This is a genomic window from Ruegeria sp. F11, from assembly GCF_056533855.1.
The window spans coordinates 115343-171476 of sequence record NZ_JBQFOW010000008.1; the positions used below are offsets into that span (position 1 = coordinate 115343).

General features: G+C 60.7%; 54 protein-coding genes (2 of these 54 cut by a window edge). 30 read left to right on the top strand and 24 right to left on the bottom strand.

The annotated features are described in order from the left end of the window. From ACR0NJ_RS12285 to ACR0NJ_RS12365, 17 genes are all read left to right on the top strand, one after another. On the top strand, positions 1-85 hold the 3' portion of the coding sequence (locus tag ACR0NJ_RS12285; RefSeq protein WP_480817423.1) for a c-type cytochrome. It extends 284 nt beyond the left edge of the window; 85 of the gene's 369 nt are visible here — the last part of the coding sequence; the start codon falls outside the window, past its left edge; it ends in the stop codon at positions 83-85. Then, positions 82-1227 (top strand): cytochrome D1 domain-containing protein, encoded by a 1146-nt coding sequence (locus ACR0NJ_RS12290; RefSeq protein WP_480817424.1) that lies wholly within the window; start codon positions 82-84, stop codon positions 1225-1227. The genes ACR0NJ_RS12285 and ACR0NJ_RS12290 overlap by 4 nt, the downstream gene beginning before the upstream one ends. A 1-nt stretch (position 1228) precedes the next feature. Further along, positions 1229-2218, top strand: coding sequence for a siroheme decarboxylase subunit beta (gene ahbB, locus ACR0NJ_RS12295; RefSeq protein WP_480817425.1), 990 nt, complete (start codon positions 1229-1231; stop codon positions 2216-2218). Next, on the top strand, positions 2215-2664 hold the full coding sequence (locus ACR0NJ_RS12300) for an Lrp/AsnC family transcriptional regulator (protein ID WP_480817426.1): 450 nt from the start codon (positions 2215-2217) through the stop codon (positions 2662-2664). Before ahbB (ACR0NJ_RS12295) ends, ACR0NJ_RS12300 begins: the two co-directional genes overlap by 4 nt. Next, positions 2661-3143: a siroheme decarboxylase subunit beta gene (gene ahbB, locus ACR0NJ_RS12305; RefSeq protein WP_480817427.1), complete on the top strand. Its 483-nt coding sequence runs from the start codon at positions 2661-2663 to the stop codon at positions 3141-3143. The genes ACR0NJ_RS12300 and ahbB (ACR0NJ_RS12305) overlap by 4 nt, the downstream gene beginning before the upstream one ends. Positions 3144-3146: 3 nt before the next feature. After that, positions 3147-4361: a heme d1 biosynthesis radical SAM protein NirJ gene (gene nirJ, locus ACR0NJ_RS12310; RefSeq protein WP_480817428.1), complete on the top strand. Its 1215-nt coding sequence runs from the start codon at positions 3147-3149 to the stop codon at positions 4359-4361. Positions 4362-4494: 133 nt separating this feature from the next. Continuing rightward, positions 4495-5979: a cytochrome D1 domain-containing protein gene (locus ACR0NJ_RS12315; RefSeq protein WP_480817538.1), complete on the top strand. Its 1485-nt coding sequence runs from the start codon at positions 4495-4497 to the stop codon at positions 5977-5979. A 31-nt stretch (positions 5980-6010) separates the two neighbouring features. Further along, entirely contained in the window at positions 6011-6199 is a 189-nt protein-coding gene (locus ACR0NJ_RS12320; RefSeq protein WP_480817429.1) for a hypothetical protein, read from the top strand. A gap of 105 nt (positions 6200-6304) precedes the next feature. Continuing rightward, on the top strand, positions 6305-6769 hold the full coding sequence (locus ACR0NJ_RS12325) for a hypothetical protein (protein WP_480817430.1): 465 nt from the start codon (positions 6305-6307) through the stop codon (positions 6767-6769). 44 nt (positions 6770-6813) lie between these two features. Next, complete coding sequence (locus tag ACR0NJ_RS12330) at positions 6814-8937, top strand: 4Fe-4S binding protein (protein ID WP_480817539.1); 2124 nt, start codon at positions 6814-6816, stop codon at positions 8935-8937. A 14-nt stretch (positions 8938-8951) separates the two neighbouring features. Next, the gene (gene nosZ / locus ACR0NJ_RS12335) at positions 8952-10856 is read left to right on the top strand and encodes a TAT-dependent nitrous-oxide reductase (RefSeq protein ID WP_480817431.1); all 1905 of its coding nucleotides are present in this window, start codon (positions 8952-8954) and stop codon (positions 10854-10856) included. 1 nt (position 10857) lies between these two features. Next, positions 10858-12114, top strand: a complete 1257-nt coding sequence (locus tag ACR0NJ_RS12340; protein WP_480817432.1) for a nitrous oxide reductase family maturation protein NosD — start codon at positions 10858-10860, stop codon at positions 12112-12114. Continuing rightward, a complete protein-coding gene (locus ACR0NJ_RS12345; RefSeq protein WP_480817433.1) occupies positions 12104-12997 on the top strand; it encodes an ABC transporter ATP-binding protein in 894 nt (297 codons plus the stop codon). Before ACR0NJ_RS12340 ends, ACR0NJ_RS12345 begins: the two co-directional genes overlap by 11 nt. Beyond that, entirely contained in the window at positions 12994-13815 is an 822-nt protein-coding gene (locus ACR0NJ_RS12350; RefSeq protein ID WP_480817434.1) for an ABC transporter permease, read from the top strand. The genes ACR0NJ_RS12345 and ACR0NJ_RS12350 overlap by 4 nt, the downstream gene beginning before the upstream one ends. Further along, the gene (locus ACR0NJ_RS12355) at positions 13812-14327 is read left to right on the top strand and encodes a nitrous oxide reductase accessory protein NosL (protein ID WP_480817435.1); all 516 of its coding nucleotides are present in this window, start codon (positions 13812-13814) and stop codon (positions 14325-14327) included. Before ACR0NJ_RS12350 ends, ACR0NJ_RS12355 begins: the two co-directional genes overlap by 4 nt. Further along, entirely contained in the window at positions 14324-15226 is a 903-nt protein-coding gene (locus ACR0NJ_RS12360) for an FAD:protein FMN transferase (RefSeq protein ID WP_480817436.1), read from the top strand. Before ACR0NJ_RS12355 ends, ACR0NJ_RS12360 begins: the two co-directional genes overlap by 4 nt. A 40-nt stretch (positions 15227-15266) precedes the next feature. Next, positions 15267-15902: a glutathione S-transferase gene (locus tag ACR0NJ_RS12365; RefSeq protein ID WP_480817437.1), complete on the top strand. Its 636-nt coding sequence runs from the start codon at positions 15267-15269 to the stop codon at positions 15900-15902. A gap of 55 nt (positions 15903-15957) precedes the next feature. On the opposite strand, the gene ACR0NJ_RS12370 is transcribed toward ACR0NJ_RS12365, so the two are convergent. The 13 genes from ACR0NJ_RS12370 to ACR0NJ_RS12430 all read right to left on the bottom strand — a co-directional run bounded on the left by ACR0NJ_RS12370 (position 15958) and on the right by ACR0NJ_RS12430 (position 28369). Then, positions 15958-16353 carry a RidA family protein gene (locus tag ACR0NJ_RS12370; protein WP_480817438.1) on the bottom strand — a complete coding sequence of 132 codons (396 nt, stop codon included), beginning with the start codon at positions 16351-16353 and terminating at the stop codon, positions 15958-15960. Beyond that, positions 16350-16757 (bottom strand): acyl-CoA thioesterase, encoded by a 408-nt coding sequence (locus tag ACR0NJ_RS12375; RefSeq protein WP_480817439.1) that lies wholly within the window; start codon positions 16755-16757, stop codon positions 16350-16352. The genes ACR0NJ_RS12370 and ACR0NJ_RS12375 overlap by 4 nt, the downstream gene beginning before the upstream one ends. Further along, the gene (locus ACR0NJ_RS12380; RefSeq protein WP_480817440.1) at positions 16757-17443 is read right to left on the bottom strand and encodes an ABC transporter ATP-binding protein; all 687 of its coding nucleotides are present in this window, start codon (positions 17441-17443) and stop codon (positions 16757-16759) included. Before ACR0NJ_RS12380 ends, ACR0NJ_RS12375 begins: the two co-directional genes overlap by 1 nt. Next, entirely contained in the window at positions 17440-18189 is a 750-nt protein-coding gene (locus ACR0NJ_RS12385) for an ABC transporter ATP-binding protein (protein WP_480817441.1), read from the bottom strand. Before ACR0NJ_RS12385 ends, ACR0NJ_RS12380 begins: the two co-directional genes overlap by 4 nt. Continuing rightward, positions 18182-19168 carry a branched-chain amino acid ABC transporter permease gene (locus tag ACR0NJ_RS12390; RefSeq protein WP_480817442.1) on the bottom strand — a complete coding sequence of 329 codons (987 nt, stop codon included), beginning with the start codon at positions 19166-19168 and terminating at the stop codon, positions 18182-18184. The genes ACR0NJ_RS12385 and ACR0NJ_RS12390 overlap by 8 nt, the downstream gene beginning before the upstream one ends. Then, positions 19165-20085, bottom strand: coding sequence for a branched-chain amino acid ABC transporter permease (locus tag ACR0NJ_RS12395; protein ID WP_480817443.1), 921 nt, complete (start codon positions 20083-20085; stop codon positions 19165-19167). Before ACR0NJ_RS12395 ends, ACR0NJ_RS12390 begins: the two co-directional genes overlap by 4 nt. A gap of 45 nt (positions 20086-20130) precedes the next feature. Continuing rightward, entirely contained in the window at positions 20131-21261 is a 1131-nt protein-coding gene (locus ACR0NJ_RS12400; RefSeq protein WP_480817444.1) for an ABC transporter substrate-binding protein, read from the bottom strand. A 64-nt stretch (positions 21262-21325) separates the two neighbouring features. Beyond that, a complete protein-coding gene (locus tag ACR0NJ_RS12405) occupies positions 21326-22954 on the bottom strand; it encodes an AMP-binding protein (RefSeq protein WP_480817445.1) in 1629 nt (542 codons plus the stop codon). Next, on the bottom strand, positions 22954-24105 hold the full coding sequence (locus tag ACR0NJ_RS12410; RefSeq protein ID WP_480817446.1) for an acyl-CoA dehydrogenase family protein: 1152 nt from the start codon (positions 24103-24105) through the stop codon (positions 22954-22956). The genes ACR0NJ_RS12405 and ACR0NJ_RS12410 overlap by 1 nt, the downstream gene beginning before the upstream one ends. Next, positions 24105-24905: an enoyl-CoA hydratase family protein gene (locus tag ACR0NJ_RS12415; protein ID WP_480817447.1), complete on the bottom strand. Its 801-nt coding sequence runs from the start codon at positions 24903-24905 to the stop codon at positions 24105-24107. Before ACR0NJ_RS12415 ends, ACR0NJ_RS12410 begins: the two co-directional genes overlap by 1 nt. After that, positions 24895-25362 (bottom strand): MarR family winged helix-turn-helix transcriptional regulator, encoded by a 468-nt coding sequence (locus ACR0NJ_RS12420; RefSeq protein ID WP_480817448.1) that lies wholly within the window; start codon positions 25360-25362, stop codon positions 24895-24897. Before ACR0NJ_RS12420 ends, ACR0NJ_RS12415 begins: the two co-directional genes overlap by 11 nt. Then, complete coding sequence (locus tag ACR0NJ_RS12425) at positions 25359-26078, bottom strand: SDR family NAD(P)-dependent oxidoreductase (protein ID WP_480817449.1); 720 nt, start codon at positions 26076-26078, stop codon at positions 25359-25361. The genes ACR0NJ_RS12420 and ACR0NJ_RS12425 overlap by 4 nt, the downstream gene beginning before the upstream one ends. Beyond that, the gene (locus ACR0NJ_RS12430; protein WP_480817450.1) at positions 26075-28369 is read right to left on the bottom strand and encodes a bifunctional salicylyl-CoA 5-hydroxylase/oxidoreductase; all 2295 of its coding nucleotides are present in this window, start codon (positions 28367-28369) and stop codon (positions 26075-26077) included. Before ACR0NJ_RS12430 ends, ACR0NJ_RS12425 begins: the two co-directional genes overlap by 4 nt. 213 nt (positions 28370-28582) lie before the next feature. Here ACR0NJ_RS12430 and ACR0NJ_RS12435 point away from each other — a divergent pair, with 213 nt between their 5' ends. The 4 genes from ACR0NJ_RS12435 to ACR0NJ_RS12450 all read left to right on the top strand — a co-directional run bounded on the left by ACR0NJ_RS12435 (position 28583) and on the right by ACR0NJ_RS12450 (position 35524). Further along, positions 28583-29614, top strand: a complete 1032-nt coding sequence (locus ACR0NJ_RS12435) for an NADP-dependent oxidoreductase (RefSeq protein WP_480817451.1) — start codon at positions 28583-28585, stop codon at positions 29612-29614. Between the two features lie 446 nt (positions 29615-30060). After that, complete coding sequence (locus ACR0NJ_RS12440) at positions 30061-30948, top strand: cyanophycinase (RefSeq protein ID WP_480817452.1); 888 nt, start codon at positions 30061-30063, stop codon at positions 30946-30948. A gap of 23 nt (positions 30949-30971) precedes the next feature. After that, complete coding sequence (gene cphA / locus ACR0NJ_RS12445; RefSeq protein ID WP_480817453.1) at positions 30972-33773, top strand: cyanophycin synthetase; 2802 nt, start codon at positions 30972-30974, stop codon at positions 33771-33773. A gap of 14 nt (positions 33774-33787) precedes the next feature. Next, positions 33788-35524, top strand: a complete 1737-nt coding sequence (locus ACR0NJ_RS12450) for a Mur ligase family protein (protein ID WP_480817454.1) — start codon at positions 33788-33790, stop codon at positions 35522-35524. Positions 35525-35652: 128 nt separating this feature from the next. Here the strand turns inward: ACR0NJ_RS12450 and ACR0NJ_RS12455 are convergent, their stop codons facing one another. Next, positions 35653-36015 (bottom strand): hypothetical protein, encoded by a 363-nt coding sequence (locus tag ACR0NJ_RS12455; RefSeq protein ID WP_480817455.1) that lies wholly within the window; start codon positions 36013-36015, stop codon positions 35653-35655. Positions 36016-36447: 432 nt separating this feature from the next. Here ACR0NJ_RS12455 and ACR0NJ_RS12460 point away from each other — a divergent pair, with 432 nt between their 5' ends. Further along, complete coding sequence (locus ACR0NJ_RS12460; protein ID WP_480817456.1) at positions 36448-37536, top strand: chymotrypsin family serine protease; 1089 nt, start codon at positions 36448-36450, stop codon at positions 37534-37536. A gap of 53 nt (positions 37537-37589) precedes the next feature. Here the strand turns inward: ACR0NJ_RS12460 and ACR0NJ_RS12465 are convergent, their stop codons facing one another. After that, the gene (locus ACR0NJ_RS12465; RefSeq protein WP_480817457.1) at positions 37590-38594 is read right to left on the bottom strand and encodes a pyridoxal-phosphate dependent enzyme; all 1005 of its coding nucleotides are present in this window, start codon (positions 38592-38594) and stop codon (positions 37590-37592) included. 83 nt (positions 38595-38677) lie between these two features. Between ACR0NJ_RS12465 and ACR0NJ_RS12470 the strand changes: the two genes are divergently transcribed. Continuing rightward, positions 38678-39154 (top strand): Lrp/AsnC family transcriptional regulator, encoded by a 477-nt coding sequence (locus tag ACR0NJ_RS12470; protein ID WP_480817458.1) that lies wholly within the window; start codon positions 38678-38680, stop codon positions 39152-39154. Positions 39155-39236: 82 nt separating this feature from the next. Continuing rightward, positions 39237-40211: an agmatinase gene (gene speB / locus ACR0NJ_RS12475; RefSeq protein WP_480817459.1), complete on the top strand. Its 975-nt coding sequence runs from the start codon at positions 39237-39239 to the stop codon at positions 40209-40211. Positions 40212-40244: 33 nt separating this feature from the next. Here speB and ACR0NJ_RS12480 read toward each other — a convergent pair whose 3' ends face one another. The 7 genes from ACR0NJ_RS12480 to ACR0NJ_RS12510 form a co-directional block, all read right to left on the bottom strand. Further along, positions 40245-41465 carry an aminopeptidase P family protein gene (locus tag ACR0NJ_RS12480; protein WP_480817460.1) on the bottom strand — a complete coding sequence of 407 codons (1221 nt, stop codon included), beginning with the start codon at positions 41463-41465 and terminating at the stop codon, positions 40245-40247. Positions 41466-41626: 161 nt separating this feature from the next. Continuing rightward, on the bottom strand, positions 41627-42838 hold the full coding sequence (locus ACR0NJ_RS12485) for an ABC transporter permease (protein ID WP_480817461.1): 1212 nt from the start codon (positions 42836-42838) through the stop codon (positions 41627-41629). A gap of 5 nt (positions 42839-42843) precedes the next feature. After that, positions 42844-44118, bottom strand: a complete 1275-nt coding sequence (locus tag ACR0NJ_RS12490; RefSeq protein ID WP_480817462.1) for an ABC transporter permease — start codon at positions 44116-44118, stop codon at positions 42844-42846. A 70-nt stretch (positions 44119-44188) separates the two neighbouring features. Next, positions 44189-45280 (bottom strand): extracellular solute-binding protein, encoded by a 1092-nt coding sequence (locus tag ACR0NJ_RS12495; RefSeq protein ID WP_480817463.1) that lies wholly within the window; start codon positions 45278-45280, stop codon positions 44189-44191. Between the two features lie 102 nt (positions 45281-45382). Beyond that, positions 45383-46483 carry an ABC transporter ATP-binding protein gene (locus ACR0NJ_RS12500; protein WP_480817464.1) on the bottom strand — a complete coding sequence of 367 codons (1101 nt, stop codon included), beginning with the start codon at positions 46481-46483 and terminating at the stop codon, positions 45383-45385. Positions 46484-46619: 136 nt separating this feature from the next. Beyond that, complete coding sequence (locus ACR0NJ_RS12505; RefSeq protein WP_480817465.1) at positions 46620-47327, bottom strand: maleate cis-trans isomerase family protein; 708 nt, start codon at positions 47325-47327, stop codon at positions 46620-46622. After that, positions 47324-48469 (bottom strand): M24 family metallopeptidase, encoded by a 1146-nt coding sequence (locus ACR0NJ_RS12510; RefSeq protein ID WP_480817466.1) that lies wholly within the window; start codon positions 48467-48469, stop codon positions 47324-47326. The genes ACR0NJ_RS12505 and ACR0NJ_RS12510 overlap by 4 nt, the downstream gene beginning before the upstream one ends. Positions 48470-48635: 166 nt before the next feature. On the opposite strand from ACR0NJ_RS12510, the gene ACR0NJ_RS12515 reads away from it, so the two are divergent. Next, positions 48636-49820, top strand: coding sequence for a M24 family metallopeptidase (locus ACR0NJ_RS12515; protein ID WP_480817467.1), 1185 nt, complete (start codon positions 48636-48638; stop codon positions 49818-49820). Positions 49821-49852: 32 nt separating this feature from the next. On the opposite strand, the gene ACR0NJ_RS12520 is transcribed toward ACR0NJ_RS12515, so the two are convergent. Then, complete coding sequence (locus tag ACR0NJ_RS12520; protein WP_480817468.1) at positions 49853-50695, bottom strand: LysR family transcriptional regulator; 843 nt, start codon at positions 50693-50695, stop codon at positions 49853-49855. Positions 50696-50802: 107 nt separating this feature from the next. Here ACR0NJ_RS12520 and ACR0NJ_RS12525 point away from each other — a divergent pair, with 107 nt between their 5' ends. From ACR0NJ_RS12525 to ACR0NJ_RS12545, 5 genes are read left to right on the top strand one after another with little or no spacing between them, the layout of a single operon-like run. Next, complete coding sequence (locus tag ACR0NJ_RS12525) at positions 50803-51402, top strand: amino acid synthesis family protein (protein WP_480817469.1); 600 nt, start codon at positions 50803-50805, stop codon at positions 51400-51402. Further along, positions 51374-52162, top strand: coding sequence for an alpha/beta fold hydrolase (locus tag ACR0NJ_RS12530; RefSeq protein WP_480817470.1), 789 nt, complete (start codon positions 51374-51376; stop codon positions 52160-52162). The genes ACR0NJ_RS12525 and ACR0NJ_RS12530 overlap by 29 nt, the downstream gene beginning before the upstream one ends. Next, entirely contained in the window at positions 52159-53076 is a 918-nt protein-coding gene (locus ACR0NJ_RS12535; protein WP_480817471.1) for a flavin reductase family protein, read from the top strand. The genes ACR0NJ_RS12530 and ACR0NJ_RS12535 overlap by 4 nt, the downstream gene beginning before the upstream one ends. 3 nt (positions 53077-53079) lie before the next feature. Next, positions 53080-54114: an LLM class flavin-dependent oxidoreductase gene (locus tag ACR0NJ_RS12540; protein WP_480817472.1), complete on the top strand. Its 1035-nt coding sequence runs from the start codon at positions 53080-53082 to the stop codon at positions 54112-54114. 9 nt (positions 54115-54123) lie between these two features. Continuing rightward, a complete protein-coding gene (locus ACR0NJ_RS12545; RefSeq protein WP_480817473.1) occupies positions 54124-55599 on the top strand; it encodes an aldehyde dehydrogenase in 1476 nt (491 codons plus the stop codon). Positions 55600-55802: 203 nt separating this feature from the next. On the opposite strand, the gene ACR0NJ_RS12550 is transcribed toward ACR0NJ_RS12545, so the two are convergent. Next, a protein-coding gene (locus ACR0NJ_RS12550; protein WP_480817474.1) for a DedA family protein crosses the window boundary here: on the bottom strand, positions 55803-56134 show its 3' portion. Its footprint extends 274 nt past the window's final position; the window shows 332 of its 606 coding nt (coding positions 275-606); its start codon lies beyond the right edge, outside the window; the stop codon is at positions 55803-55805.

Below are 56134 nucleotides of genomic sequence, written 5' to 3' on the forward strand. Positions count from 1 at the left end.
TCCGATGCCCCCATGGCGGCCCCTGATCAGCGAAGAAGAGGCCGAATGGATCGCCCGTTACCTGCTGGCACAGGAGGCCCAATGAAACAGCTTATCCTCACCCTCGCCGCCACGCTGCTGATGACCACCGCACAGGCGGAACCGACAGCCACCGGAGACCTGGGCCTTGTGATCGAACGGGCCAAGGGCTCGGTCCTGCTGGTCGATCAATCTGACCGCGCCGCGCTGGCCCGGATCGAGGGGCTGGGCGATTTGTCCCATGCCTCGCTGGTCTATTCGCCGGACCAGCGTTTCGCTTATGTGTTCGGACGGGACGGAGGGCTGACCAAGGTTGATATCGTCACCCGTCAGATCGTGAACCGCGTGGTGCAGGCGGGCAATGCCATCGGCGGTGCAATCTCGGATGACGGTAAACTGGTCGCCGTGTCGAACTATGAACCCGGTGGCGTGCGGGTCTTTGATGCGGACACGCTGGACATGGTCGCCGACATTCCCACCGACAGCAAAACCATCGGGCTGGTCGACGCGCCCGGTCGCCGGTTCGTCTTCACCATGTGGGACACGGGTGAGACCTGGATTGCCGATTTCTCGAACGGCACCCCCGCGATCACCAAGATCACCGACATGGGCAAGAACCCCTATGACGCGCTGATCACCGCCAATGGCCGGACCTATATCACCGGCCTGTTTGGCGAGGACGGCCTGACCGCGCTGGACCTGTGGTCCGAGACGCCCGAACCCATCCGCGTGCTGCCTAACTATGGGCGCGGGCAAGAGGAAATGCCCGTCTACAAGATGCCCCATCTGGAAGGCTGGGCGCTGACGGGGCGCGAGTTCGTGCTGCCCGCCGTGGGTCATCACGAGGTTCTGTGGATCGACACCGACACCCTGTCTGAGACCGGGCGCACACAGACCCACGGCCAGCCGGTCTTTGCCATGGCCCGCCCTGATGGGCGTCAGGTTTGGGTGAATTTCGCCCACCCGCTGAACGACACGATTCAAGTGATCGATTCCGTCAGCAAGGAAATCATCCACGAATTCAAACCGGGCCCCGCAGTGCTGCATATGGAGTTCACGCCGCGCGGGCATGAGGTCTGGATCAGCGTGCGCGATGCCAACAAGGTCATGGTCTACGACACGCAAAGCTTCGAGAAACTGCGCGAGATCGAGGCCGACAGCCCCTCGGGCATTTTCTTCACCGCCCGCGCGCACAGAACGGGGCTTTGAAATGCAGCACATCACCGACCCGCTCGATTGCCGTCTGCTGGACGAGTTCCAACGCGATTTTCCCATAACCGCGCGTCCGTTTCAGGTTCTGGCCGACGCGCTTGGTCTCGACGAGGCCGAAGTGCTCGACCGGCTGGCGCGGATGCGCAAGACCGGGCGCATCACCCGGGTGGGTGCGACCATTGCCCCCGGTGCGGTATCGGCCAGCACCCTTGCCGCTGTTGCCGCCCCTGACGCGCGGCTGGAAGAGGTCGCCGCCCTGATCGACGCGGAACCCGGCGTGAACCACAATTACCAGCGCGAGGATGACTGGAACCTTTGGTTCGTGGCCACCGGCCCGGACCGCGCGCATGTGAACGAAACGCTTGCTCGGATCAGCCGCCGCACCGGACTGCGCGTGCTGGACCTGCGGCTGGTCCGCCCGTTCAACGTTGATCTGGGGTTCCGGATGTCGGGCGAGACCCGCAATGTTCCCGGCCCCCGCAAGGTGGATTGTTCAGCGATGCAGGACGGCGACCGGCCCCTGTTGCAGGCGCTGAGTTCCGGGCTGTCGCTGGTCGCAGAACCCTATGCAGCACTGGCCCGGTCGCTGAGCCGCAGCACGGTCGATGTGATGGAGCGGATCGAGGCCCTGCATGGGGCCGGGATCATCTCACGCCTCGGCGTCATCGTGCGCCATCGTGCGCTGGGATGGTCCGCCAATGCGATGGTGGTCTGGGATATGCCTGCCGATCAGGTCGGCACCGCAGGTCCGGCGCTGGCTGCCCATCCCGGTGTGACGCTGTGTTATGAGCGCAACCCGGTCGAAGGCGTCTGGCCGTATCGCCTTTATTCCATGATCCACGCCCGCTCGCGCCCCGAAGCGCTTGAGGTTCTGGCCAATGCCACCGCCCTGCCGGAACTGGCTGGTGCGCGGCACAAGGTTCTATTCTCGACCCGTTGCTTCAAGCAAACCGGCGCGCTGATTCAGGCGAAAGAGGTGGCGGCATGACGCTCGACGATACAGACCGCGCCATCCTGAACCGGATGCAGGACGACTTGCCTTTGACCTCGCACCCCTACGCGGTGATCGCCGAGGAATTGGGGATCGCGGAATCCGACCTTCTGGGCCGTCTGACCCGCATGAAAGAGGCCCGCGTCATCACCCGTTTCGGCCCCTTCTTCGACGCCGCCGCAATGGGCGGGGCCTTCTGTCTGTGCGCGATGGTTGTACCGTCTGAGGATTTCGAAACCGTCCTGACCAAAGTCAATGCGCATCCGGAGGTCGCCCATAATTATGAGCGCACGCACCGGCTGAATATGTGGTTCGTTCTGGCGACCGAAACGCCCGAAGGGATCGCAACCGCAGCCGAGGCTATCGAACGGGAAACCGGGACCCGGGTCCTGCAATTCCCCAAACTTCAGGAATTTTTCATCGGCTTCCGGGTGGCAGCATGATCGACGCAAAAGACAGAGAGATCATCGAGGCGCTGCAAACCGGCCTGCCGCTGGTGCCTGTCCCTTACGCGCAGGTGGCCGAGGGGCTGGGTCTGGATGAAGACACTCTGATGTTCCGCCTCGCCGACATGAAATCGCGCGGCGTCATCCGGCGCATTGCGGCGGCCCCAAACCACTACAAGCTGGGCATGACATCGAACGGCATGACCGTTTGGGATGTCGCAGACAACCGCGTGGCCGAGATGGGCACCCAGATCGGCCTTCTGCCCTTTGTCACCCATTGCTATGAACGCCCCCGCGCGCTGCCCGACTGGCCCTACAACCTGTTTGCCATGGTCCATGGCACCGACCGGGCTGAGGTCGAAGAAAAGCGCGCCGAAATCGCGGCCATTCTGGGCGAGGCCTGCCGGGCGAAAGATATCCTCTATTCCACGCGCATCCTGAAAAAGACCGGGCTGCGCCTGAAAACGAAAGGCTGAGATATGTTCCGCCTGACCGAATACATGCAACAGCTGGTCAAACCAACCCCGGTGCGTAAACGCCGCCCCGGCCCGGTGAAACCGGTGGTGATCTGGAACCTGACACGGCGCTGCAACCTGAAATGCCGCCATTGCTACACCGTCTCGGCGGATGTGGCCTTCCCCGGTGAGCTCAGCCACGAGCAAGCCATGGTAACCCTTGAGGATCTGGGCCAATTTCGCGTCCCGGCCCTGATCCTCTCGGGTGGGGAACCGCTGGATCGGTTCGATTTCTTCGACATCGCCAAACGCGCCCGCGATCTGGTGCCGATGCTGGCGCTGTCCACGAACGGCACCCGGATTTATGATGAAACCGCCGACATGATCGCCGATGTAGGGTTCAACTATGTCGGCATCTCGCTGGACGGGATCGGTGCCACAAATGATTGGTTCCGCGGCGTTGAAGGAGCCTTTGCCGACGCCCTGCGCGGCGTGCGCGAGTGCAAGAAACGCGGCATCAAGGTTGGTCTGCGGTTCTGCCTGACCGAAGGCACCCAGCATCACCTGCCCGACCTGTTGAAGCTGTGTGATGACGAAGGCGTCGATAAGTTCTACCTGTCCCACCTTGTCTATGCCGGGCGCGGCGACAAGAACCGGGGCGAGGATGCCGAGCATCTGCGCACCCGCACCGGTCTGGACCTGCTGCTGGACCGCGCGTGGGAGGCCGCATCCGGTGGCCGCCCGCTGGACATCGTGACCGGCAACAATGATGCCGATGCCGGGTATTTCCTGAACTGGGTCCGGGCGCATTTTGACGCCGACAAAGCGGCGCATGTGCGAGAGCATCTGGCGGCGTGGGGCGGAAACTCCAGCGGGCTGGGCGTGGCCAATATCGACAATCTGGGCCGCGTGCATCCAGATACCTATTGGTCGGATTACACGGTTGGCAATGTGAAGACCAAACCGTTTTCCGAGTTGTGGACCGGGGACGATCCGATGTTGGCGATGCTGCGCACCCGTCCGCGGCCTTTGAAAGGGCGTTGTGGGGCGTGCCGGTTGAAGGATGTCTGCGGCGGCAACACTCGTATCCGGGCGCTGCAACTGACCGGCGATCCGTGGGCGGAAGATCCGGCCTGTTATCTGTCAAACGAAGAAATCGGCGTGGACGAGGCGGGCGAACGCCTACAGGTCACGCCTTTCCGGGGGAAACGTTATGATCCGGCGCATCAGTTCTTTTGAAACCTATTGTTCTGCTCGTCCAGCCCCTGCACTGGGAGTGAGTGCGGGAGCCTCCGGCGGCCGTATTTGGGACAAGAAGAAGCAGAGGGTTGCTCTGTTTCTGTCCAGCGCTGCGCTGGTTTTGGCCGGTGCAATGGCGCAGGCGGATGCGCCATCGGACTACGCTGAGCATTGCGCATCTTGCCATGGCGAGAACCGGTTGGGCGGGGTTGGCCCTGCGCTGATCCCCGAGACGTTGAAGCGGATGCGGGGGCCGCGGGTGGCCGCCGTGATTGCCGAGGGGCGCACCGCGACGCAGATGCCGGCGTTTTCGCATGAGCTGGACGCGTTGCAGATCGAGGAACTGGCGGGGTGGCTGAAATCTCCGCTGGAAACCAACCCGGATTGGGGTGAGGCCGAGATCATGGCCAGCCGTACTCTGGATGAGGACTATGCGCCGGTGGACGCGCCGGTCTGGGACAGCGACCCGATGAACATCACGCTGGCGGTTGAGACCGGCGATCATCATGTCAGTGTGCTGGATGGGGATACGTTCGAGGTTCTGGACCGGTTCGAAACCCCGTTTGCCGTCCATGGCGGGCCGAAGTTCAGCCCCGATGGGCGCTATGTCTTCATCATGTCCCGCGACGGCTGGGTGCAGAAATACGACATCTGGGCGCTGAAACAGGTGGGCCGCGTGCGCGCCGGTTTGAACAGCCGCAACATCGCCATGTCGGGTGACGGCAAATGGGTGGCTGTTGCGAACTACCTGCCGAACTCTTTGACGCTGCTGTCGACCGAGGATCTGTCAGTCGCAAAAGTCATTGATGTTAAAAGTAAAAAAGGAACCCCAAGTCGCGTCTCAGCGGTCTATCAGGCCCCACCCCGCGAAAGCTTTGTGCTGGCGCTGAAGGATGTGCCCGAGATCTGGGAAGTGTTTTACGGCGACAACCCTCCGCAATTCGGGCTGGGGCACGATTTCCGCATCGAGGGGCAGTTCAAAAACCCTGATCCGTTCCCGGTGCGCAAGATCACGACGCCGGATTATCTGGACGATTTCTTTTTCGACCAGAGTTACGAATACGTCATGGGCGCCTCGCGCGATGGCAATGGCGGGCAGGTGATCGATCTGGTGATCGGGCAGAAAGTGGCCGATCTGGACCTGCCGGGGATGCCGCATTTGGGCTCGGGGATCACGTGGAAACATGGCGACACCACCGTGATGGCGACGCCGCATCTGACCGATGGCACGGTGTCGGTGATCGACATGGAAAGCTGGGAAACGGTCAAGCGGATCAAGACCGAAGGGCCCGGTTTCTTCATGCGCAGCCATGAGAATTCGCCTTATGTCTGGGCCGATGTGTTCTTTGGCCCCAACAAGGACGCGATGCATGTGATCGACAAGCAAAGCCTTGAAATCGTGAGAACTTTACGCCCTGCGCCGGGCAAGACCGTGGCCCATGTGGAGTTCACCAAGGATGGCAGCCATGCGCTGGTTTCGATCTGGGAAGATGACGGCGCGGTGATCGTCTATGACGCGCAGACGCTGGAAGAGGTCCGCCGCCTGCCGATGCGCAAACCGTCTGGGAAATACAATGTCTGGAACAAAATCACCTTCTCGGAAGGCACCAGCCACTGAGGGCAGATGGCCGGTCTGGAAACTGGCCGTTTTGCTTTATCCGGCCACGGCGCTGACCGTGGCCATCAACCTGTTTCTGGCCGGGCTGATCCTGCACAGCGCGGGGTTCAGCGCCATCGCGCCGGTGCCTGCAATCCTGTGGTCAATCCCGCTGGGTATACCCGCCGCGTGGCTGGCCGGTCGGTGGGTGCGCGGGTTGATGGACGAGGCAGATACTTGATTATAAATAGGAAAATCAGAATTTCCCCTCACCTAACCTAAGTCAAGTAGCGACTCGGGCGATTCCAATACTCCAAAAGGCATAGCTTCCCGAGGCGGAGACTCCATGCCTGCCCTGAAACCATTGCACAATCTCCCTGCCCGCGCGGTTCGCGCGGCGGTCGGGTTGGCGGGCATCGTCCTTTTGTTGTTGCAGACCTTTGGGCCGGCGCTGGCGAGTCCCGGTGAAAGTGTCTGGGTGGAGATCTGCTCGGAAGGCGGCGCGGTCTGGGTCGAGGTTGACCTTGAGGAGGGCACCGAAGACCCGGCCGCGTATTGCCCGAAATGCGCCGATTGCGCGCTGTGCGCCATCACCAGCGCCGCGCCGATGCCCGGGCTGACACAGGTGGCGCAGGCCGGGATCTTCCATTTTGTACATGGGAAAATCGGCACATCTTCCGTTTTGTACCAAACTCATCGGCTGTGGCCCGAGACCCGAGGGCCCCCATGCGCGCCCGAAATCACAACCGAACGCGCCCTGCGCGCGTCCATGGCATTCACCCAAATTCCCGGAGGTGCGCCGTGGTCGTAAGTCGCGCAATCCATTTCCTGCTGGCCTTTGCCCTGTCCTGCCTGATGGCGATCAGTGCCCATGCCGACAGCCTTGCCAGCTTCTTGCCTGATTTTGAGCCCGCCGATCTGGCCCCCGGTGCCGATGCCTTTGGCCCGGTCCGCGAGGACGTGCCGGTGGCCCCCGTTCTTAAAGACGGCGACCGCATCGCTTGGGCTTTCTTAACCTCTGATCTGGTGGGCACCACCGGGTATTCCGGCAAGCCCATCCATGTGGTCGCGGCCATCGATGATGAGGCGGTGTTGACCGGGGTGCAACTGGTCAAGCACTCGGAACCCATCGTGCTGATCGGCATCCCCAATTCCCGCATGGTTGAGCTGACCGAAGGTTATGCCGGGCTGGACCTGAAGGTCGAAGCGGAAACCGGTGGTGAGGGGCATGACCTAGACATCATCTCGGGCGCGACGGTCACGATCATGGTGATCGATGACAGCCTTGTGCGTGGCGGTATCAAGGTGGCGCGCGCGCTGGGGCTGGGCGGTTTGGCTCCGGCGCAGGCCGATGGGCCCAAGCGCGAGGTCGATCTGGCGCAGGACGCCATCTATGACTGGACGACGCTGTCGGGCGACGGCTCGGTGCGGCGGCTGACGCTGGATATCGGGCAGGTCAACGCGGCGTTTGAGGCCACGGGCGATCAGCGCGCCATCAAGCGCCCTGAACCCGGTGAACCTGATGACACCTATATCGACATGCATATGGCGCTGGTCTCGGTGCCCTCGATCGGCAAGTCGCTGCTGGGCGATGCCGAATATCAGAACATGGTCGACTGGCTGGACGAGGGCGAACAGGCCATTCTGGTGCTGGGGCGCGGGGCCTACAGCTTCAAGGGCTCGGGCTATGTCCGGGGCGGGATTTTCGATCGGATTCAGTTGATTCAGGGCGACAACTCGGTGCGGTTCTTTGACAAGCAGCAGCGCCGTCTGGGCGAGGTTGCAGCCCCCGATGCCCCAAGCTTCACCGAGCTGGACATCTTCAAGATCCCCGCCGAGGCCGAGTTCGACCCCGCCGAGCCGTTCCGCCTGCAACTGCTCGCCCAGCGGGCCGTGGGTGCGGTTGAGAAAACATTCCTGACCTTCGATCTGGGCTACAAACTACCCGAGCAGTATCTGCTGCCCGTCGCGGCCCCTGTGGTTGTCGATGACGCCACCGGCGAGGCGGCGGCCAAGGCCGCGCTGTGGAAACGCATCTGGAAGGACCGCACGGTCGAGATCGGGGTGCTGGGCGCGATGCTGCTGGTGCTGACCGCGACCTTCTTCTTCCAGTTCCACGCCACCATGAATGCGCGGGTCTTTTACTGGTTCCGCATCGGATATCTGACCATGACGCTGTTCTTCATCGGCTGGTATGCCAACGCGCAGCTGAGCGTGGTGAACCTGATGGCTCTGGCGGGCAGCTTGCGCACCGGATTCTCGTGGGATGCTTTCCTACTGGACCCGCTGGTCTTTATCCAGTGGTTCGCCGTCGCCGCCGCGCTGCTGTTCTGGGGGCGTGGGGCCTATTGCGGCTGGCTGTGCCCGTTCGGCGCGCTGCAGGAACTGACCAACAAGATCGCGCGCGCGCTGAAAGTGCCGCAATGGACCCTGCCATGGGGTCTGAACGAACGCCTCTGGCCTGCGAAATACATGATCTTTCTGGTGCTGTTCGGGATCAGCTTTGTCTCGATCCCGCTGGCCGAGACCTATGCCGAGGTCGAGCCGTTCAAGACCGCGATCATCCTGAAATTCATGCGCGACTGGCCGTTTGTGGTCTTTGCGCTGGCCCTGCTGGGGATCGGGCTGTTCGTGGAACGGTTCTACTGCCGCTATCTCTGCCCGCTGGGCGGGGCGCTGGCGATCCCTGCCCGTATTCGCATGTTCGACTGGCTGCGCCGCTACAAGGATTGCGGCACGCCGTGCCAGACCTGCGCCAATGAATGCCCCGTTCAGGCGATCCACCCCACCGGTGAGATCAATCCGAACGAGTGCGTCACCTGCCTGCATTGTCAGGTGCTCTATCAGTCCGAGGACAAATGTCCCGTCGTTATCCGCCAGCTGAAACGGCGGGCCAAGACAGGGTCGGTCCAGATGAAGACCCCGCTCGGACGACCACCGGCGAACCATCCGAACGCCAAACCGCAAACCGTTTCCTAAAAGGAGGGACGATCATGTCGGAACATGACAAGAAACTGAACATCACACGCCGCGGGATGCTGGGCGCAACCGCAACCGGCGCGGTGATTGCCGGGACGGGCCTCGGCTCGACCCTGATGACCGCGCGCGAGGCAAGTGCCGCCGCGAATGCGCATCTGGAGCCGGGTGAGCTGGACGAATATTACGGCTTCTGGTCCTCGGGCCAGACCGGCGAGCTGCGCATCTTGGGTGTTCCTTCGATGCGTGAGCTGATGCGGGTGCCGGTGTTCAATCGCTGCTCGGCCACCGGCTGGGGTCAGACCAATGAATCGCTGAAGGTTCTGACCGACGGCCTGCTGCCCGAAACCAAGGAGTTTCTGGCCGCAAACGGCAAGGTCACTTATGACAATGGCGACCTGCACCACCCGCATATGTCGTTCACCGATGGCACCTATGACGGCCGCTATCTGTTCATGAACGACAAGGCCAACACCCGCGTGGCCCGTGTGCGCTGCGATGTGATGAAATGCGACAAGATCATCGAGATCCCGAATGCGCATGACATCCACGGTCTGCGCCCGCAGAAATACCCGCGCACCGGCTATGTCTTTGCCAATGGTGAACACGAGGCTCCGCTGGTCAATGACGGCCAGATCCTCGACGATCCGTCCAAATACGTGAACATCTTTACCGCCATCGACGGTGATACGATGGAAATCGCATGGCAGGTGATGGTGTCGGGCAACCTCGACAACACCGACTGCGACTATCAGGGCAAATACGCGTTCTCGACCTCGTACAACTCGGAAATGGGGATGAACCTCGCCGAGATGACCGAGAATGAGCTGGACCACGTGGTTGTGTTCAACCTCAAAGCCATTGAAGAGGCCGTGGCTGCCGGCAACTATCAGGAACTGAACGGCGTCAAGGTCGTGGATGGCCGCAAAGAGGCAGGCGGCACCCTGACCCGCTATATTCCGATCCCGAACTCGCCGCATGGCGTCAACGTCGCCCCCGACAAGAAACACGTGATGATCAACGGCAAGCTGTCGCCGACGGTATCCGTGATCGACGTTGAAAAACTGGATGCGGTGTTCGAAGGCGCCGATCCGCGCTCGGCCATTGTGGCGGAACCGCAGCTGGGTCTTGGCCCGCTTCACACCGCGTTTGATGGCAAGGGCAATGCCTACACCACCCTGTTCCTCGACAGCCAGGTGGTGAAATGGGACATCGCCAAAGCGATCGAAGCCTTTGGTGGTGCGGATGTCGATCCGATCCTCGACAAGGTGGATGTGCAGTATCAGCCGGGCCACAACTCGACCTCGATGGGCGAGACCGCCGAGGCGGACGGCAAGTGGCTGATTTCGATGAACAAGTTCTCGAAGGACCGCTTCTTGAATGTGGGTCCGCTGAAGCCTGAAAACGAGCAGTTGATCGACATCTCGGGCGACAAGATGAAGGTGGTCCATGACGGCCCGACCTTTGCGGAACCGCATGACTCGATCCTTGTGCACCGGTCCAAGGTGAACCCGGTCAATGTCTGGGATCGCAACGACCCGATGTGGGAAGATGCGCGCAAACAGGCCGAGGCCGATGGCGTCGATCTGGACTATGGCGCGGATGAGCCGATCCGGGATGGCAACAAGGTGCGGGTCTACATGACCTCGGTCGCACCTGTGTTCAGCATGGAGAAGTTCACAGTCAAGCAGGGTGATGAAGTCACTGTCTATGTCACCAACCTGGATGACGTGGACGATGTGACCCACGGCTTCTGCCTGTCGAACTTCGGCGTCGCGATGGAGGTTGCACCGCAGGCCACCGCCTCGGTCACGTTCATTGCCGACCGTCCGGGCGTGCACTGGTTCTATTGCCAGTGGTTCTGCCACGCGCTGCACATGGAGATGCGCGGCCGGATGTTCGTTGAGCCGCGGAGCGCGTAACATGCGTTGGTCCCTGCTCATACCGCTCCTGCTCGGCTCGCCCCTTTGGGCGGCGGACTGGGATGTGCCCAACCGGGCGGGGGCCATCAATCAGATACTGGCGCAGGCGGCGGATGGAGACACCCTCCGCCTGAGCCCCGGTGTTTATACCGAAACACTTGTTCTGGACCGGCCCGTCACCATTGACGGGCAGGGCTTGGCCACCATTGACGGCCAAGGCGAAGGCAGCGTCATCACCGTGACCGGGCCGGGCGTGACGGTGCGCGGGCTGACGGTGATTGGCTCAGGCGACAGCCATGACGGGATCGACAGCGGTATCCAGCTGACCAAGACGGCCCACGCGCCGGTGGTCGAGGATAATGTGCTGCTGGGCAATCTCTATGGCATCGACATCCACGGAGCCAAGGACAGCATCGTGCGCCGCAACCGGATCGAGGGGCGGCAGGACCGCCACATGAACGCGCGCGGCAATGGGGTCTATGTCTGGAACGCGCCGGGTGCCGTTGTCGCCGACAATGATATTCAACTTGGCCGCGATGGGATTTTCGTGAATTCTTCGAAGAAGAATTTGTTCACCGGCAACCTGTTCCGTGATCTGCGCTTTGCCGTGCATTATATGTATGCCGACAATTCCGAGGTCAGCAACAACGTCTCGATCGGCAACGATCTGGGCTATGCGGTGATGTTCACCTCGAATGTCAAAGTCACCGACAATGTCTCGATCGATGACCGTGAACATGGCGTGATGCTGAACTATGCCAACAAGAGCGTCATCACCGGCAATGTGGTCAAAGGTGCGAAAGAGAAGTGCACCTTCCTTTATAATTCGAACAAGAACGAATTCACCGACAACTGGTTTGAAGGCTGCGGCATCGGCATCCACTTTACCGCCGGCAGTGAGCGCAACCGGATCGTTGGCAATGCCTTTGTCGGCAACCGGACGCAGGTGAAATTTGTCTCGACCAAATGGGTTGAGTGGTCAGAAGACGGGCGCGGAAACTATTGGTCCGATTTCGCCGCCTATGATGTGGATGGCAACGGCGTGGCCGATGCCCCCTATCGCCCCAACGATTCAATGGACCATGTGCTGTGGACCCAACCCGCAGCCAAATTGCTGCTCGGCTCCCCTGCCGTGCAGCTGGTGCGCTGGTCGCAATCGGCCTTCCCGGCGCTGTTGCCGGGCGGCGTGATGGACAGCAACCCCTTGATGCAAGCCCCTGAACCCCCAGCTATGAAAAAGGTGCCTCATGACGGATAAGGCCCTGACGATTAACCAAGTCTGCAAGGACCGTGGCAAGACCCGCGTTCTTGACGATATCACCCTGTCCCTTGCCCCCGGTCAGCGCGTGGCGCTGCTGGGCCATAACGGCGCGGGCAAGTCGACGCTGATCAAATCCATCCTCGGCCTGACGCCAATTGAGGGCGGCACCATCCGCATCGGAGACGCCACCCCCGGCAGCGCGCAGGCACGGCGCGAGACGGCCTATCTGCCCGAGGCGGTGTCGTTCCATCCGGCGTTGACGGGCCGCGAGCAACTGACCCTGTTCGCACAGCTTTCAGGCGCGAAGGCGGATGTACCCGGCCTGTTGGAGCGGGTCGGCCTGAGCGATGCGCTGGACCGCCGGATCGGAGCCTATTCCAAAGGGATGCGGCAACGTCTGGGTCTGGCACAGGTGCTGCTGGGTCAGCCGAAAGTCGCATTGTTGGACGAGCCGACGAGCGGGCTGGACCCGATCTCGCGGCAGGATTTGTACGCTATCATCGATGAGCTGGCGTCGCAGGGCACCGCTGTTCTGATCGCCTCCCACGCGCTGACCGAGGTTGAGGCCCGCACCGACCGCATCGCCATCATGCGCAAGGGTCGGATGGTGGCGGATGACACGCTGACCAACCTGTCTGTGCTGGCCGGTCTGCCGATCCGCCTGAAGGTGCGCGCCAGTGCCAACCCCGATGCGCTGGCCGCCGAACTGGGCGGCAACCGCATCAACGGCGCGTCGGTGGAGCTGCTGTGTTCGCCGGAAGACAAGATGGAGGCCCTGCGCCGCATCGCCGGATTGGGCGACGCGGTGGCGGATGTGGAAATGACACCGCCCAAGCTGGAAGACCTTTATCGCCACTATGCACAGGAGGAGAGGCTATGACCCGCTTCCTCGCCATCACCCGCACCGAAATGCTGATCCTGCGCCGCAACCGCTGGCTGCTGGTCGCGACGCTGATCATGGTGCTGTTCGCGCTGGCGCTGACCTTTGCGGGCAGCGCGCCAACCGGCACGCTGGGGGTCGATATGCTGACCGTCTCGGTCGCGTCGATGACCACGCTATCGGTCTATCTTGCACCCTTGCTGGCGCTGATGATTTCTTTCGATGCCATCGCAGGTGACGTGGACCGGGGCAGTCTGTCACTATTGTTGTCCTACCCGGCGGGGCGCGGAGAAATCTTGTTGGGCAAGTTCACCGCCCATCTGGCGGCGCTGGCTTTCGCCATGACCGTCGGTTTCGGCACCGCCGGCGCGGTGGCGGCCTTTTTCGGGGGCGCGGGTCCGGAAAGCCTGATGGCTCTGGCGCGCCTGATCCTCACCTCGATCCTGCTGGGCGCCGTGTTTCTGGCGCTGGGATACCTGCTGTCCGCCTTGGCAAAGGGGGCCACCGCGGCGGCGGGTCTGTCGGCCGGGCTCTGGCTGGTTTTTGTCGTCCTCTATGATCTGGGCCTGTTGGGGGCCGTGGTCATGGACAAGGGCGGCACCTTCACCCAATCCGTCTTTCCGTGGGTGATGGTGGCCAACCCGGCCGACGCATTCCGTCTGTGGAACATCGCCGCTACCGAAGGCGTCGCCATGGCATCCGGCATGACCGGGGCCGCGCAGGCCCTGCCGGTCTGGGCCGCACCCGTATCGCTTTTGATCTGGCCGGTGATCGGCTTTGCCCTTGCGCGGCTGGCGTTCCGGAGGGTTGAACCATGAAACGTCTGTGCCTGATTGCCCTGATCGCGCTGGCTGCCTGCAAGGAAGAGGTCGCCGAGGCCCCCGACCCCGTGGACCTGACCCCCGACGCGCTGAGCTTTTTCTGCCAGATGAACATCGCAGAACATGGCGGGCCCAAGGGGCAGATCCATCTGGAAGGCTACCCCGCGCCGCTGTTTTTCGCACAGGTGCGCGACATGGTGGCCTATCTCAAAAGCCCCGAGCGTGACGCCAAGATCACCGCCATCTATGTCAGCGACATGGGCGTAGCGCCCAATTGGCAGCAACCGGGTATCTCCAACTGGATCGCCGCGGATGCCGCGACCTTCGTGGTCGGCTCCAACGTTGCAGGCGGCATGGGCGCGCGTGAGGTTGTCCCCTTTGCCGACCCGACCGCCGCCGAGGCCTTCATCAACACCTACGGCGGCACACCCCTGCCCCTGTCGGACATCCCCGATGCCGAAGTGTTGGGCCCCGTCGATCTGGACCTGAAACTGGAGACCCCCGCATGACACCCCTGTCCCGCCGCCGTTTCCTGACCATCTCAGCGGCCTGCGCTGCGGTTCCAACACTCGCATCCGCTGCCCCCGTTGCCCATTGGCGCGGAACAGCGCTTGGGGCAAAGGCCAGCCTGCAATTGGTGGGGCTGGAGGATGCGCAAGCCGCGCCGTTCATTGCATCAATCGAAGCCGAACTGAGCCGCCTCGAGAACATCTTCAGCCTGTACCGGCCGCAATCACAGCTCAGCCAGTTGAACCGGGATGGAGTCCTGACTGCACCAGCCCCGGAATTGCTGAATGTCCTGAGCCTGTGTTCGGCCCTGCACGCGGCCTCGGACGGGGCATTTGATCCGACTGTCCAACCGGTGTGGCAGGCTCTGGCGCTGCAGGCGAATGCCTCGGAGTTGACAGCCGCGCGCAAGACCGTCGGTTGGCACCGCGTCCGGTTTGACGCCAGCGATGTGCGCCTGCCGGTGCCCGGCATCTCGGCCCTGACGCTGAACGGCATTGCACAGGGCGCAATCACCGATCGCATTGCGGCCTTGCTGCGATCTTTTGGCCTGCGCGATGTCATGGTGGATATGGGGGAAATCGTCGCCATAGGCCACCGCAAGGATGGGCGGCCCTGGCAGGTTGGTCTGTCCGAGGAGGGAATGGTGATCCGGGAAATCGCGTTGCGGGACCGCGCGGTTGCGACATCTGCCACCAACGGCACCCTGTTTGCGGATAGCCAGGGGCACATCCTGAACCCCACCGGTCAGGCGGTAACGCGCGCCACCGTGTCCGTTTCCGCACCCGAGGCAGCGCTTGCGGACGGTCTGTCGACGGCCCTCTGCGCGGCCTCCGCTGCGCAAGCGCCAACCATACTCACGTCGTTCCCGACGGCCAAGCTGGAGATGCAAAACCGGTAACAATTTGACCCCGACCGGGAATTCCCGGATAGATTGCCGCATGACGCAGCCTCCTATCCTATGGACATTCCGCCGCTGCCCCTACGCCATGAGGGCGCGCCTTGGCATTCTAAGCGCAGGCGTAACGGTTGAGTTGCGGGAAATCCTGCTGAGGGACAAACCGCAGGCGTTTCTGGACACCTCGGCCACCGCGACAGTGCCCGCCCTGCGTCTGGAGGATCAGGTTCTTGACGAGAGCCTGGACATCATGGTCTGGGCGCTGGAGCGAAACGATCCACACCGGCTGTTGGACATGCCGCAGGACGGGTGGGGCCTGATCGAAACGAATGATGGCCCGTTCAAAGCGGCGCTGGATCACACAAAATACGCCACCCGATATCCGGAACTGAACCACGAAGCCGAGCGGAACAAGGCGGCCCGCTATCTGATCGACCTCGACCAAAGGCTGAGCAACCGGCCCTGGCTTTTCGGAAACCGCCCGACCCTTGCCGATCTGGCGCTGCTGCCGTTTGTCCGCCAGTTTGCCCATATCGACCGGGGCTGGTTTGACGATCAGCCATGGCCGAACCTGATCCTATGGCTCGACCGTTTTCTGGACAGTGAAGCCTTTGGGCAGATCATGCACAAATACAAAGCGTGGTCCAAGACTGACGAACCGATCTGGTTCGGTGGGTGAATTGAGCGCTGCAAAGGCGGCTCCGAAGGGTATCCCAAAATGGCCGCGACGCGGCTTAGGACAAATGTGCGGTCGCTTCGATTTCGACCAATGCCTCGTCCTCGACCAATCCGGCGACGACGATCATTGACATGGCCGGGAAATGGCGTCCGAAAACCTCGCGATAGGCGGCACCGACCTCGGCCTGTTTGGCCAGATACTCCTGTTTGTCGACAACAAACCACGTCAGGCGGGTCACGTCGCTGACCTGACCGCCCGCTTCCTCGACAATGGCAGCGATATTGGCCAGCGCCTGTTTCATCTGGGGGACAAAGCCGCCCTCGACAAAGCGTTTGTTCCCGTCCCAGCCGATCTGACCGCCGATATGCAGCGTGCCGTCCTTGGTCAGCATGCCATTTGCGTAGCCCTTGGCTGGCAACCAGCCTTGCGGATGGATCACTGTGTGGGTCATGAGGTTTCGTCCCTGAATACATCTAACTTTTTGCGAATATCGTCCGGCCACGGGGCCGAGCAGCCGCCGGACCCGGTGTGAACCAACGTCGCGGTGGTGGTAAAGCGCAGTTCCTCTCCGGCATGGGCGGTCATACAGTAATCGGCAGACCGGGCACCGATCCGGGTTATGACCAGCGCCAGCACCAGATGGTCGCCATGACGGCTGGGGGCGGAGAACCGCGTTTGGATCTGTCCGGTGGGCACGCCGCCGGTTTTGTGGAGGGTTTCGAACGGGAGGCCCAACGCCTCATCAAAGAACGCCTCGACACAATCGTTCATCATCTCGAAATACCGTGGGAAAAAGACGATCCCCGCCGGGTCGCAATGTTTGAACAACACTTTTTGCGGAAAGGTAAACGCCATCACACCCCCACATACCGCTCCGAGATGTCAGGGGTCAGGTCCGTCATCGCCCCGGCCCAGACGGTTTTGCCGCGCTCCAGAATCACCGCCTTGTCCGACACGGCGGCCAGTTCCTTAAGTGATTTGTCGATCAGCAGGATTGCGACGCTGGTTTCCGACTTGAGGCGGCGCAGCGCGGCCCAGATTTCCTGCCGGATGATCGGGGCCAACCCCTCGGTCGCTTCATCCAGGATCAGCAGACGCGGGTTGGTCATCAGGGCGCGACCGATGGCCAGCATCTGCTGCTCACCGCCCGACAAGGACGCAGCGCGCTGGTCCGAGCGTTCGCCGAGGCGGGGGAACAGGTCGGCCACGGTTTGCAACGTCCACGCACCGGGCCGCGCGGCGGCGATCAGGTTTTCGCGCACCGTCAGATCGGCAAAGCAGCGGCGGCCTTCGGGCACAAGCCCAACGCCAAGCCGAGCCACCTTGTGGCTGGGCAGCGCGTGCAGATCGTGGCCGTCAAACCTTAGTTTGCCCTCGGATCGGATCATGCGGCAGATGGCCTTGACTGTTGTTGTCTTGCCCATGCCGTTGCGCCCCATTAGGGCTGTCACCTCGCCCTCGTCCATGGTCAGGTCAACGCCAAACAGCGCCTGACTGACGCCGTAGCTTGCGGTGAGGGCGTCGAGGGTCAGGAAACTCATGCTTCTTCCCCCAGATAAGCTTCGCGCACCTCTGCGCTGGTGCGGATTTCGTCCGCCGTACCGGTGGCGATGACCTTGCCATAGACCAGAACGCTGATCCGGTCGGCCAGTGCAAAGACCGCATCCATGTCATGCTCGACCAACAGGATCGGAGCCTCGGCCCGCAGGCCATCCAGAAAACCGGTCAGCCGTTTCGATCCCCCTGCCCCAAGCCCGGCCATCGGCTCGTCCATGACGAACACGCGGGGGGACAGTGTAAGGGCGACGGCGACCTCAAGCTGGCGGCGCTGCCCGTGGCTGAGGTTGGCGCAGCGGATGTTGCGGTCGTCGCTAAGTCCAACGCGTTCCAGCGCAGCCTCGGCGCGTTCGGTCAGGGCGCGGGTCTTCAACGCACCGCGCCAGAACCGCCAGGCGGCCCCGCTGGCCCCAATTGCGCCCAGAACCGCGTTTTCCAACACGGTATCCTCCATGCACAGGGCCGAGATCTGGAACGTGCGCCCCATCCCGGCCCGCGCCCGCGCCTGCGTGCTGAGGGCAGACACGTCACGCCCCTGCAGAAACACCCGCCCGGAATCCGGCGTCAGCCCGCCGCAAATTTGCTGGATCAGGGTCGACTTGCCAGCGCCGTTGGGACCGATGATGGCGTGAATCTCTCCGGCTTTCAGGTCGATCGAGACGTCATCCGTGGCTTTCAGGGCCCCAAAGCTTTTCATCAGGTTTTGAGTGGCAAGGACCGGATCAGACATGAGCGCCCTCCTTGCCAGTCAACAGACCGATCAACCCGCCCCGTCCGAACAACACGATGCACAGCAGGATGATGCCCAGAAACACATGCCAGTATTCGGTCAAGCCGCCCAGAAAATGCTCGAGCGCCACAAAGACGCAGGCCCCGACAACCGGCCCCATCAGGCGACCAACCCCGCCTATGATGATCAGAACGATCAATTCGCCCGACAACTGCCAGCCGAACATGGAAGGTGAGACAAAGCGGTTCAGGTCCGCAAACAATGCGCCCGCAAGCCCGGTGATTGCGCCGGAGATCACAAAAGCAAGCAGCCGCAGGCGCACCGGGTTCATCCCCACCGTCTCAACCCGGATGCTGGATTGCCGGGCGGCGTTCAGCGCCAGACCGAAGGGCGAAGCCTGCAGCCGCGCGTTCAGGTACAGGACGACACACAGGATCACAAAGCAAATGCCGAAGAACTGGATCGGAACCAATGTGTTCAGCCCCGGAAATCCGTTGCGCACATAGATCGAGACCCCATCCTCACCCCCGTATTCGGCCCAGGAGATGGCGAAGTAAAAGAACATCTGCCCGAAGGCGAGCGTGATCATGATGAAATACACGCCCGTGGTCTGCAGCGTCAGCAGCCCGATGAAAAAGGCGATGATGGCCGAGACCAGCATGGCCACCAGCCAGATCACCGGCATGGAGTTGGTGCCGCCGGTGGAAAACAGCCCCAGATCGAGCGTGGTATAAGTTTGTGCATGATAGGCCATAATGCCCATCGCATAGCCGCCGATGCCAAAGAACACCGCGTGGCCAAAACTGACCATGCCGCCGATGCCGAGGATGATGTTCAGCCCCACAGCGGCCAGTGCAAGGATCACCGCGCGGGTGACAAGCGTAATGGTAAAGGGCTCGTCCATGACCAGCGCGAACAGGGGCAGCGCCACAAGACCGCCGATCACCAGCGTGTTCAGCAGGCGTTCGTTAATCCTCATGCACGCGCTCCGAACAGACCGGTGGGGCGGAAGAACAGCACCAGCCCCATCAGCACGTAGATGCCCATCGAGGCGATCGCCGCGCCGCTTTTCTGCGCCGCCCCGGTATCCATGAACAGTTTGAACAGTTCGGGCAGGAAAACCCCTCCCAGCGTGTCGGTCAGCCCGACCAGCAGCGCTCCGATAAAGGCCCCTCTGATCGAGCCGATGCCGCCGATGACGATCACCACGAAAGCAAGGATCAAGACGGGCTCGCCCATACCGACCTGCACCGATTGGATGGCCCCGACCAGCGCCCCGGCCAGCCCCGCCAAAGCCGCGCCAAGGGCAAAGACCAGCGTATAAAGCTTGGATATATCGACCCCCAACGCGGCAATCATCTCACGGTCGTTTTCACCGGCGCGGATTTGCACGCCCAGACGTGTGCGTTCAATCAGCGCCCAAAGGCCGATGGCAACCGCAAGTCCGATGGCGATCAGGGTCAGACGGTACAGCGGGTATTCGATCCCGCCGGGCAGTGTAATAGGCCCTGACAGCGCGTCGGGGATGTCCAGAAACAGCGGGAATGAGCCGAACACCCAGCGCGTTCCTTCCGAAAAGATCAGGATCAGCGCGAAGGTTGCCAACACCTGATCCAGATGCGGTGCCTTGTAGAGCCGCCGGATCACCGCCATCTCGATCACCGCCCCGGCCAGCGCCGCCGCGGCCAACGCCGCCACGAGGCCCAGGAAAAACGACCCCGTCGCGCCCGCCACCGCCGCAGCCGCGAAGGCACCGACCATGTAGAGCGAGCCATGGGCCAGGTTGATCAGCCCCATAACGCCGAAGATCAGCGTCAGACCGGCGGCCATCAAAAACAACATGACGCCGAACTGCAAGCCGTTCAGGACCTGTTCGATAATCAGGATTGAGGACATGAAATCTCCGGACGGTGCGCGCCCGAGGCCGGGCGCGCAAAGGGCTTACATCTTGCAGTCAGCCGCATAGGCGTCCGAGTGGTTTTCCAGCGCGGTGCCGATGATCTTGTTGGTGAAGACGTCGCCATCCTTGATCACCTCGCGCGCATAGATCGTCTGTACCGGGTGGTGGTTCGACCCGAATGAGAAATCGCCGCGTGTGCTGTCAAATTCGGCGGCGCGCAGCGCTTCACGGAACGCATCGGCATCCGACGGATCGGCTTTTTCCAGCGCAGACAGCAACAGGTTCGCCGTGTCAAAACCCTGACTTGCATAGAGCGACGGCAGACGCCCGTATTCCGCCTGGAAGCTTTCGACAAAGGCCGCGTTGGTCGGATTGTCGATATCCTTGTTCCATTGCGAGGTATTCACCACGCCCAGCGCCGCATCGCCAACCGCCTGCAGGATCCCCTGATCGAAGCTGAAGGCCGGGCCGACCACCGGCAGATCAATGCCGCTGTCCGCGTATTGCTTGAGGAAGGAAATCCCCATACCGCCTGGCAGAAAGAAGAACACGCTGTCCGCATCGCTGGCCCGAATCTGGGCCAGTTCGGCGGCGTAATCCGTTTGACCAAGCTGGGTATAGACCTCACCCGCCAGATCCCCTTCGAAGAAGCGTTTGTAACCCGTCAGCGCGTCCGTTCCCGCCGGGTAGTTCGGGGCGAGGATGAAGCTGTTTTTGTATCCGGCACCGTTGGCATACGCCCCTGCGGCCTCGTGCAGGTTGTCGTTTTGCCAGGCCACGTTGAAATAGTTCTGATGACAGTTTTTGCCCGCCAGAGGCGACGGTCCAGCGTTCGGCGACAGATAGAACACGTTCTGGTTCACGGCTGCAGGCACAACGGCCATTGCAAGGTTCGACCAGATGATGCCAGTCATCACATCCACGCGCTCGGACTGGATCATTTTATCCGACAGTTGCACGGCAATGTCGGGTTTGCGCTGATCGTCCTCGATCACGACGTCGATATCGTCGCGGCCCGACTGCGCAATGGCCAGCATGAAGCCGTCGCGCACATCAATACCCAGCCCCGCCCCGCCGCCAGACAGCGTTGTGATCATCCCGACCTTAACCTCGGCCAGTGCCGATGAGGTGCACAGCGCCGTTGCGGCGGCGGCCATAAGTAGTTTCTTCATTTCAGTCTCCCCTTGTTGGTTATCAGCTTCACGCCCCAATCCCGGCGATTATGGTTAGGTTTCATCAGCTTGCAACCGCTTCTGCCTTAAGCCTGAACCGTTGCACCTTGCCGGTCTGCGTTTTCGGCAGGTCGTCGCAGAAAACAACGCTGCGCGGGTACTTGTAGGGGGCGATGGCGGTTTTAACGTGCTCTTGCAGCGCTTCGACCGTGGCATCTGACGGTTCGGTGCCTTCGGCCAGAACCACATGCGCCTGCACGATATGGCCCCGCTCCTTGTCCGGCACGCCGATCACCGCGCATTCTGCGACGGCGGGATGCGACAGAAGCGCGGCCTCGACCTCGGGGCCCGCGATGTTGTAGCCCGACGAAACGATCATGTCGTCATTGCGGGCGGCGAAGTGGAAATAGCCGTCGCCGTCCTTCGAGAAACTGTCGCCTGTAATGTTCCAGCCATCCGCAACATAGCCCGCCTGCCGATCATCGTTCAGATAGCGGCAGCCGGTCGGGCCCCGCACGGCCAGACGACCGACCTCACCAATATCGGCCTCGGACCCGTCGGGGCACAGCACCTTGGCCTGATAGCCAGAGACAGGCTTGCCGGTGCAGGCAGGCTGGTGATCGTCAAAACGATTGCTGATGAAGATATGCAGCAGTTCAGTTGCGCCGATCCCGTCGAGCATCGGTTTGCCGGTCTTGGCCATCCAGTCGTCATAGATGGGCTTGGGCAAAGTCTCACCGGCCGAGACGGCGGCGCGCAGGCTGGACAGGTCCGCGCCCTCATCCATCGCATTCAGCATGACGCGATAGGCGGTCGGCGCGGTGAAGCAAACGGTCGCTTTGTATTTCTCGATGATCTCGATCATACCGGGGGGCGAGGCCTGTTCCAGCAAAGTTGCCGTCGCCCCGAAGCGCAGGGGAAAGACCGCCAGCCCGCCCAGACCGAAGGTGAAAGCTAGCGGCGGTGAACCGACAAAGACATCCTCTTGCGTCACACCCAGAACCTCGCGCGCATAGCCGTCGGCGATGATCAGAATGTCCCGGTGGAAATGCATCGTCGCCTTGGGCTCTCCGGTGGACCCCGATGTGAACCCCAGCAACGCAACGTCATCGCGCCCGGTGGCGACGCAGTCGAACTTCACCGGCTTTTCCAGCGCCAGCCGGTCCAGTTCGGCGTCGTGGTTCGAGGTGCCGTCAAAACCCACCACCGTCTTTAGGAATTGACTGCCCTTGGCGCAGGCCGACATCTCATCCATCAGCCGCGTATCGCAGAGCGCGAACTGAATCTCGGCTTTGTCGACATATTTGGTTAGCTCCGACGCCCGTAACATCGGCATCGTATTCACCACCACCGCACCCACCTTGGTGGCGGCCAGCCAACAGGCGACCATGGCCGGGTTGTTTGCCGACCGGATCAGCACCCGGTTGCCGGGTTCGACGCCCAAATCCTCGACCAGCGCATGGGCCAGACGGTTGGTCCAGTCCGTCAGTTCCTTATAGGTGCGCAGGCGACCATTGCCGATCAGCGCGGTGTTGTCCGCAAAGCCTTTTTCCACCATTGCATCAGTGAGTTCGTAGCCGACATTCAACCGATCGGGATACTCGAATCCGTCCAGCAGGAAGTCCGGCCACTGCTCCTGAGGCGGCAGATTATCTCGTGCGAATGTGTCGGTATGGGCCGAAGGACCAAGCATCACGAACCTCCCATATGTGCCGCCTGAGCCGCACGCGCGATGATCACTTTTTGCACATCGGACGCGCCCTCATAGATGCGCAACGCGCGGATTTCCCGATAGAGCTTCTCGACGGAATTGCCCGAGCGCACGCCCTCGCCGCCGAACAGCTGAACCGCCTTATCGATCACCTGCTGGGCCTGATCCGTGGCATAAAGCTTGGCCATGGCGGCTTCGCGGGTAATCCGGGGCGCGCCGCTGTCCTTGGCCCAGGCCGCGCGGTAGATCAACAAGGCGCTTGCGTCCACGTCCAGCGCCATGTCGGCGATGTGGCCCTGCACCATCTGCAGATCGAATAGCGGCGCGCCCTGCACCCGCCGGGTGGTGACCCGCTGCAACGCCTCGTCCAGCGCGCGGCGGGCAAAGCCCAAGGCGGCGGCGGCCACGGTCGAGCGGAAGACGTCCAGCACCGACATGGCAATGCGAAACCCCTGCCCCGGCGCGCCGATTATCGCACCCGCAGGCACGCGGCAATCGGTAAACCTGAGCCGCGCGAGAGGGTGCGGCGCGATGGTGTCCAACCGCTCGACCACATCGAACCCCGGCAGGCCGGGCGTGACGATGAAAGCTGACAGGCCCTTGGCCCCCGGGGCCTCTCCCGTCCGGGCAAAGAGAGTATAAACGTCTGCGATGCCACCGTTCGATATCCACGTTTTCTCGCCATTCAGAACGTAGCTATCGCCGTCCCGCGTGGCGGTCATCGTGGAATTGGCCACGTCCGAACCCGATTGCGGCTCGGTCAGGGCAAAGGCCGAGATGGCCCGCCCCGCCCGCGTTTTGGGCAGCCACTGTGCCTTTTGCGCGTCCGAGCCGAACAGAGAAATCGCCCCGGTCCCCAGCCCCTGCATGGCAAAGGCGAAATCCGCCAGCCCGTCGTGGCGCGCCAAGGTCTCGCGCGCCAGACAGAGGGTACGCACGTCCAACTGACCATTCTCGTCACCTGTTACGCGCAGTAGGCCCGCCTCACCCAAGGTCGCCACCAGCCTGCGGCATGCGGCATCGGTGTTGGCGTGATCCACGTCCAGACCCGCAGCGACCTGCTCGACCCGCGCGGCCCAGTCGCGGTGGCGGGGTTCAAAGAAGGGCCAGTCGAGGAAACTCTGATCCGCCATCAATCGCCCTCGAACACTGGTTTTTCTTTGGCTACGAAGGCATTGTAGGCGCGTTCGAAATCGCCGGTCTGCATGCAGATGGCCTGCGCCTGAGCCTCGGCTTCAATCGCCTGTTCAATCGACATCGACCATTCCTGCGCCAGCATCGTCTTGGTCATCATATGCGCAAAGTTTGGCCCCGCCGCGATCCGCTCGGCCAGTTCGTGCGCGGCACCATCCAGTGCATCCGCAGGGACAATCCGGTTGTAGAACCCCCAGTCTGCACCCTCAACTGCGGTCATCGACCGGCCGGTATACAGCAGCTCCGCCGCCCGACCCTGCCCGATGATCCGGGGCAGGATGGCACAGGCGCCCATGTCACAGCCCGCAAGACCGACCCGGGTGAACAGAAAAGCGCATTTGGCCTCGGGAGTCGCGATGCGCAGGTCCGAGGCCATGGCGATGATCGCCCCTGCGCCGACGCAGACCCCGTCAATCGCCGCAATGACCGGCTTGCCGCAATTCACCATCGCTTTGACCAGATCTCCGGTCATCCGGGTAAAGGCCAAAAGCTCTTTCATATTCATGCGCGTCAGCGGCCCGATGATGTCATGCACATCCCCACCGGACGAGAAATTGCCGCCATTTGAGGCAAAGATCACAGCATCCACGTCATCCGCATAGATCAAATCACGGAACCAGTCGCGCAGTTCCGCATAGCTTTCAAACGTCAACGGGTTTTTCCGCTCGGGCCGGTTCAGCGCCACGGTGGCAATCCGGTTTTCGATCTGGCACTGGAAGTGCTTCGTGTCACTGCGCATCGGCGTCCTCCGGCATGTTAAATTCGGCGGCCAAGGCACGGGCTTCTTCGGCCGAGAACTGGCCCAGCAGGTCGGCAATCCACGCCTCATGGGCCGAGGCCTGACGGGCGAATTCCGCGCGCCCCTGCCGCGTCATGCGAACCCGATGCGCGCGCCGGTCACCGGGGACGGCCACACGCTCCAGATGGCCGTCTTCGACCAGCCGATCCACGATCCCGGTTACGTTTCCGTTGGACACCCGCAGCGCACCGGAAATCTGGCTCATTTTCAGGCCGTCCTCATACCGCGACAGCGCAGCCATCACATCGAACCGGGGCAGCGTGGTTTTGAACTCATCGCGCAGGTTTTCACGCAACTGTCCTTCGATGGCGCGGGTGGTTTTCAAAAGCCGCAGCCAGAGGCGCAGGCGTTCTTTCGAGGCCGGTTCAAGCGGGATTTTTGCCAAGCTCTGGCTCATACCTCGCCCCCCGAGACGCTGAGGCCATGCCCGTTGATCGATGCCGCCCCTTTCGAGGCCAGAAAGACCGCCGTCGCCGCGACCTCTTCGGGGGCGATCAGACGGTGCATGGGGTTGGCGGCGGTGATCTTTTCCATCGCTGTCGCTTCGTCCACGTTGAATTTCTCGGCCACACCGCGCGCCGCGTTGGTGGCCATTTCAGTGTCGACGAAGCCCGGACAGATGGCATTACAGGTGATCCCGCTTTTCGCGACTTCCTTGGCGGTCGAGCGCACCAGACCCAGCACCCCGTGCTTGGCAGCAGAATAGGCCGCCAGCGTCGCGCCGCCCTGCAAGGATGCTGTCGAGGCGATGGCGATCAGCCGCCCGCCCGGCTCCATGCCCCTGAGTGCTGCACGGAAAGTCAGGAATACCCCGGTCAGCGTGGTGTTCAGCGTGTCATTCCAATCGGTTAGCGACAGGTCTTTCACCTTCCCCGTGCGCGCGATCCCGGCATTGGCGATCACGACGTCAAACGGGGTTTCAAACAGGTCCGCGACTGAATTCTCGTCCGTCACATCCACCTGTTTCAACGTCATTTCAAAGCCCTGCGAGGCACCCTTTAACGGCTCTAACCGACGACCACAGATTGTGACATCGTCGCCTTCTTCGGTAAAAGCGCGGGCAATCGCCCGACCGATACCGGTACCACCGCCTGTGACCAGGACCCGTCTCATGCCTTCAACTCCAATTCCGCTTCCCGGTCGGCCACTCGCCACGCCTGATCGCGCCCTGCCTCATAGGGTTTCGGCCACACTTCCTGTCGGTCGCCGATGGCGGTTGCGGCGTGCAGTGTCCAATAAGGATCATTCAGATGCGGGCGCGCCAGACAGACGAGATCGGCCCTTCCAGCCATCAGGATCGAGTTCACATGGTCGGGTTCATAGATATTGCCAACCGCCATCGTCCTGATCCCGGCCTCGTTGCGGATGCGGTCCGAGAACGGGGTCTGGAACATGCGCCCGTATACAGGCTCGGCCTCGGTCGAGGTCTGGCCTGCGGACACATCGACGATGTCAGCCCCCGCAGCGGCGAACATCCTGGAAATCTCGACCGCCTCTTCCGGTGTCACCCCGTGATCCCCCGTCCAATCGCTGGCCGATATACGAACGGCCATCGGCTTGCTTTCGGGCCAGACCGCACGCATTGCGCCGAAAATCTCCAGCGGATAGCGCATCCGGTTCTCCAGCGCCCCGCCATACTCATCGTCGCGCGTGTTCGACAGAGGCGAGATGAAGGACGAGATCAGATACCCATGCGCCGCGTGCAGTTCGATCATGTCAAAGCCCGCGCGGTCGGCCATTTCGGCGGCGGCGACGAATTCAGCCGTGACCCGATCCATATCGGCGCGGTCCATCGCCTTGGGCACGGCATTGTTGTCAGACCACGGGATGTCGGAAGCTGAAATGATCGGCCAATTGCCCGCCTCCAACGGCTGATCCATGCCCTCCCACCCCAAACGGGTCGAACCTTTTCGCCCGGCATGACCAATCTGGCAGCAGATTTTCGCTTGGGTCTCGGCATGGACAAAATCCGTCAGCCGCCTCCATGCGGCCTCATGTTCGGGCGCATAAAGGCCCGGACAACCGGGGGTGATCCGCCCGTCGGCGGCGACACAGGTCATCTCGGTATAGACCAGCCCGGCCCCGCCCTTGGCGCGTTCGCCATAGTGGATCAGATGCCAGTCGGTCGGGCAGCCATCGACCGCCTTGTACTGCGCCATGGGCGAGACGACGACACGGTTCTTCAGGCTCATATCCCGCAACCGAAGCGGCGCGAACATCGGGGCCCGGACGGGCGCGTTAGCCCCGACACCGGCCTGCTGCAGGAACCAGCCTTCGGCCCGTTTCAACCACGCGGCATCGCGTTCGCGTAGGTTCTCGTGACTGATCCGTTGCGAGCGGGTCAGCATCGAATAGTTCAGCTGCACCGGATCAAGATGCAGATACCGTTCCACATTCTCGAACCATTCCAGAGAGTTCCGCGCCGCTGACTGCAGCCGCAAAACCTCTAGCCGCCGCTCGTCCTCATAGCGGGCAAACGCGGCCTCCAGCGTATCTTCGCTGACGATGTAGTCTGCCAGCGCAATCGCACTTTCCATCGCCAGTTTGCTGCCCGATCCGATCGAGAAATGCGCTGTCGCCGCCGCGTCGCCCATCAGGACAACATTCTTGTGACTCCACTTTTCGCAGAGCACCCGGGGGAAGCGCAGCCAGGCAGATCCCCGGATATGATTGGCATTGGACATCAGGGAATGACCACCCAGATGATCGCGGAAAATCTCCTCGCAGACCTTGATCGAGTCCGCCTGGCTCATCTCGCCAAACCCGTAGGCATCAAAGGTCTCTTGCGTGCATTCGACAATGAAGGTCGCGGTGTCATCGTCGAACTGATAGGCATGCGCCCAGACCCATCCCTTGTCGGTATGCTCGAAGATAAAGGTGAACGCGTCGTCAAATTTCTGATGCGTGCCGAGCCACACGAACTGGCACAGTCGCTCGTCGATTTCGGGCTTAAAAACCTCGGCAAATTCCGACCGCGTTTTTGAGTTCAGCCCGTCCGCGGCCACCACCACGTCGAATTCATCCATATAAGCCGAGGCGCTTTCCACCTCGGTCTCAAACCGCATTTCAACGCCCAACTCTCGGGCACGGTCCTGTAGGATCAACAACAGTTGCTTGCGCCCGATACCGCAAAAGCCATGGCCGCTGGAGACCGTTCGCTGGCCCTGATGCACCAGCGCCACGTCATCCCAATAGGCGAAATGTTTGCGGATAGCCTCAGCGCTGATGCGGTCGTTCGCGGCCAGGTTGTCCAGCGTTTCATCCGACAGAACCACGCCCCAGCCAAAGGTATCATCGGCCCGGTTGCGTTCGATCACCACAACCTCGGACGACGGGTCGCGCAGCTTCATGGATATCCCGAAATAGAGACCCGCCGGACCACCGCCCAAACATGCAATGCGCATGAAATGCTTCTCCTCCAAGGCTGATTACCGACAAGGCTAGATCGGGAAATGAGTCCTTTCAAGTAAAAATATTTTAAGCTTAAAGTTTATGAGCTCTAAAGGAACTGTACGCCCCGCAAACGCATTTCACGCAGCGCCCGCCCCAACTGTTTTGGTTGCACTCGGGCCCCATACGGTTTCTGCTGCAGGAAATCTGCTTTGCACGAGGTCACAATGCCCCAGACATCCACCGCCAATCGCCGCATCGTTCTGGCCGAACGTCCCAAAGGACAGCCGGACGAGAACACCCTGCGCCTTGAGACTACGGAAATCCCCCAACCCGGCCCAGAAGAGATGCTGGTGCGCACGGTGTATCTGTCGCTGGACCCCTACATGCGGGGGCGTATGAATGACGGCAAATCCTATGCCGAACCTGTTCCAATTGGCGGCGTCATGACGGCTCAGGCCGTGGGACAGGTGGTTACATCAAACATCGAAGGCTACGAGGCCGGGGATTATGTGCTCAACACAAGCGGATGGCAGGATTATGCGGTTTCAGACGGATCGCAGGTCGTCAATCTGGGCAAATCCCCGGACGACCCCTCTTGGTCGCTGGGTGTTCTCGGGATGCCAGGATACACGGCCTATGCCGGACTTCTGAAAATCGGAGAGCCCAAAGCCGGTGAAACGGTCGTCGTGGCGGCCGCGGCGGGCCCGGTTGGTTCAACAGTTGGTCAGATCGCAAAGCTCAAAGGGTGCCGCGTGGTCGGCATCGCTGGCGGGGCAGAGAAATGCGCGCATGTTGTCGAGAACCTTGGGTTTGATGCCTGTCTGGACCACCGGTCCGATGATTTGGCGGCCCAATTGCGCGAGGCCTGCCCGGACGGCATTGACGTCTATTTCGAAAACGTCGGGGGCAAGGTGCTATACGCGGTGCTGCCGCTGTTGAACCCGTTCGCGCGCGTCCCTGTCTGCGGGATTGTGTCCTGGTACAACCTGCCCGGTCTGCCGGACGGCCCGGATATGGGCCCCGTAATCATGGGCACGCTCTTGCGGATGAAGGTCAAAATGCAGGGTTTCATCATCTACGACAATTTCGGTGCCGACGTGTATCAGGAGTTTGTCCGCGACATGACGGCCTGGTTGGCGGATGGGTCAATCCACTACAAAGAACATGTGGTTGAAGGGTTGGAGAATGCACCGGACGCATTCAATCAACTGCTGGCCGGAGGCAACTTTGGGAAAATGGTGGTGAAAGTTGGCTAACCGAACCGAAATTTCGGACGAATTCGGACCGGTCGGAGAGCAGCGAATGACATTTGCCGCTGTCGGGCGTGTCTGATCTTTGCCAAAGGAACATCAACATTCCGGCGGCATGATCAACATGAGTTGCCGGGGTGTTTTTGATGCAAAGACGAGGATTTACCGCGTTTCTCGAAGGACCTTCATTGATCCGATACGCTGCGGGGCCCTCAAACCGGCCCTCGCAGGTACCGATCAGCTTGAACTGCACCGCAAAGACTGCATGAAAGTGGCCACGCCTGCGGGTCCGGTGGTTCTTGACGAAAACTCTGCGGTGCGGCATGTGGTACTCCCGGGGGGAATGGCATGTCCGCGAAGGCCAGATTGCCCGGCGCGGTGTGTACGAACAGGTATAAGCGTCCGCGCGGTCCCGGTGGCTGCCCGCTTCAGCACCGGAAGGTAGTTAAGATATGTGCCCTGCACCCGTTGATGCAGAGACCCCGCGCGGGTTCATCATCCCGATTGGCGGCGGTGAAGACCGCGTCAAGGAAATGCAGATCCACCGCAAATTCGTCGAACTCTCTGGTGGCGCGGATGCCGATATCGTCGTCATCCCGACGGCCTCGATGCTCGAGGAAACCGGGCCGGACTATAACCGCATCTTCTCGGAACTCGGCGCGGGCAAGGTCGAGTTCCTGCCCATTTCGCGGCGGGCGGATTGCGACAACCCCGACTATGCCGAGGTGTTGGATCGCGCCACCGGGATTTTCATGACCGGCGGGAATCAGCTGCGCCTGTCGGCGATTCTGGGCGGTACGCTGGTTGCACAAAAAATCCGCCGCCGGAACGCGGCGGGTATCCCGGTTGCAGGAACCTCGGCGGGGGCCTCGATCATGTCGGAACATATGGTGGCCGGCGGCAGCAGCAACGCCGCGCCCGCAGAAGGCAACATCACGCTAGCCCCGGGCATGGGGCTGACCAACGCGGTCATCATCGACCAGCATTTCACCCAGCGCAACCGGCTGGGCCGCCTGCTAACCGCATCGTCTTTCAACCCTTTTCTGATCGGTCTGGGCATTGACGAAGACACCGCCGCCTTTATCGGGCCCGACAACGTCTTCGAGGTTGTCGGCAGCGGCAGCGTCACAGTTGTCGATGCCAGCAACCTGACCCACTCGTCTATGTGGGACGCGCGGCGTGGCGAAGCGCTCAGCCTGCTGGGACTTCGGCTTGACGTTCTGGGCGAAGGGTGCCGTTATGATCTGGCGGCTCGCCAGGCTTTTCCGCCGGATGAGCATATGGCGTTCTGCACGTTGCCGAATTTATCCGGCGACGAGGCCCCCGGCGGAGGGGAATAACAAGCTAACCAACGGGGAGCCTCATGAAAATACTCTCGACTAATGTCTTTGTCGGCCCGAATGTCTGGGCAAGTTTTCCTGTCATTCGCCACGTCATTGATCTGGGCATACTGGAAGAGTGGCCATCGGCAAAAATTGGTCCCGAGTTCATAGACGCGCTGGTCGAAGCCCTCCCCGGACTGGCAGAGCACGGCTGTTCCTATCGCGAACCCGGCGGGTTCATCCGCCGCCTGCGCGAGGATGAGGGCACGTGGCTGGGTCACGTGCTGGAACATTGCGCCATCGAGGTGCAGAACGTGGCTGGTTCCGATGTCACCTTTGGTCGGACGCGCGGCACCGGTGAGCCCGGCCAGTACAACATGGTTTATGAATACCGCCAGCGCGATGTTGGTCTGGCCGCGGGCAAGCTGGCGCTGCGGCTGCTGATGCATCTGCTGCCGCAATCCCTGAAAGATCAGGTGGGTTATGAGTTCGACCCGGAATTCAACTGGGATCACGAGCTGCGCAGCTTTGTCCTGCGGGCGCAGCGCAAGGAATTCGGCCCCTCGACCGGGTCGCTGGTCAAGGCTGCGCAGGAACGTGATATCCCGTGGATCCGGCTGAACTCGGGCTCGCTGGTGCAGTTCGGGCACGGCAAGTTTCAAAAGCGCATTCAGGCGACCATTACCTCCGAGACCAAGCACATCTCGGTCGAAATCTCGTGCGACAAGGAAGACACCCACAACCTGCTGAACGATCTGGGCCTACCGGTTCCGCAACAGCGCATGGTCTACACCGAACGCGAAGCGGTTCAGGCGGCCGGGCGCATCGGCTTTCCGGTCGTGATCAAGCCGCTCAACGCCAATCACGGGCGCGGCGTTTCGATCAACCTGAACTCGGCCTCCGAGGTTGAGGCCGGTTTCGCCGAAGCCAAGGAACATTCCCGCAGCCGGGCCATTCTGGTGGAAAGCTTTATCACCGGTTTCGATCACCGCATGCTGGTTGTGGACAACAAGCTGGTCGCCGTGGCCAAACGGGTCCCGGGCCATGTGGTTGGCGACGGCGAACATACGATTGCCGAACTGGTCGCCATCGTGAACGAGGACCCCCGCCGGGGAATCGGGCACGAAAAAGTGCTGACCATGCTCGAGATCGACAACCAGGCCAAGCGTCTGATGGAAAGCGCAGGCATCACCGAACAAACCGTTCTGCCGGACGGAGAGATTTTCTATCTGCGCTCAACGGCGAACCTGTCGACCGGCGGCACCGCCATCGACCTGACGGATGTGGTCCACCCCGACAACCGTGACATGGCCGAGCGCGCCATCATGGCCGTTGGGCTGGATGTGGGCGGTGTCGATTTCCTGATCGACGACATCACCAAATCCTACAAGGAAATCGGCGGCGCGATTGTCGAGGTGAACGCCGCCCCCGGTTTCCGGATGCATGTGGCCCCCTCTGAGGGGCAGCCGCGCGACGTGGCGGGCAAGGTGATCGACATGCTGTTCCCCGCTAATGAGGAAACCCGCATCCCGATCGCGGCGATCACCGGGACCAACGGCAAGACCACAACCTCGCGAATGCTGGGCCATATCATGAAAACCAGCGGCAAGACCGTTGGCATGACCTCGACCGATGGCGTCTATGTGGACGGCAAGCTGAGCGTCAAGGGCGATATGACCGGGCCCAAATCGGCCCAGATCGTGCTGCGCGACCCGATGGTCGATTTCGCGGTTATGGAAACCGCGCGCGGCGGGCTGGTGCGCTCGGGTCTGGGATATCAGCGCTCGAACGTGGCGGCCTGTCTGAACGTCTCGGCAGACCATCTGGGCCTTGGCGGCATCAACACGGTCGAGGAACTGGCCGTGGTCAAGCGCGTCGTCGTCGAAAGCGCTACGGATACGGCAGTGCTGAATGCTGATGATATCAACTGTCTGAAAATGGCCGATTACGCCGGTGCCGACCAGATTTTCTATGTCACGACGAACCCGGGCCACAGCCTGGTGAAAGAGCACATTAAGGCGGGCGGTAAGGCCATCGTGCTGGAACAGGGCATGAATGGCGACATGCTCACGATCTACGATCACGGCTTGCATATCCCGGTGCTGTGGTCGCATCTGATCCCTGCCGCGCTTGAGGGCAAGGCGATCTTCAATGTGCAGAACGCCATGTTTGCCGCCGCGATGGCCTATAGTTTCGGGGTGGATCTGGACAATATCCGCCACGGGCTGCGGACCTTTGACACCAGCTATTTCCAGGCACCGGGGCGGATGAATGTCTATGACGAACATCCCTTCAAGGTGATCCTGGACTATGGCCACAACCCCGCAGCGCTCAAGGCGCTGTCATCGCTGGCCGATCAGATGGAAGTTGCGGGCCGCAGGTTGTGCGTCGCCTCGATGCCGGGCGACCGGCGGGACGAGGATATTGCCGATGCCGGGGCCGCGCTGGCCGGGCATTTCGACCATTTCATCTGCAAGGCCGATGACCGCCGTCGCGGACGCGGGCATGACGAGGTCCCGCAAATGCTGCGACAGGCGCTGATCGACAACGGCACGCCGGAAGACGCAATCTCGATCATTCCCGATGAGGTCGAGGCCGTGAACGCCGTGCTGAACATGGCCGTGCCGGGCGATCTGCTGGTGATTTTCGGCGACGACACCGCGCGGTGCTGGAAACAGATCGTCTACTTCAACTCGGAGGGCGACGCCCCTAAGGCCGAAGCGACACCCGCAGCCATCCCGGTCGAGACGTCCTTCGAAGATATGTTCGAGAGCGATCAAAATCTGATCCGGGACGAGCGTGGCGTGCGTCTGGCCCGCGACATCAGCGAAGACGCGGACTAGGCGGAGGCACCGGAATGGACCGGATCGAAGAGCTTGAAACCGCGCTGACCATCGAAAGCGCGACCGCCGATCATATCCGTGTGGACGATGCCAGACGCCTTACCGGGCCCGGCCTGCTCTGGGACAGGCCCGGCGCGGTGATGGATGTGTTTTTCACCGACATCGACGCAGCGCAGGTTACAGCACTTTGGCAGGTCCATGCCCGCCGGGTGCTGGATGCGCTTGGTTGGCAGGCACAAGGCCTGACCCACCGCACCTTCACCGGCGGCGTCAATCTGGCGATCTCGGCCCCGATGGATCAGCTTTATTCCGCGATTTTCGCAGCCCAGACCGCCTGGCATTTCTGTGCCGCCGAGCTTTTGGGGGCCACCCCCGGCGATTTCGATCAGATGGTGGCGGATGTGCATGGCGTCATGGTCAAAGAGGCCAATCCCGCCCTGATCACCCTGATCGAAGCCGCCGAGGCGCATGGCGTGGACATCCTCTGCGATGATGACGAGATTTCAATCGGGCACGGCACCGGCAGTCAGGTCTGGCCGGTCGATGCCCTGCCCGCCCCGGATGATGTGGACTGGTCCAGCCTCCACAATATCCCGGTCGCCTTCATCACCGGCACCAATGGTAAAACCACGACGACCCGGTTACTTGAGGCAATCGCCCGCGCCTCGGGCAAGGTAGCAGGGCTGACCTCGACCGAGTTTGTGCGGGTGGGCGACGACATTCTGGACCGGGGCGATTACTCGGGTCCCGGCGGCGGGCGGATGCTGCTGCGCGACAAACGGCTTGAAATCGCCTGCCTCGAAGTCGCCCGAGGCGGCATCCTCCGCCGCGGCCTGCCCACCCGCGCTGCCACGGCAGCGGCAGTGACCAATGTGGCGAATGACCATCTGGGGCAATACGGCGTCAACACAGTCCCGGAACTGGCCGAGGCAAAATTCGCCGTCCACCGCACACTGGCGAAAGGTGGCGTGCTGGCCCTGAACGCCGATGACGCCTTTGTCCGGGCCGAAGCGGAACGCACTCAGGCAAACATCTGGTGGTTCTCGCTGGACGCGCAAAGCGATCTGATCCGGCAAGCGCGGGGCGCGGGCAAATGCTGCGCCTATGTGCGGCAAGGCGATATCATCTTCTTCGACGGCACGGTCGAGCAAGTGATCCTCTCCGTCGCCGACGTTCCCCTAACCATGGGCGGAGCCGCTAAATACAACACCCAGAACGCGCTGGCAGCCCTGTGCCTCGCACTGGCGTTGGATTTGCCCAAACAGGCGGTTCGCGACGGCCTGTCCGGGTTCAAACCCGACGCCAAGGACAATCCGGGCCGCTGCAATGAGTTCAGCTATAACGGCGCGCGGGTCTTTGTCGATTTTGCCCACAACCCGCATTCGATCGCGGCGGTGTGCGACGCCCTGTCCGACCTGCCTGCAAAACGGCGGTTCATCATGCTCAGCCATGCCGGGGACCGGTCCGATCAGGACATCCGCGACGTCACGGCAACCGCGTTGAACTTCCACCCCGACATCATCGTCGCAGCCGAACTGGAAGGTTATCTGAGAGGTCGCGACTTGGGAGAAATCCCCGATCTGATCGAAAAGTCAGTCTCGGAACACGGATATAACCCACAACAGGTGCTCAGAGCATCGTCACCCCCGCAGGCCGTCTCGATGATATTAGAGCGGCTTGAACCAGGTGATCTTGCCTTGCTGTTGGTGTTGTCCGAGCGAGACGCCGTGCTTGAGATGCTTGACAGCTAAAGGCAACGCCGGACATCAGGCCAATGAAGCTACAGCCAGCAGCGCATGATGCGTCCTAAAGTGTCTGGCGCAACTGAGGAATTGCGGCTCAGGCAGCTGTTAGATGTGTAGATAGAACGACCCGCTGATCACTCCAAGGGAAGGGCATCGATTTGCCCAACCTCGACCACGTCCACCCGAACGCCTTCGATCTCGTCCGGAAACCGCTGGTCTTCGCTCAACTCTTCCTGCGAGACCTTGTTTTGGACATATACAACGATACAGGCAGAGCCATCGTCATCGCGACAGACGCCGTCCGCCACAGCCACCACATGCGGGTAGCGCATCAACTCGGCCTCGTGCCGGGCCAGAACATCTGCAACTTTTGCTCGGTCCCCGGCCAGCGATTGCTCTGCTTCCGTTGCCGCAGCAAACTTCCGCCATCCGTCCGCGAATTGACGTCCGGCGGCGATCTGATCTGTTGACCAATTTGGTCCCGGTGTCTTTGTCATTGGACCCTCCAATACGGAACTCGGGTGAAAACCGTTTGCGCTGCGATCTGCCGGTGAAACGGTGAATGCGTTGCTCATGGCAACAATCAAAATCTGGGCAATCATCTTGTCATGCTTTCCCAAGCCAGTCGAGTATTTGCCGACCTCTGGTCCGGCCCTGTTCCCGCACCCACCAATCGATCTGACTATACTCTACTTTGGCTATCAAATATAAGTTCTCCGCTTCAGAAAACAACCAGAGCATGGCATGGCACGCCCCCCCATTAAGGCGGATTGCCGCCAAAACAGGGTGACGGCTGTTTCGCATTATAGTTGTCTATGGTATGATTGAATCTCGCTCCACTCAGTCAATGACTAACTATCCGTGACCTTATTTCGGGTCGGGACGGAGCGTGTATTTTCTGACAAGAACTTCATTTTTAGGAGTAAATTATGCCCAAAAATCTTTCGAAATGGACAAGTGCCCAACAGAAAACCGGTCAGAAATCTGCAGATTCGTGGACTGCTTTTGCGAAACAGCAGCAAGGTGCCCCTGATGAACAACGTCTGGCTGCGATGGGCGATATTGCACGTATCGCGGAAGTGCAGGACAAGCACGAGGCCGAGCTTTTGGCCATGGACAATGTGGTCGGTGTCGCCGCCTCGAAAAAGGTCAAGGGCGGAACTCCGGGGGATCAAAGCAGCCTGACCGTCTATGTCACAGCCAAGCAGAAGTCTGCAAATCTCGACAAGGGGTCCAAGGTCCCTTCGAGAATTGATGGCGTGCCCACCGATGTCGTCGAAGTCGGCGAGATCGAGGCGCTTGCGTTCAACGCAAAGGTCCGGCCCGCTTTGCCCGGTTACAGCATCGGGCACTACAATATCACGGCCGGTACGTTCGGTGCTCTGGTGCGGGACGTGCGGCGGTGCTGTTGCAAGGTCGAGAAAGGGTGCGACTGCGACGGGTATCGCCAGGATTGCGAGAGCGATTATCTGATCCTGTCCAACAACCACGTGCTGGCGGATGTCAATCAGGCCCGTCCGGGTGACAAGATTCTGCAGCCGGGGCCGGTGGATGGCGGCCTGTTCCCCTCGGACATGGTGGCGACTTTCGAGCGTACCGAAGAGATTGTGTTCGGCGCAAGCGGGTACAATCTGGTCGACGCTGCGGTGGCCCGCCCGACCGACAGCCGCAATGTCACCGCGTCAATCCTTGGCGCTGCGGCCCCGACCGGGGTTGGTCAGGCGTTCCCGCTTATGAACGTCCTGAAAGTTGGCCGCACGACCGAAGTGACCGCCGGGGTGGTTCTGGCCACCAACGCAACGGTCCAGGTCGGGTTCGGCGCGGCAGGTGTTGCAACCTTCCGCCACCAGATCCTGACGACCGCAATGGCGGCTGGCGGCGACTCTGGCAGCTTGCTGATGGATTTTGACCTGAACGGAGTTGGGCTGCTGTTTGCGGGTTCACCCGTTATCACGATCCACAACCATCTGCTGGACGTTCAGAACACGCTTGGGGTCGAGTTGGTGACGACTCGTTGATTTCCTGATCGGAACAGAACGGAGGCCCTCAGACCAGTGTCGGGGGCCTTCGTTCAAGCGACACTTCCTTCTGACAGGATGACCAACGGCAAATCCGCCTCATCCCTCAAACAGGCCGCCAGCCCAGCCACGCCGGATGGTGTCGTGGAATATCCCAGCTCGCGTGCCTGCGTGACCGCGTCCAAGGCCTGCTGATCACTGATCGTCACCCAATCATCGGCGCAGTTTTTCAATATGTTCAAAGCCAGCATCGACGGTGTTTTGCAATCCAGACGCCCCATGTTTGACACCGGGCCATCGACAGCAACGATCTCTCCAGCGCGGGCGCTTTCCTTGAGGCACGGGGCAGCGTCCGGTTCGACAACGGTGATCTTAGGCTGAACCGGCCAGTTGGACCGGATCATGTAAGCAACCCCCGCTGCCAGTCCGCCGACGCCGGCCTGCAAATACACATGGCTTGGCCATGTTCCCTCAGCCTCCAACGCGTTGCGCATTTCTTCGGCAATAACGGTGTACCCTTCCATCACCAGCCGGGGTGGTTCGGTGTATCCGGGCCACGATCCGTCGGCGAGGTGAATGGCACCGGTCGCCTCGGCATCGGCAATGGCTGCCCTAACGCTCGCCTCATAATCGTCGCCGGATCGAACAACCTCGGCACCTTTGTCCCGCAGACGGATGGCGAAGTCCTCTGGCACGGTTTCGGCCAGATGGATACGCGCCTTTGCGCCAAAGAGCCGAGCGCCCGCTGCCACGGCCATGCCGTGATTGCCCGCGCTGGCACAGACAAAGGTCATAGCGCGTGCAATGTCCTTGATGGGTTCCTCGAGAAAAGCGCCGGGTTCTAACGGGCAACCAACGCGCGTTTCGATCAGCTTGGCCACAGCGTAAACGCCACCGAGCGCTTTGAACGCGCCCAGGCCCATCCGGTTGGTTTCGTCTTTGATTAAAATTGATCGCCCTCGGAAGCTACGGGTTTCCAGGGGACTTGGCTTATAGGCCGGGCATGCGGTTAGCAGAGCCAGCGGCTGCGCAACGTCGAGTATCGTAGAGTTTTCCATATAAAGAGTTGTACGCACAATGCGCGATATATTATGATCAGATTCGCTAAATTTTCGGGAAAATTTCTCACAATAGGCAGAATATGAAACTCGATCAGTTCGACCGCAACCTGCTGCAACTGATGCAATCCGACGCAAAGATGGGTCTTGAGACGCTTGCGTCCGAGACCGGTCTGTCCGTTGCATCCGTCCAACGGCGGCTCAAGGCGCTCAGAGCTTCGGGTGCCATTCTCTCCGAAGTCGCTATTGTTGACCCCAAAAAGCTGGGCATCGCGATGAGTTTCATCGTCATGGTCGAATTGGAACGTGAACGTCAGGATCAGATCGACGCGTTCGCACGTCAGGTGCAGTCTGAGCCCATGGTCCAGCAGTGCTATTATATCACTGGGGACGCCGATTTCTGTCTGGTCTGCACTGCGAGGGATATGGACGACTTTCAGGAACTTACCAAGCGGCTGTTCTTCGACAATTCAAACGTCCGTCGTTTTCGGACATCGGTTGTAATGGGGCGAAAGAAAGTCGGGTTGGGTGTGCCAGTTGAGAGCGACGGACCCGGTTGATCAATCCGAATTTGGTTCCAATACAGCGCGTTCTCATGTTCACATACACACGAAGTGACACTGCCATCGAAAGGATTGAAAATTGCAGGATCATGGGTATGCGTCTGGTCGGCTTAATCTGCCTTTCGTCGGAATCTCGACATTCGGAAAATCCCCATATGTCGAGAACTGGGATGACATTGACGCGGACGTATGCGTGCTGGGCGCGCCTTTCGACTTCGGCACGCAATGGCGCGCCGGGGCGCGGTTTGGCCCTCGGGCGGTGCGCGAGGCGTCGACCCTGTTCAGCTTTGGCCATGCCGGTGCTTATGACCACGAGGATGATGCGACGTATCTGGATAGCTCGGTTCGGATCGTCGATATGGGGGATGCCGATGTCATCCACACCAAGACCGAGGCGAGCCACGAGAACATCGCCTTTGGGGTCCGCAAGATTCTGAGTGCCGGGGCGTTGCCGCTTGTGATCGGTGGCGACCATTCGATCAATATTCCTTGCATCTCGGCATTCAAAGACGACTGCGCGCAAAACGGCCCGATCCATGTGGTTCAAATTGATGCGCATCTGGATTTCGTGGATGAGCGCCATGGGGTCACAAACGGGCATGGCAATCCGATGCGCCGCGCAATCGAAAAGGATTATGTGTCGGGCATGACCCAGCTGGGCATTCGGAACGTGTCTTCCACCGCCAAAGAAGGCTACGAAGACGCCCGTGCGCGCGGGTCTGACATCCTGTCCGTGCGTCAGGTTCGGAAACTGGGAACCGAGGCCGTTCTGGACCGTATTCCCGAAGGCGCTCGATACTACGTGACCATCGATATCGACGCCTTTTGCCCCTCAATCGCGGCCGGAACCGGGACCCCCAGCCACGGGGGGTTTCTGTATTACGACGTTCTGGAAATCCTTCAGGACCTCGCCAAAAGAGGCGACGTGGTTGGCATCGACCTAGTCGAAGTTGCCCCCGCCTATGACCCGACCGAGAGCACGCAGATACTGGCGGCGCAGCTTCTGCTGAACTTCCTTGGCTTCATCTTTCACGAACGCGCGCGGAGGGTTTGAGATGGGGTGGAGCCATAGCTCCACCCTCCCCTGTCAGGCCCCGATGATGTTGTGACCCGGTCCGTATGGGAAACCGGTGATATTCTCGGCCCCGTCTTCTTTGACCACCAGAATATCATGCTCGCGGTACCCGCCAGCACCGGGTTGATCCTCAGGAATCCACAGCATCGGCTCTATTGAGACGACCATGCCCGGCTCCAATACCGTGTCGATGTCTTCGCGCAACTCCAGCCCGGCCTCGCGGCCATAGTAGTGGCTGAGCACGCCGAAGGAGTGGCCGTAGCCGAACGAGCGATATTTCAGCAAGCCCTCGTCGGCAAAGAAGCGGTTAATCTCGGCGGTGATGCCGGAACAAGTGGCACCGGGCTTGATCAGGCTCAGGCCCAGTTCATGCGCGGCCACGTTGGCGTTCCAGATGCGCAGGCTGTCGGCATCCGGCTCGCCCAGAAACAGGGTCCGTTCCAGCGCGGTGTAGTAGCCCGAGATCATCGGGAAGGTGTTCAGCGACAGGATATCGCCCTTTTGCAGCGCACGTTTGGTGACCGGGTTGTGCGCCCCATCGGTGTTGAGACCCGACTGGAACCAGACCCATGTGTCGCGGTACTCAGCTTCAGGATAGGCGCGGGCGATTTCCGCCTCCATCGCGTCGCGGCCAGCCATGGCGATCTCAATCTCGGTGGCACCTTCGCGGATGGCGGCGTGGATGGCCGCTCCGCCCACGTCAGCGGTTCGCGCGCCGCCTTTGATCAGTTCGATCTCTTCGGCGGACTTAACCATGCGCGCGGCCATGGTGTCAGGCGCGATGTCGATCAGTTCGGGCTGGCCCAGCATCGCAAGCGCGGTGTCGCGGGCGGCCAGTGTCATGTGGTCACTTTCGACCCCGATCCGTTTCGCTCCACCGATCAGGCTGGCCACGGCTCGCCAGTAGTTGTCGCGCTTCCAGTCGGTGTAGATCACATTGCCCTCAACCGAGCGTCGCCAGGGCTGGCCCGCGTCGATATTGGCCGAGACCGTGGTGCAGGCGTCCTGCGTCACGACGCAGCCATAGGGCCGTCCGAAGGAGCAATACAAAAACCCCGAGTAGTAGGCGATGTTCTGCATCGACGTCAGCAGTACCACCGGGATATCCCGTGCCGCCATGATGGCGCGCAGTTTGCCAAGACGGCGATCATACTCGGCCTTGCTGAACGGCAGCGGGGCCTTGTCGCCATTGTGGCAGGTGAAGAACTCGGGGCGGTTTGAAAGGTCTGTCATATCTGGTCTCTCATCTCTGCCGGGTGTGCAAAGCCCGGCCACATGTCCCGGCGTTCAGGACAGGCGGTCTCGGGGTCCGAGAGCCGATCATCCCAAGCGCTCCGCGACGCCATCGCGGCTGGGATGAACGGGTAAATCGTTAGATCAGCGCAGATCGTCCGTCAAGCGGGCGAAAGCCCCCGCAATCGCTCTGAGCGACGCCGCAGCAGTTCAACCGTGGTCAGCAGGGCAATCGACAGAACCACAAGGATCGTCGCCACCGCCAGAATGGTCGGGCTGATCTGTTCGCGCAGGCCGGTGAACATCTGCCAGGGCAAGGTCTTCTGGCTGGCGGAGCCCACAAACAGGACCACGACAACCTCATCGAATGAGGTGATGAAGGCAAACAAACCGCCCGAGATCACACCCGGCAGGATCAGCGGCATCTGGATCTTGAAGAACGTGCGGACCGGGCCCGCCCCCATATTTGCGGCGGCGCGCGTCAGAGACCGGTCAAAGCCCACGAGCGTTGCGGTGACGGTGATGATTACGAATGGAATACCCAAAACCGCGTGGGCCAGAATTACCTTCAGATAGCCCACAAAGTTCTTGTTCATCCCCAGCGTCCCCTCAAGGAACCGGCCGATATCGCTGTAGAAAAAGAACATGCCGGTAGCTGAGATGATCAGCGGCACGATCATCGGAGAGATCAGGATACCCATGATCGCCCGCCGCCCCGGAACGTGGGACTGGCTCAGCCCGATGGCGGCCAGAGTGCCCAATGTCACCGAAATAACCGTCGCAATCGGCGCGATGATCAGCGAGTTCTTGAAGCTGCGCTGCCATTCATTATTGGTGAAGAAATCGCGGTAGTGCTTCAGCGAGTACCCCTCGGGGTCCAGCCGCAGCATTTCCGGCGTGAAGGTGAAAAAATCCTGTGCGTTGAACGACAGGGGCAGAACCACAAGGATCGGGGTGATCAGGAAGACGAAGATCGCGCCGCAGATCACGCGGAACAGATAGTGATAAAACACCTGTTTTGGGGTCAGATAGGGCAGCAGTTTGCGCCGGTAGCGCCCCTCGTACAGCCAGTAGGTGAACCAGATGAAGAACCAGCCGCCCAGCAGCCCCAGAACGCCGCCCATCGGGCCAGCCACCAAAAACCCAACAAGGCCGAACCCGATGATGTTGACCCAGCGCGCCAGTTTTTCGTTTTTTACAACGTTGATGTAGACCCAGGCCAGCCCTGCAATCAGGACGGCCCCGCCCAGAAGCCCGAGGAAGACCGAGCCATTGCCCGCCCCGACGAAGATGCCGGCAAAGGCCCCTGCCAGTGCAACACTGGGCAGGACCATGGACAGAGGTTTGCGGGATATCGGTGTCAGTGCGGCCATGTCGATTATCCCAGCTTCACGTTATCAATGCCCACGATCTTGTCGTAGACCCAGTAGAGCAACAGCACGACCCCCAGCAGGATCGTCCCCAGCGCCGCGGCCAGCCCCCAGTTCAGCGAGGATGAGATGTGGTACGCGATCCGGTTCGAGATAAAGACACCCTTGGTGCCGCCCACGATCTCGGGCGTGATGTAGTAGCCAATCGCCAGGATAAACACGAGGATCGAGCCTGCGCCGATGCCCGGGATGGATTGTGGGAAGTAGATGCGCCAGAAAGTCGTCCAGTTGGTCGCGCCCATGGATTTCGCGGCGCGGGTGTAGGATTCGGGGATGGTCTGCATCACGGAATACATCGGCAGGATCATGAACGGCAGCAGGATATGCGTCATGGCGATGATCGTGCCGAACTGGTTGTTGATGATCACCAATCGCGCGTCATCTGCCACCAGCCCCAGCCACACGAGCGTTTCATTGATCACGCCCTGCTGCTGCAACATCACCTTCCATGCGGACGTTCGCACCAGAAGTGAGGTCCAGAACGGTAACAGCACCAATATCATCAGCAGGTTCGACACCCGCATCGGCAACGTCGCCAGCAGGTAACTGACCGGATAGGCCAGCAGAATGCACGATGCGGTGATCACCAGCGACATGAACAGGGTGCGTCCGAACAGCTTGATCAGGATCTGTTTGTCTTCGGGCTGCGACTGCGCGCCTTCGGGCGTGCGGCGCATATCGACCGCGTTCAGGAAGTATCCGTTGGTAACGGCAGGTGAGTGGGTCTTCATCACCGCCCACGTGTTGGGATCGCCCCAGCCCTCGTGAATCTCGATCACCTGGTCCTTGAACGGCCCATCGGTTTCGGGGTCCAGCTTGCCCATTTTCCGGCCCGAGCGGCGGAACATCGAGGACATGCCGGTCTCTTCATAGTTCAGACGCGAGCCCAGCCGGGTGTGGGTTTTGTTGTCGACAGCCACAACCATGTCGCGGACAAAGGCGTCATAGACCGCCTCATCGGGCAGTTCACCGCTGGTCTCATCCCAACTTTGCAGCGCTTCGACCGTCAGGGGCAGCGTTTCTTGCACAATGCTGTTTTCAACTGACCGGAACAGCATCGCCGCAATCGGTACGATGAACGAGAAAAGCACGAACAGCAGCAAAGGGGCCACCAGCATCAGCGCGCGCAGCTTTTGCCGCCGCAACGAACGTGCCAGCGATTGCTTGAGCGGCGTTCCATCCGCGGCCAGCATGGGTCCTGCGTTTTGGCTTGCGTCAGTCATCGGTGCCCCTTGGGTTTTCTTTGGTCCGGGGGCGGCGCACCGCCCCCGACTGTATCACGAAATTAGACGCTTATTGCGCCAGCCACGCCTGGAATTTGGCGTCGATGTCGTCGCGGTAGTCGGCCCAGAACTCGTAGTTATACAGGAACGTGTTCTTGGCGTTTTCCGGATCGGTCGGCATGTGCGGTGCCATGTCGATGCCCAGATCGGCATGCTTGCCAACCAGCGGAGCCGACGAGGCACGGGCCGGACCGTACGAGATGTACTTGGCCTGATCCGCCAGACGCTGCGTATCGGTCGCGAACATGATGTAATCCAGTGCGCGCTGCTGGCGCTCTTCGCTCAGACCGGCGGGAATGATCCAGCCGTCAAGGTCGAACACCTGCGCGTCCCACAGCATGGCAACGGGCTGCTTCTGCTCTTCGATCACGCTGAACAGACGACCGTTATAGGTCGAGCCCATAACAACCTCGCCATCGGCCAGCAGTTGCGGCGTATCGGCACCGGCAGACCACCAGACAACGCTGTCCTTGATGGTGTCCAGCTTCGCCAGAGCCTGCTCCTGCCCTTCCGAGGTTGCCAGAACGTCATACACGTCGTCCTTGGCTACACCGTCACAAAGCAGCGCCCATTCCATGTTGTTGATCGGGCGTTTTTCCAGCGAGCGCTTGCCCGGATAGGCTTCCAGATCAAACACGGCGCAGATATCGGTCGGCGGGGTGTCACCGACCAGATCGGTGCGATAGCCGAAGGTGGTCGAATAGACAATCTGCGGAATGAAGCAGTCGCTGACCAGCAGGTCGCCGAAATCTTCCGATGCGGGCGTGCCATCAGGGGCCGGGGCCAGCTGGCTGTCAAAGTCGATTTCCATCGCCAGGCCTTCGTCGCACAGGCGAATCGCGTCCGAGGCCACAACATCCACCACGTCCCAGGTGATGTTGCCCGCTTCGTTCATCGCGCGCAGCTTGGCGACGGCCTCGTTCGAGCTGTCATCGTTCAGGATGGTGACGCCTGTCTTCTCCGAATAGGGCTCGTGATAAGCCTTGAGCTGCGATTTGGAATAGGCACCGCCCCACGAGACGATGGTCATCTCTTCGGCGGATACGCCCCCGGCGGCTGTGGCCAGAGCCGCCGCTGTCAGCAGAGTTTTGGTTGGTTTCATGTGTTACTCCCAGTATGTCCCGTTTGTTGTGTGGTCAGCTGGCGCACGGGTTTTCGCCAGCCGGTCCCTCAGTGAAACCGCGCTTGTGCCGCGCGGTTTGGTCTATGCGTCAAGCGCACGACAATCCTGTGCCAGCCAGCCGATCTCGATCTCTTGTCCGGCTTGCAGACGGATGGCATCGGGGGCGTTACGCGTTTTGACGATGAACTCGTCATTGCCCGCGACCGACATGCGGAAGCGGAACACATCGCCCATGTAGATGAATTCCTTGACCGTTGCCTTCAGCGTATGCGCATCGGCGTGCAGACGATCTTTGTTAAACTCCACCCGCTCGGGCCGGATCGAAACCTTGGTGCGGTCGCCCGGATTGTGCACATTGATAGGCACCGCGTCGATTTCCGAGCCGTCATCCAGTTGCACAAGGCAGGTAGCGCCATCGATCGATTTAACAACGCCTTCCAACGTGTTGTTTTCCCCGATGAACTGCGCGACAAAGCTGTTTTCAGGCTCTTCATACAGTTGATCCGGTGGGGCCAGCTGCTGAATGCGGCCATCGTCAAACACGGCGACGCGGTCGGACATGGTCAGCGCCTCGGTCTGGTCGTGGGTTACGTAGACGGTGGTGATACCCAACTCATGCGCCAGTCGAGTGATTTCGAACTGCATATGTTCTCGTAGCTGCTTGTCGAGCGCGCCCAGCGGTTCGTCCATCAGCACAAGTTCGGGTTCGAACACCAGCGCGCGGGCCAGTGCGATCCGCTGCTGCTGACCGCCCGAAAGCTGCGCGGGACGCCGCCCCCCGAATTGGCCCATTTGCACCATGTCCAGAGCCCGCTGAACCTTTTGATCTCGCTCAGACTTACCCAACTTGCGGACCTCTAGCGGGAACGACAGGTTTTCGGCCACCGTCATATGCGGGAAAAGCGCGTAGTTCTGGAACACCATCCCGATTCCGCGTTTGTGCGGCGGGATGTTGTTGATGGGTTTGCCATCCAGCAGAATCTCGCCATGGGTGGCAGTTTCGAATCCGGCAAGCATCATCAGGCAGGTCGTCTTGCCCGATCCGGACGGCCCGAGCATGGTCAGGAACTCGCCCTTCGGCATTGCCAGGTTGAGGTCTTTGACGACGAGATTCTCGCCATCATAAGACTTTTGAACGCGTTGAAATTCAACAAACGCGGCGTCGTTATTTGTGTCGGTCACAAGACCCCCTGTTGCGTCAAATGATTATCCGAGAGCTTCGGATTTCATTGATCAGTAGGCCGCAGTAAAAACCATGCGGTGGGCACTTGGCAACATCAGATGATGCATTTGCACATTTTCACGTCATATTTACTATTTAGTCAGCACAGTTGAGGCGGCGCATGTGCCATGCAAGGCTTTGATTACTCGACAGAACAGGCTTGCCGATCCTGTCACGAATCTCAGGGATCGCCTTGAGAGTTCGAAGGTTGGTGCAGCTCAGAAAAACGGCTTCAACCGACGGGTCGGAGCCCAGTTTTGTCGCGGCTTCGACCACAGACTGGACGGAAATCCGCGCGACCTTTGCTTCTTCGGCCTGCCCGAATGTTCCGAATACATCCATCGTTATCCCGTTTTCCAGAAAGGCGTTGCGTAGGGGGGCGTTGACCTCTTCAATGTACGGGGAAAGCAACGCGAATTTGGACACGCCAAGGTCTGCGGCACAGGCCGTGGCCGCGCGCAAAGGGTTTGTCACTTCGTCTGTTTTGCACGCCTGCTTCACAAGCTCGGCCACACGTTCGGACCCAATGACTGAACTGGCCGAGGTGCAGCCATACCCCACCACGCGATACGGTCGCGCGTTTGGCAGCAATCCCGCCGCTGCGGGCAGAGCCTTTTCCATTTCGGCCAGGCTTTCCGTCGTCACCTCAATCCCGCTGGGTATCCGCGTGATATGAAGCGGGCACGCGCGGTCGGCGAAATAGGCGCTGAACTCGGGTTCGATCGTTTCGTCGACCTGCAGAACGATCAATCCCAGCGGAGAGGTCCCAGTGTCATCGTCCAGCGTGTAGGGAATGTAGGTCATAGCTCGATCATCTCCGGCCCGATACGCGGGCTGATAAAGCGAGGGGCATCGTCGGTCACAACGATGTTTTCTTCGTGAACAAGAATCTTGTCGCCAACGGCAATGCCCGGCTCCAGCGTCAGCACCATACCGGGTTCAAGAACAGTGTGATCGGTCGGAATCAGCGAGGGGCACTCGGTCAGTGACATGCCCAACCCGTGGCCCAGCCGTCCGGCATCTGTGCCTGCGGAGTCTCTGGTCAGCACCGCATTCATCGCATGAAAAAGGTCCGCAGCGGTCGCGCCCGGTCGGGCGATTTCGAACGCTGCATCCGACGCTTCGATCAGCTGAGCGTGAGCAGATTTCACCTCTGGCCGCGCCGGGCCAATGGACCAGTTGCGGTCGAAGTCGCTGAAAAACCCGTCCCAGACCAGCCCCGTGTCCAGCATCAGCACATCGCCACCCTTCAGCGGCACGGGCGAAGCGGGTGAAATCACGTCCGCGTACCCCCCCTGCTCTGCCCCGCCTGCCAGATAAGGCACCCAGTCGGCACCCTCTTCTAGACATAGGACCTGGAACCGGCGAAAGATTTCGTCCAGCGGCACACCGGCCCGGGCGATCTCGGGCACGCGGGCGAAGGCGCGCCCGGCAATGCTGCACGCTGTTTCGATTTTGCTGATCTCGGCCCCGGACTTGACCATACGCAGTTGGCGCAGAATGCCGTGATCTCCGGTGAGGCGGCGCGGGCCGAGGCTGTTTCGCAGGCGGTCGATATCCGCCATCGGCATGCGCACATGTGTTTCGTGACCGTCCGGCATCCCGATCCGACCCGACGCAGGCGTCAATTCCGCCAATGTATCAGCCAGTAGCGAGACACCGTCGTCCTGCAGATCGGGCGAGCTCCATGTTCGGATGTCATCAATCCAGGTTTGCCCCATAAGCGCGGCCCCGATTGAGGGGATCACGGCCACCGGTTTACCCGCTGTAGGTACGATCAGAAACCAGGGGCGGGTCGGGCTTTCCCAGAACCGGGTCAGGTATCCGGTAAAGTACCGAACATCGGTTTCCGTGGTCAGCAGCAGCGCCGACAGACCTTCGGCAACCATCAACTCTTGCGCGCGTGTGGTGCGCGCTGCGAACTCGGCCGGCTCGAACCCTCTCATCCCACGGCCTTTGGGTCAGTGCGCGGTGGAACGTGCGTACACAACGCTTGCCGTGACCGGCTTGGATTGCTGGCAGACTTCATAGAACCCCCGACTATCATCCGTTGACGTGAGCCGATCGGTAGAGTTCTGTCAACCAAACTCTGTTGTAATACCGGAGAGGCCAATGACCCATTCCGACCCAGCCTTCAGCCCGGCAGAATATGACCGCCGCCTTGCCAAAACCCGCGACGCCATGGCTGCCAAAGGACTAGACTGCCTGTTTGTCGAAGACCCCTCGAACATCGGGTGGCTCACCGGCTACGAGGGCTGGTCATTCTACGTCCATCAGGGCGCTCTGATCTTTCTGGAGGCAGACCCGATCTGGTGGGGGCGGCAGCAGGACACAAACGGCGCGCTCCGCACGGTATGGATGAGCGACGAGCGGGTCTTTGGATATGCAGACCACTTCGTACAGTCGACCACGCGGCATCCGATGCAGGATCTGGCGAGGCTGATATCCGACTGTGGGCATGGGAACAGTCGGATTGGAGTAGAACTGGACAATTACTACTATTCGGCCAAGGCCCATCAGACATTGGTGACCGAGTTGCCCAATGCGACGCTGATTGATGCAACCGCCTTGGTGAACTGGCAACGGGCCGTGAAATCCGACGAAGAGATTGCACTGATGCGCAAAGCCGCCCGTATTTCCGAGTTTGTGGTGGACGGCGTCCTTGACCGCGTTGAACCCGGACTGCGCAAGAACGAGATGGTCGCTCAGATTTACCACGATGCGATCACCGGCGTCGGAGAGGATTGGGGGGACTACGCAGCCATCGTGCCCCTTGTGCCATCGGGACCAGACGCCGCCGCGCCCCACCTGACCTGGAACGGGGATGTCTTCAAGCGTGGCGAATGCACCTTCTTCGAGTTGTCGGGCTGCTATCGCCGCTATCATGCGCCGTTCACCCGGTCGGTGTTTCTGGGCCAGCCGCCCGATCAACTCAAAAGGGCTGAGGCCGCCTTGGTCGAAGGACTAGAGGCCGGTCTGGCCGCCGCGAAACCCGGCAATCGCGCGAAAGACATTGCCGCAGCGCTTGCGGCCCCACTGGAACGCGCGGGCATCGAGCGCGGTGCGCGTTGCGGCTATCCCATCGGCCTCAGCTATCCACCGGATTGGGGCGAACGCACGATTTCGCTGCGGGCCGAGGATGAAACGATCCTGGAAGCTGGCATGACATTTCACTTCATGCCCGGGCTATGGATGGACGACTGGGGCCTTGCGATCACCGAGTCGATCCTGATCAAGGACAGCGGACCGGCAGAGTGTTTGTGCAAGCGGCCCCGCAAATTGTTCGTGAAACCATAAAGCGCGGACGGCTAGGTTTTGCACAGGACTGGTCAATCACCAACCTGCTCCAGCAACCAGCTATGAAACAACGCGGCAGCGGGGTTGGAAGCGTTCGAGGATAAATAATACCCTTCGTTGCTTTCGACCGAGTGACCATGTGCGCGTTCGACCAAACCCGTAGCAATCGCGTGTTTCGCCAGCAGTTCACTGACCAGGGCGACACCGCCGCCATGCACCGCCAACTGCAGCGCCATACCGAATGTATCAACAAAAACGGTCGGCTGACGCTGCAAACCCTGCGTCTCAAACCATGTCTTCCACCCGGTGGATGTGCCGACCGCCTCGATCAGAGGTAGGTCAGACAGGTCGCCCACAAGCGTTGGCGATTTAAAAGCGATCAGCCGGTCCGGCGTCAGGCGTTGTGCCCCCTGCCCCACCTGTTTCTGCGACCCGAACCTGACCTGAACATCAGCTTGGGATGCATGAAAATCGTCGGGCCAGATCGCACTCAACAACCGCACGCTGATCTCAGGGTAGCGCGTGGTGAACTCGGACAGGTTTGGGGCGATAACCCATTGGGCGATGCTGACAGAAGTCGCCACGGTCAAAGTATCTCCGGGAGCGCTGGCATCGACCCTTCCGGCGGCAGCGGCCAGTGCTTCGAGCGCGCTGCCGACCTCGGGCAGTAGTTTTCGCCCGGCATCGGTCAGGGTCAGGCTTCGGGGACGCCGGACAAAAAGAGTGGTGCCCAGACGCATCTCAAGTGATTTCACCTGCTGGCTGACCGCCGATTGTGTAAGGCCAATTTCCTCGGCAGCCGCCGTAAAGCTCAAGGTCCGAGCCGCCGCCTCGAAGGATCGGAACCAGGTCAGAGGTGGAAGTGATTTCGCCATTGATCAAGCCAGCCATTAGTCTTTTTACTGGCAAAGCACATAATTCAATCGTTTGTCAAAAACGCCACCCGTTTCTAACGTCAATCCGCGCGACAGGAGAGGGTGTGATGCAGCCGGACATACGTAAGATTGTGACCTACGATGAGGAGGTTCTTGTCGAAGGCTTCCGCCCTGCGGCCCCCCCGTGGCGGATGTTTGCCGTGGCCGCAGTGCTCACCAACCCCTGGGCCGGGCGATATGTCGAGGACCTCAAACCCGAAATTCAGGCTTATGGTCCCATCCTTGGCAAGATGATGACGGACCGCATGATCGCGCTGGCCGGAAGCGGCGGCGCCATCGAGGCCTATGGCAAGGCCGCTGTTGTCGGGCTGAATGGCGAGGTCGAGCATGCCTCGGGCCTGATCCACACTTTGCGGTTCGGCAACCATTACCGGCAGGCGGTCGGTGCAAAATCCTATCTTGCGTTTACCAATACGCGTGGTCCGGCGAATGCGCCGATCATGGTGCCATTGATGGACAAGAACGATGCCGGACGACGCTCGCACTATCTAACCATTCAATTCTCGATCCCGGACGCGCCGCGCGACGACGAAATCGTGGTTGTTCTGGGGGCGGCAACCTCGGGCAGACCGCATCACCGCATCGGAGACCGCTATCAGGATCTCAAGGATTTGGGCCATGACGTGGACAACCCGGCCGCGGTCTGAGATCGGCGGGCTCGTCGCAATTCAAACCGGATCCGGCCCCGATATTCTTCTGTTGCATGGCGTCGGATTAAGGGCCGAAGCTTGGGGCGCACAGTTGGACGGGTTGGCGTCAGTCGCCCGTCTGACCGCCCCGGATATGCCTGGTCACGGGGGCAGTCCCATGATCGGTAACGATGCCGGTTTGTCAGAATACAACGATGCCGCACTGAATGTGCTGTACAGCCTCAGCGGGCCGGTGCTTGTGGTCGGCCATTCGATGGGCGCGATGATCGCGCTTGATTTGGCCACCAAAGCTCCAACGCAAGTAGGTGGCGTCGTAGCCTTGAACGCCATTTTCGAGCGGAGTGCCGAGGCGACGCAGGCGGTTCAGAGCCGCGCTGCAGAACTCGATGGCCGGGCACAGGTCAATCCAAGTAGCACTTTGCAAAGATGGTTTGGCGATGCGGCGTCTCCTGAAATGGAAGCGTGCCGCAATTGGCTGACAGCCATGAACCCAGCCGCCTACAAGCAGGCATACACGGTCTTTGCCCATAGCCAGTTCCCCCAACCAGACGACCTGCAAAAGATCAACTGCCCCGCGCTTTTCATGACCGGAAGCCTTGAGCCGAACTCTACCCCCGACATGTCGCATGCGATGGCGGGCGCGACATCGAAGGGGCGCGCGCAGATCGTCGAAGGGGCGGCCCACATGATGCCGATGACCCATGCAACGCAGGTCAACGCCGCCATTTCCAACATTCTGAGTGAGGTGCACCCATGACCAAACTCGACCCGCGCGAACTTCGTCGTGCATTCGGCAGTTTCATGACAGGCGTAACGGTTGTGACAACCCGCGATGTTGCGGGCACGCCGCTTGGCTTCACTGCGAATTCCTTTACTTCAGTTTCGCTCGACCCGCCGCTGCTGTTGGTCTGTCCGGGCAAGAATCTGTCTTCGTACGACCATTTCGCATCCTGCAGCCACTTTGCCGTGAATATACTGGCCGAGGGGCAGGAAGACGTATCCAACACATTCGCGGGTTACAAAGGCGACAGATTTGCCAAAGCAGACCATCGCCTCGATGCACACGGCGTTCCGCTGATCAATAATGCAGTCGCCACGTTTGCCTGTCGAACTCATCAAGTGGTCGAGGCCGGGGACCATTGCGTTCTGATCGGACAGGTCGAGGGGTATTCACATACCGAAGACCCTGCGCTGGGCTATGCGAACGGCAGGTATTTCAGTCTGGGTCTGGAACGCGGCGCGCTTGAACCCACAGGGCGAAAGGTCGTTTGCGGTGCAATCATCGAACATGCAGGGCGTGTGTTGCTAGAGAAAACAGATGCCGGATACCGACCGCCCCAAGTCACTCTATCCGACCGGCGTCAATTGCGGGACGGCCTGCGGCAAGATTTGACAGATCGCGGGATCAACGCGCGTCTGGGCGTTGCTTATTCCGTCTATGACGATGCCACGACGCACCATGTCTACATTCTTGTCTCTGCATCGGATTTTCCGCGCCATAGCAAACTCAGGGCCGTTGCGATTGAGGATCTGGCGTCTCTCAACTTTGCGACCCCACCAATTGCCACCATGATGTCCCGTTTTGCGCTGGAAAGCCAAACCCGCGACTTTTCGCTTTACTTGGGCGACGCGCAACAGGGCGACATGCATAGCCTTTCGGAAAGGACCTGAATGATGGAGTTTTCCCTTTTTGCTCACATGGAACGGCTAAGCCCCGACCAACCCCATGAAAAGCTGTATGAAGAGTTCATTGAGCTGTGCAAGATGGCGGATGAGGCGGGCATGCGCGCTGTCTGGACCGGTGAGCATCATGGCATGGATTTCACCATCGCACCCAACCCGTTGATGTCGCTGGTGGATATCGCCCATCACACCAAGAACGTGCGGCTCGGCACCGGCACAATCGTCGCACCGTTCTGGCACCCGATCAAACTGGCCGGCGAAACGGCTGCGGCGGACCTTATGACCGGTGGCCGGATCGAGTTGGGCATCGCGCGCGGGGCCTATTCCTATGAATATGAACGGCTCATGCCCGGTCTGGATGCGTGGGAGGCCGGGCAGCGCATGCGAGAGATCACACCGTTACTACCCAAGCTGTGGAACGGTGACTGCGCGCATGAGGGTGAGTTCTTCCAATTCCCCGCGACGACCTCGGCCCCCAAGCCCGCGCAACCCGGTGGACCGCCCATCTGGATCGCAGCGAGGGACCCGAACAGCCACGAGTTCGGCGTGCACAATGGCTTTAACATTCAGGTGACGCCGCTCTGGCAGGGTATGGACGAGATCGAAACGCTGATGGGCCGCTTTAAAGATGCCTGCACCAGCTATGACGGCCCCCGCCCCAAGATCATGCTGCTGCACCATACCTATGTTGGCAGCGACGATACGGATCTGGAACGGGCCGCGCAGGAACTGTCGCGGTTCTACAATTACTTCGGAGCCTGGTTCCAAAACAAGCGCCCCGTCCAGCAGGGGCTGATCCAGGAACTGACCGCTGAAGAGATGGCGGCAAACGCGATGATGGCACCTGAAAACCTGGCGCGCGATCTGACAATCGGAACCGCAGACGGGGTGACGGACCGGCTGAAACGGTACGAAGATCTGGGCTATGATGAGTATTCGTTCTGGATCGACAGCGGCATGAGTTTCGAACGCAAGCGTGCATCACTGGCCCGCTTCATCGACGATGTAATGCCAAAGTTTCAGTGAGGTACGGCAATGCAGAAACCACACTTTCAACTCTACATTGATGGCACATGGACCGAGGGGGCACGCGGGCAAGTGATGACCTCGCAAAACCCTGCGACGGGTCGGGACTGGTCCAGTTTCGCCTGCGCCGCGCCCGAGGACGTGGACCGTGCCATCTCGGCTGCGCGTCGGTCACTGAATGACCCGGAATGGCGCGACATGACGCAAACTGCACGCGGTAAGCTGTTGTTCCGGCTTGCGGAACTGATCGAGAAAAACGCCAGACGTCTTGGCGAGCTAGAGACGACAGATAGCGGAAAGCTACTGGCCGAAACCGCAGCCCAGACGGCCTATGTCGGTGACTACTACCGCTATTACGCAGGGCTTGCGGACAAGATCGAAGGCGCAGTGCTGCCAATCGACAAGCCGGATATGCATGTCTTTACCCGGCGCGAGCCCATCGGTGTGGTGGTCGCAATCGTGCCCTGGAACGCCCAGATGTTCCTGACCGCAACCAAGCTTGGACCGGCGCTTGCTGCCGGTTGTTCGGTCGTACTGAAGGCATCCGAAATTGCGCCTGCCCCATTGCTGGAGTTCGCGCGCCTGATCGATGAAGCCGGATTTCCGCCGGGTGTTGTGTCGGTCATAACAGGAGATGCAGAAAACTGTGCCATCCCCCTCACCCGGCACCCGGACGTGGACCGGATCGCCTTTACCGGTGGGCCTGAGACGGCGCGTCACGTGGTGCGCAACTCGGCTGAGAACTTCGCGGTGACCACGTTGGAACTGGGCGGCAAATCTCCGATCATCGTTTTTGACGATGCTAATCTTGATGGCGCGGCCAACGGCCTGATTGCGGGAAACTTCGGTGCCTCCGGCCAAAGCTGCGTGGCCGGTTCTCGGGGGCTGATACATCGCCCGGTTCTGGAAGCCCTCACCGCCAAGATCGAAGAAAAGATGCAGGATGCCATCGTCGGAGACCCTTTGGAGCCTTCCACACATGTCGGCCCGCTCTGCACCGAAGCTCAGGTTGCCAGAATTCAGGCAACCTTGGCCAAGGCCGCAGACCAAGGCGCGCGCATCCGTTTTGGTGGGGCACCACTGGATCGGGCGGGCAATTACATGGCCCCGACGCTGGTGGAATGCTCAAGCCCCGAGACCGAGACGCTGAAGGTCGAGATGTTCGGCCCCATAATGTCGCTGCTGCCTTTCGAAACGGAAGAGGAAGCCATCGCATTGGCCAACGACACACCGTTTGGGCTTGGAACCGGCATTTTCACCGAAAACGTCGCCCGCGCCCATCGCGTTTCATCTCGTTTGAAATCGGGAATTTGCTGGATCAACACCTACCGCGCTGTGTCGCCGATTGCCCCCTTCGGTGGTTACAATCAATCCGGTTACGGCAGAGAAGCCGGTGTCGAGGCCATTCACGATTATACGCGAACCAAAACAGTCTGGCTGAACACGTCAGATCAGCCGATGTCGAACCCGTTTGTGATCCGCTGAGGGGGCGTCGGGTTACTTCGAACCGGTTTCAGACGGGCCAGTAGAGGTATCATGTTCAAACGCCAAGTCCGCACCATTGGGCAATGCTGGCGCGAGCTTAAAAGTAGCAACCAGCACAATGGGTTCACTACTATCCCTAGGGCAATCGCAAAGCCCAACTATGCTGTACTTTGTCAATTTCGGGTTGTTTTTGCGCCAAAGGATCAGGCCCTTTTTATCGCGCTGCGGCCAAATACAAATATCAGCACTAAGACCACGGGTATCAAAACGGCTCCGACCAGCGAAATGTGATGCAGAACGTTGTGTAGCAGAGAAAGGTGCTGCCCGAACTGATATGCGAGTGTAGTCCAGAAAATGACCCAAACAGCCGAGCCCACCACGTTTGCAATGAAAAACTTTGCCCATGGCATGTCTGCGGATCCAGCAACCAACCCATTGAGTTGCCGCAGCAACACGAAGAAACGCGCGCACGCCACGACATAGGCCCCGTATTTCTCTATCACGCGTTCTGCGGTTTCATACTTTGCCTCTGTGA

Excerpts from the sequence above, each read along its gene's own strand:
- ACR0NJ_RS12470 (WP_480817458.1), top strand. The coding sequence starts at position 38,678 with ATGAAACTCGATCAGTTCGACCGCAACCTGCTGCAACTGATGCAATCC.
- ACR0NJ_RS12455 (WP_480817455.1), bottom strand. The coding sequence starts at position 36,015 with ATGACAAAGACACCGGGACCAAATTGGTCAACAGATCAGATCGCCGCC.
- ACR0NJ_RS12480 (WP_480817460.1), bottom strand. The coding sequence starts at position 41,465 with ATGACAGACCTTTCAAACCGCCCCGAGTTCTTCACCTGCCACAATGGC.
- ACR0NJ_RS12400 (WP_480817444.1), bottom strand. The coding sequence starts at position 21,261 with ATGAAGAAACTACTTATGGCCGCCGCCGCAACGGCGCTGTGCACCTCA.
- ACR0NJ_RS12360 (WP_480817436.1), top strand. The coding sequence starts at position 14,324 with ATGACACCCCTGTCCCGCCGCCGTTTCCTGACCATCTCAGCGGCCTGC.
- ACR0NJ_RS12300 (WP_480817426.1), top strand. The coding sequence starts at position 2,215 with ATGACGCTCGACGATACAGACCGCGCCATCCTGAACCGGATGCAGGAC.
- ACR0NJ_RS12390 (WP_480817442.1), bottom strand. The coding sequence starts at position 19,168 with ATGAGGATTAACGAACGCCTGCTGAACACGCTGGTGATCGGCGGTCTT.
- nosZ (WP_480817431.1), top strand. The coding sequence starts at position 8,952 with ATGTCGGAACATGACAAGAAACTGAACATCACACGCCGCGGGATGCTG.
- ACR0NJ_RS12505 (WP_480817465.1), bottom strand. The coding sequence starts at position 47,327 with ATGACCTACATTCCCTACACGCTGGACGATGACACTGGGACCTCTCCG.
- ACR0NJ_RS12530 (WP_480817470.1), top strand. The coding sequence starts at position 51,374 with ATGACGTGGACAACCCGGCCGCGGTCTGAGATCGGCGGGCTCGTCGCA.
- nirJ (WP_480817428.1), top strand. The coding sequence starts at position 3,147 with ATGTTCCGCCTGACCGAATACATGCAACAGCTGGTCAAACCAACCCCG.
- ACR0NJ_RS12485 (WP_480817461.1), bottom strand. The coding sequence starts at position 42,838 with ATGGCCGCACTGACACCGATATCCCGCAAACCTCTGTCCATGGTCCTG.
- ACR0NJ_RS12425 (WP_480817449.1), bottom strand. The coding sequence starts at position 26,078 with ATGAGACGGGTCCTGGTCACAGGCGGTGGTACCGGTATCGGTCGGGCG.
- ACR0NJ_RS12460 (WP_480817456.1), top strand. The coding sequence starts at position 36,448 with ATGCCCAAAAATCTTTCGAAATGGACAAGTGCCCAACAGAAAACCGGT.
- ACR0NJ_RS12410 (WP_480817446.1), bottom strand. The coding sequence starts at position 24,105 with ATGGCGGATCAGAGTTTCCTCGACTGGCCCTTCTTTGAACCCCGCCAC.
- ACR0NJ_RS12450 (WP_480817454.1), top strand. The coding sequence starts at position 33,788 with ATGGACCGGATCGAAGAGCTTGAAACCGCGCTGACCATCGAAAGCGCG.
- ACR0NJ_RS12440 (WP_480817452.1), top strand. The coding sequence starts at position 30,061 with ATGTGCCCTGCACCCGTTGATGCAGAGACCCCGCGCGGGTTCATCATC.
- ACR0NJ_RS12370 (WP_480817438.1), bottom strand. The coding sequence starts at position 16,353 with ATGACCCACACAGTGATCCATCCGCAAGGCTGGTTGCCAGCCAAGGGC.
- ACR0NJ_RS12415 (WP_480817447.1), bottom strand. The coding sequence starts at position 24,905 with ATGCGCAGTGACACGAAGCACTTCCAGTGCCAGATCGAAAACCGGATT.
- ACR0NJ_RS12345 (WP_480817433.1), top strand. The coding sequence starts at position 12,104 with ATGACGGATAAGGCCCTGACGATTAACCAAGTCTGCAAGGACCGTGGC.
- ACR0NJ_RS12520 (WP_480817468.1), bottom strand. The coding sequence starts at position 50,695 with ATGGCGAAATCACTTCCACCTCTGACCTGGTTCCGATCCTTCGAGGCG.
- ACR0NJ_RS12525 (WP_480817469.1), top strand. The coding sequence starts at position 50,803 with ATGCAGCCGGACATACGTAAGATTGTGACCTACGATGAGGAGGTTCTT.
- ACR0NJ_RS12365 (WP_480817437.1), top strand. The coding sequence starts at position 15,267 with ATGACGCAGCCTCCTATCCTATGGACATTCCGCCGCTGCCCCTACGCC.
- ACR0NJ_RS12350 (WP_480817434.1), top strand. The coding sequence starts at position 12,994 with ATGACCCGCTTCCTCGCCATCACCCGCACCGAAATGCTGATCCTGCGC.
- ACR0NJ_RS12290 (WP_480817424.1), top strand. The coding sequence starts at position 82 with ATGAAACAGCTTATCCTCACCCTCGCCGCCACGCTGCTGATGACCACC.
- ACR0NJ_RS12330 (WP_480817539.1), top strand. The coding sequence starts at position 6,814 with ATGGCGATCAGTGCCCATGCCGACAGCCTTGCCAGCTTCTTGCCTGAT.
- ACR0NJ_RS12380 (WP_480817440.1), bottom strand. The coding sequence starts at position 17,443 with ATGAGTTTCCTGACCCTCGACGCCCTCACCGCAAGCTACGGCGTCAGT.
- ACR0NJ_RS12495 (WP_480817463.1), bottom strand. The coding sequence starts at position 45,280 with ATGAAACCAACCAAAACTCTGCTGACAGCGGCGGCTCTGGCCACAGCC.
- ACR0NJ_RS12430 (WP_480817450.1), bottom strand. The coding sequence starts at position 28,369 with ATGCGCATTGCATGTTTGGGCGGTGGTCCGGCGGGTCTCTATTTCGGG.
- ACR0NJ_RS12435 (WP_480817451.1), top strand. The coding sequence starts at position 28,583 with ATGCCCCAGACATCCACCGCCAATCGCCGCATCGTTCTGGCCGAACGT.
- ACR0NJ_RS12545 (WP_480817473.1), top strand. The coding sequence starts at position 54,124 with ATGCAGAAACCACACTTTCAACTCTACATTGATGGCACATGGACCGAG.
- ACR0NJ_RS12510 (WP_480817466.1), bottom strand. The coding sequence starts at position 48,469 with ATGAGAGGGTTCGAGCCGGCCGAGTTCGCAGCGCGCACCACACGCGCG.
- ACR0NJ_RS12420 (WP_480817448.1), bottom strand. The coding sequence starts at position 25,362 with ATGAGCCAGAGCTTGGCAAAAATCCCGCTTGAACCGGCCTCGAAAGAA.
- ACR0NJ_RS12385 (WP_480817441.1), bottom strand. The coding sequence starts at position 18,189 with ATGTCTGATCCGGTCCTTGCCACTCAAAACCTGATGAAAAGCTTTGGG.
- ahbB (WP_480817427.1), top strand. The coding sequence starts at position 2,661 with ATGATCGACGCAAAAGACAGAGAGATCATCGAGGCGCTGCAAACCGGC.
- ACR0NJ_RS12405 (WP_480817445.1), bottom strand. The coding sequence starts at position 22,954 with ATGCTTGGTCCTTCGGCCCATACCGACACATTCGCACGAGATAATCTG.
- ahbB (WP_480817425.1), top strand. The coding sequence starts at position 1,229 with ATGCAGCACATCACCGACCCGCTCGATTGCCGTCTGCTGGACGAGTTC.
- ACR0NJ_RS12540 (WP_480817472.1), top strand. The coding sequence starts at position 53,080 with ATGGAGTTTTCCCTTTTTGCTCACATGGAACGGCTAAGCCCCGACCAA.
- cphA (WP_480817453.1), top strand. The coding sequence starts at position 30,972 with ATGAAAATACTCTCGACTAATGTCTTTGTCGGCCCGAATGTCTGGGCA.
- ACR0NJ_RS12340 (WP_480817432.1), top strand. The coding sequence starts at position 10,858 with ATGCGTTGGTCCCTGCTCATACCGCTCCTGCTCGGCTCGCCCCTTTGG.
- ACR0NJ_RS12355 (WP_480817435.1), top strand. The coding sequence starts at position 13,812 with ATGAAACGTCTGTGCCTGATTGCCCTGATCGCGCTGGCTGCCTGCAAG.
- ACR0NJ_RS12515 (WP_480817467.1), top strand. The coding sequence starts at position 48,636 with ATGACCCATTCCGACCCAGCCTTCAGCCCGGCAGAATATGACCGCCGC.
- ACR0NJ_RS12535 (WP_480817471.1), top strand. The coding sequence starts at position 52,159 with ATGACCAAACTCGACCCGCGCGAACTTCGTCGTGCATTCGGCAGTTTC.
- ACR0NJ_RS12490 (WP_480817462.1), bottom strand. The coding sequence starts at position 44,118 with ATGACTGACGCAAGCCAAAACGCAGGACCCATGCTGGCCGCGGATGGA.
- ACR0NJ_RS12325 (WP_480817430.1), top strand. The coding sequence starts at position 6,305 with ATGCCTGCCCTGAAACCATTGCACAATCTCCCTGCCCGCGCGGTTCGC.
- ACR0NJ_RS12395 (WP_480817443.1), bottom strand. The coding sequence starts at position 20,085 with ATGTCCTCAATCCTGATTATCGAACAGGTCCTGAACGGCTTGCAGTTC.
- ACR0NJ_RS12315 (WP_480817538.1), top strand. The coding sequence starts at position 4,495 with ATGGCGCAGGCGGATGCGCCATCGGACTACGCTGAGCATTGCGCATCT.
- ACR0NJ_RS12375 (WP_480817439.1), bottom strand. The coding sequence starts at position 16,757 with ATGGCGTTTACCTTTCCGCAAAAAGTGTTGTTCAAACATTGCGACCCG.
- ACR0NJ_RS12465 (WP_480817457.1), bottom strand. The coding sequence starts at position 38,594 with ATGGAAAACTCTACGATACTCGACGTTGCGCAGCCGCTGGCTCTGCTA.